General features: G+C 38.9%; 38 protein-coding genes. 29 read left to right on the top strand and 9 right to left on the bottom strand.

All coding sequences use genetic code 11. From position 1 onward, the window contains the following. The first annotated feature begins 38 nt into the window (after positions 1-38). From IBX42_RS03435 to metE, 6 genes are all read left to right on the top strand, one after another. The gene (locus IBX42_RS03435) at positions 39-1,337 is read left to right on the top strand and encodes an EAL domain-containing protein (RefSeq protein WP_294928838.1); all 1,299 of its coding nucleotides are present in this window, start codon (positions 39-41) and stop codon (positions 1,335-1,337) included. Positions 1,338-1,437: 100 nt separating this feature from the next. Next, entirely contained in the window at positions 1,438-1,833 is a 396-nt protein-coding gene (locus IBX42_RS03440; RefSeq protein WP_294928840.1) for a PA2779 family protein, read from the top strand. 1 nt (position 1,834) lies between these two features. Further along, entirely contained in the window at positions 1,835-2,782 is a 948-nt protein-coding gene (locus tag IBX42_RS03445) for a PA2778 family cysteine peptidase (RefSeq protein ID WP_294928842.1), read from the top strand. Between the two features lie 84 nt (positions 2,783-2,866). Further along, positions 2,867-4,654: a protein-disulfide reductase DsbD gene (dsbD, locus tag IBX42_RS03450; protein ID WP_294928843.1), complete on the top strand. Its 1,788-nt coding sequence runs from the start codon at positions 2,867-2,869 to the stop codon at positions 4,652-4,654. 40 nt (positions 4,655-4,694) lie between these two features. After that, positions 4,695-4,895, top strand: a complete 201-nt coding sequence (locus tag IBX42_RS03455) for a hypothetical protein (protein WP_294928846.1) — start codon at positions 4,695-4,697, stop codon at positions 4,893-4,895. 62 nt (positions 4,896-4,957) lie between these two features. Beyond that, positions 4,958-7,237, top strand: coding sequence for a 5-methyltetrahydropteroyltriglutamate--homocysteine S-methyltransferase (gene metE / locus IBX42_RS03460; RefSeq protein ID WP_294928849.1), 2,280 nt, complete (start codon positions 4,958-4,960; stop codon positions 7,235-7,237). 118 nt (positions 7,238-7,355) lie between these two features. Here metE and IBX42_RS03465 read toward each other — a convergent pair whose 3' ends face one another. The 6 genes from IBX42_RS03465 to IBX42_RS03490 all read right to left on the bottom strand — a co-directional run bounded on the left by IBX42_RS03465 (position 7,356) and on the right by IBX42_RS03490 (position 13,881). Continuing rightward, on the bottom strand, positions 7,356-8,105 hold the full coding sequence (locus IBX42_RS03465; protein ID WP_294928852.1) for an acyl-ACP--UDP-N- acetylglucosamine O-acyltransferase: 750 nt from the start codon (positions 8,103-8,105) through the stop codon (positions 7,356-7,358). Beyond that, positions 8,105-9,013, bottom strand: a complete 909-nt coding sequence (locus IBX42_RS03470; RefSeq protein ID WP_294928854.1) for a Gfo/Idh/MocA family oxidoreductase — start codon at positions 9,011-9,013, stop codon at positions 8,105-8,107. Before IBX42_RS03470 ends, IBX42_RS03465 begins: the two co-directional genes overlap by 1 nt. 3 nt (positions 9,014-9,016) lie before the next feature. Further along, a complete protein-coding gene (locus tag IBX42_RS03475) occupies positions 9,017-10,108 on the bottom strand; it encodes a DegT/DnrJ/EryC1/StrS family aminotransferase (protein WP_294928858.1) in 1,092 nt (363 codons plus the stop codon). Next, entirely contained in the window at positions 10,098-11,153 is a 1,056-nt protein-coding gene (gene lpxB / locus IBX42_RS03480) for a lipid-A-disaccharide synthase (RefSeq protein WP_294928861.1), read from the bottom strand. Before lpxB ends, IBX42_RS03475 begins: the two co-directional genes overlap by 11 nt. After that, positions 11,150-11,509: a c-type cytochrome gene (locus IBX42_RS03485; protein WP_294928863.1), complete on the bottom strand. Its 360-nt coding sequence runs from the start codon at positions 11,507-11,509 to the stop codon at positions 11,150-11,152. The genes lpxB and IBX42_RS03485 overlap by 4 nt, the downstream gene beginning before the upstream one ends. Before the next feature lie 164 nt (positions 11,510-11,673). Beyond that, the gene (locus IBX42_RS03490) at positions 11,674-13,881 is read right to left on the bottom strand and encodes an ATP-binding protein (RefSeq protein ID WP_294928865.1); all 2,208 of its coding nucleotides are present in this window, start codon (positions 13,879-13,881) and stop codon (positions 11,674-11,676) included. 132 nt (positions 13,882-14,013) lie between these two features. On the opposite strand from IBX42_RS03490, the gene IBX42_RS03495 reads away from it, so the two are divergent. From IBX42_RS03495 to IBX42_RS03515, 5 genes are all read left to right on the top strand, one after another. After that, entirely contained in the window at positions 14,014-15,207 is a 1,194-nt protein-coding gene (locus IBX42_RS03495) for an amidohydrolase family protein (protein ID WP_294928868.1), read from the top strand. 64 nt (positions 15,208-15,271) lie between these two features. Then, positions 15,272-15,580: a hypothetical protein gene (locus IBX42_RS03500; protein WP_294928871.1), complete on the top strand. Its 309-nt coding sequence runs from the start codon at positions 15,272-15,274 to the stop codon at positions 15,578-15,580. A 54-nt stretch (positions 15,581-15,634) separates the two neighbouring features. Beyond that, the gene (locus IBX42_RS03505) at positions 15,635-16,408 is read left to right on the top strand and encodes a HupE/UreJ family protein (RefSeq protein WP_294928874.1); all 774 of its coding nucleotides are present in this window, start codon (positions 15,635-15,637) and stop codon (positions 16,406-16,408) included. Between the two features lie 13 nt (positions 16,409-16,421). Continuing rightward, the gene (locus IBX42_RS03510) at positions 16,422-16,778 is read left to right on the top strand and encodes a DUF6488 family protein (RefSeq protein ID WP_294928877.1); all 357 of its coding nucleotides are present in this window, start codon (positions 16,422-16,424) and stop codon (positions 16,776-16,778) included. A gap of 93 nt (positions 16,779-16,871) precedes the next feature. Continuing rightward, positions 16,872-17,108 carry a DUF465 domain-containing protein gene (locus tag IBX42_RS03515; RefSeq protein ID WP_294928880.1) on the top strand — a complete coding sequence of 79 codons (237 nt, stop codon included), beginning with the start codon at positions 16,872-16,874 and terminating at the stop codon, positions 17,106-17,108. Positions 17,109-17,144: 36 nt separating this feature from the next. Here IBX42_RS03515 and tgt read toward each other — a convergent pair whose 3' ends face one another. Further along, positions 17,145-18,266: a tRNA guanosine(34) transglycosylase Tgt gene (tgt, locus tag IBX42_RS03520; RefSeq protein WP_294928883.1), complete on the bottom strand. Its 1,122-nt coding sequence runs from the start codon at positions 18,264-18,266 to the stop codon at positions 17,145-17,147. Between the two features lie 101 nt (positions 18,267-18,367). Here tgt and efp point away from each other — a divergent pair, with 101 nt between their 5' ends. The 3 genes from efp (at position 18,368) to dnaE (ending at position 23,037) form a co-directional block, all read left to right on the top strand. Next, entirely contained in the window at positions 18,368-18,934 is a 567-nt protein-coding gene (gene efp, locus IBX42_RS03525) for an elongation factor P (protein WP_294928886.1), read from the top strand. 27 nt (positions 18,935-18,961) lie between these two features. Continuing rightward, positions 18,962-19,360 carry a hypothetical protein gene (locus tag IBX42_RS03530; protein WP_294928889.1) on the top strand — a complete coding sequence of 133 codons (399 nt, stop codon included), beginning with the start codon at positions 18,962-18,964 and terminating at the stop codon, positions 19,358-19,360. Positions 19,361-19,428: 68 nt separating this feature from the next. After that, positions 19,429-23,037, top strand: coding sequence for a DNA polymerase III subunit alpha (gene dnaE, locus IBX42_RS03535; RefSeq protein WP_294928893.1), 3,609 nt, complete (start codon positions 19,429-19,431; stop codon positions 23,035-23,037). Between the two features lie 97 nt (positions 23,038-23,134). Here dnaE and IBX42_RS03540 read toward each other — a convergent pair whose 3' ends face one another. Then, positions 23,135-24,580: an ice-binding family protein gene (locus IBX42_RS03540; RefSeq protein WP_294928896.1), complete on the bottom strand. Its 1,446-nt coding sequence runs from the start codon at positions 24,578-24,580 to the stop codon at positions 23,135-23,137. A gap of 331 nt (positions 24,581-24,911) precedes the next feature. On the opposite strand from IBX42_RS03540, the gene IBX42_RS03545 reads away from it, so the two are divergent. The 14 genes from IBX42_RS03545 (at position 24,912) to IBX42_RS03610 (ending at position 40,985) form a co-directional block, all read left to right on the top strand. Next, positions 24,912-25,226 (top strand): hypothetical protein, encoded by a 315-nt coding sequence (locus tag IBX42_RS03545; protein ID WP_294928898.1) that lies wholly within the window; start codon positions 24,912-24,914, stop codon positions 25,224-25,226. Then, positions 25,223-25,528, top strand: coding sequence for a DUF167 family protein (locus IBX42_RS03550; RefSeq protein ID WP_294928900.1), 306 nt, complete (start codon positions 25,223-25,225; stop codon positions 25,526-25,528). Before IBX42_RS03545 ends, IBX42_RS03550 begins: the two co-directional genes overlap by 4 nt. 88 nt (positions 25,529-25,616) lie before the next feature. Beyond that, positions 25,617-26,396, top strand: a complete 780-nt coding sequence (locus IBX42_RS03555) for a DUF2220 family protein (RefSeq protein WP_294928903.1) — start codon at positions 25,617-25,619, stop codon at positions 26,394-26,396. Further along, positions 26,383-27,477 carry a hypothetical protein gene (locus tag IBX42_RS03560; RefSeq protein WP_294928905.1) on the top strand — a complete coding sequence of 365 codons (1,095 nt, stop codon included), beginning with the start codon at positions 26,383-26,385 and terminating at the stop codon, positions 27,475-27,477. Before IBX42_RS03555 ends, IBX42_RS03560 begins: the two co-directional genes overlap by 14 nt. Continuing rightward, entirely contained in the window at positions 27,468-28,004 is a 537-nt protein-coding gene (locus tag IBX42_RS03565; RefSeq protein WP_294928908.1) for a hypothetical protein, read from the top strand. Before IBX42_RS03560 ends, IBX42_RS03565 begins: the two co-directional genes overlap by 10 nt. Then, positions 28,004-31,576, top strand: a complete 3,573-nt coding sequence (locus IBX42_RS03570) for an ATP-binding protein (protein WP_294928911.1) — start codon at positions 28,004-28,006, stop codon at positions 31,574-31,576. Before IBX42_RS03565 ends, IBX42_RS03570 begins: the two co-directional genes overlap by 1 nt. Before the next feature lie 26 nt (positions 31,577-31,602). Then, positions 31,603-32,862: a M18 family aminopeptidase gene (locus IBX42_RS03575; protein WP_294928913.1), complete on the top strand. Its 1,260-nt coding sequence runs from the start codon at positions 31,603-31,605 to the stop codon at positions 32,860-32,862. Further along, a complete protein-coding gene (locus IBX42_RS03580; protein WP_294928916.1) occupies positions 32,862-33,845 on the top strand; it encodes a HAMP domain-containing sensor histidine kinase in 984 nt (327 codons plus the stop codon). The genes IBX42_RS03575 and IBX42_RS03580 overlap by 1 nt, the downstream gene beginning before the upstream one ends. A 53-nt stretch (positions 33,846-33,898) precedes the next feature. Next, on the top strand, positions 33,899-34,186 hold the full coding sequence (locus tag IBX42_RS03585; protein WP_294928918.1) for a hypothetical protein: 288 nt from the start codon (positions 33,899-33,901) through the stop codon (positions 34,184-34,186). Between the two features lie 63 nt (positions 34,187-34,249). After that, on the top strand, positions 34,250-37,375 hold the full coding sequence (ccsA, locus tag IBX42_RS03590; protein ID WP_294928921.1) for a cytochrome c biogenesis protein CcsA: 3,126 nt from the start codon (positions 34,250-34,252) through the stop codon (positions 37,373-37,375). Positions 37,376-37,386: 11 nt separating this feature from the next. Further along, entirely contained in the window at positions 37,387-38,088 is a 702-nt protein-coding gene (locus IBX42_RS03595; RefSeq protein WP_294928923.1) for a DUF2461 domain-containing protein, read from the top strand. Positions 38,089-38,091: 3 nt separating this feature from the next. After that, positions 38,092-39,042: a ferrochelatase gene (hemH, locus tag IBX42_RS03600; RefSeq protein ID WP_294928926.1), complete on the top strand. Its 951-nt coding sequence runs from the start codon at positions 38,092-38,094 to the stop codon at positions 39,040-39,042. Positions 39,043-39,052: 10 nt separating this feature from the next. Next, positions 39,053-39,682, top strand: coding sequence for an HAD family hydrolase (locus tag IBX42_RS03605; RefSeq protein ID WP_294928929.1), 630 nt, complete (start codon positions 39,053-39,055; stop codon positions 39,680-39,682). A 43-nt stretch (positions 39,683-39,725) separates the two neighbouring features. After that, positions 39,726-40,985 (top strand): hypothetical protein, encoded by a 1,260-nt coding sequence (locus tag IBX42_RS03610; protein ID WP_294928932.1) that lies wholly within the window; start codon positions 39,726-39,728, stop codon positions 40,983-40,985. On the opposite strand, the gene IBX42_RS03615 is transcribed toward IBX42_RS03610, so the two are convergent. Then, positions 40,962-41,351: a hypothetical protein gene (locus tag IBX42_RS03615; protein ID WP_294928935.1), complete on the bottom strand. Its 390-nt coding sequence runs from the start codon at positions 41,349-41,351 to the stop codon at positions 40,962-40,964. The genes IBX42_RS03610 and IBX42_RS03615 overlap by 24 nt on opposite strands. Before the next feature lie 117 nt (positions 41,352-41,468). Between IBX42_RS03615 and IBX42_RS03620 the strand changes: the two genes are divergently transcribed. After that, positions 41,469-42,885 (top strand): Ig-like domain-containing protein (locus IBX42_RS03620; protein ID WP_294928938.1); only part of this gene is annotated, 1,417 nt, incomplete at its 3' end.

Consider the following 42,885-nt stretch of genomic DNA (forward strand, 5'->3'; position numbering starts at 1 on the left):
TAACCAAATCACTTATTCAGAATTGCAGAAATTAAAAGGTGCGTAAGGTCAGTGATTCATTAACCGGACTTGCCAATAGAGTTCTGTTTAATGAGAGGCTTCAGCAGACAATCGAAAAAGCAAAACAGCAAAAAAGCTCGTTTGCACTGTTATTTGTAGACTTAGACAGGTTTAAGCAGATAAACGACTCATTGGGTCATGCTATTGGAGACAAAGTTCTTCAAATTATCTCAAAAAGACTCCAAAGAGTTGTGCGCACGGAAGATACAATTTCGCGTTTAGGCGGAGATGAGTTTACTATATTGGCTCAAGATTTAGATAAGGGAGAAAATGCCTCTCTCATTGCAGAAAAAATAATCTCTTCAATATCTAAAGCTATTTATATTGACAACCATACTCTCTACTTAACTTCGAGCATAGGAATCAGTATATTTCCTGATGACGGCGCCGAGGCAGACCATCTTCTAAAAAATGCTGATGCTGCAATGTTTAGAGCCAAAGAAGAGGGGAAGAATAACTTTCAATACTACTCTGTTGATATGACTCAGCTTGCGTTTGAGCGAGTCGTTATGGAAGCAAGCCTTAGAAAAGCGCTCTCCAATGATGAGTTTGTCGTCTATTTTCAGCCTCAAGTGGATGGAAAGACGGACAAAATTATCGGGATGGAGGCGTTGGTTAGATGGGAGCATCCCGATGTGGGAATGATTTTTCCGGATAAATTTATACCGCTTGCGCAAGAGACGGGGCTTATTTTGGCTATTGATCAAAAGGTAATGAAAGCTGCTATGACTCAAATAGCAAAGTGGTACAAGATGGGGCTAAATCCGGGAGTTTTAGCTCTAAATCTATCCATGAAGCAGTTGAACCAGGGTGATTGTATAGAGAACTTAGAGCAACTTATGAGCGATAGCAAATGTAAAGCTGAGTGGCTTGAACTCGAAGTTACGGAGGGTGAAATTATGAAAAACCCGCAAAGCGCAATAGAGATTTTAAACAAAATAAGCCAAATGGGAATTGAGCTCGCGGTTGATGATTTTGGAACAGGATATTCATCTCTGTCATATCTTAAACGACTCCCGATTGACAAACTAAAGATTGACAAATCTTTTGTGGACGGGCTTCCTGATAATGAAGAGGATGTCGGTATTGCAAGAGCCATTATAGCTCTTGCGCAGAGCCTCAAACTTGAGGTAATTGCAGAGGGTGTAGAGACTAAAGAACAGAGAGATTTTTTAATACAAAACGGTTGTACTAATATCCAAGGCTACTACTACTCAAAACCTCTGCCCGCAGGTAAAATGCAAGAGATGCTAAAAAAAGATTTAGCGATTTTATAAACAAACCGTAGCTTCGTTTAATGTTAATGGAATTATAATATACGCTACATCTAAAAATTGTCGTCTGTTTTTTTTGTAAAAATTGTTCAAAAGGTATTACATGAAGATTTCAAAACTAATTTTATCGTTTATTCTAAGCACAACACTGTTTGCTCAGGTTTCGTTTGCCCAAATAGCTTCTACTGAGGCACTCGGCTATGGGTCGTCTGACACACTCTCATCCAAAGAGAAGCTTGCGGGTATTTTATCTCGTGAAGATGTTGCAAAAAAGTTTGAAGAGCTTGGGGTTGATGTAAAAATTGTAGAGGCAAGAGTTGCTTCAATGACTGATGAAGAGGCTTCAATAGTTGCAAATCAAATTGATACATTGCCGGCAGGTGCGGATGTTGGTATGTCAATAGTAGGTGCAATTGTTTTTGTATTTATAGTTTTACTTATTACGGATATTCTTGGATTAACAAAAGTTTTTAACTTTACTAAACCTATAACTAACTAATGTGAAGATAAACTTCGCCCTTCTTCTTGCGCTTGCCTCGTTGATTTTTTCAACAGGCTGTGCGCGCAATACTCCTTTTCCAAAAGATGCCAATGTCTCTTCATACAGTATAGATGTTCCTTTTGTAGCTCCACGCTCAGAGCTTTGCGGCTCAACATCCCTAGAGATGCTCTCCTCTTACTGGCAATCTAAGGGCTCATATACTCCAAAGCTTTCACTTAAAGAGCTGGATGAAAGAACGCTTATCCCGCTAAAGGGCGGTACTCTTCAGATAGAACTAATTGCTGCGGCAAGAGCTAATGGTCTTCTTGTCTATCCGCTGGAGCCTAACTTTGACGCACTTTTTATGGAACTAAAAGCAAATCATCCCGTAATTGTGCTTGTAAACCGCGGTCTCTCATGGTATGAGCTTTGGCACTATGCGCCGGTTAGTGGATATGACGCAAAGACACAGACTATTTTGATGCACTTTTCAGAGGAGCCAAACGAGGCAGTTCCTATTGAGACATTTGCGGCCATTTGGAAGAGAAGCGGTAATTGGGGAGTTGTTCTTCTTCCTCCTGATGAGCTTCCTTCTTCAGCATCGCCAAAAAAATATCTGCAATCTGCGTATGATTTGGAAAAAATTGGAATGGTTGATGAGGCAATAGTCGCTTATAAAAGCGCACTAAGTCGCTGGCCTCAGGATATTCCTATGCTCTTCGCTCTGGGAAATGTCTATTACAGCACTAATCAGATTAGCAGCGCCGAAGAGAGATACAGAGAGATACTGCTCATTGACAAAACTCATCCGCTCGCACTAAACAATTTAGCCGACCTGTTATGTCATACCGACAGGGCAGAGGAGGCTCTTAGAGTGATTGATACGGCCGAAACTACCGATACTAAAATACTCTCCATCATAAATGCCACACGCCAAGAGATTATCAAAGGGTGTACACTTCATTAAAAAACAGAAATATGCCTGCTTTGATTGATGATTTGCATTAACTTGTTATAATTTTGCCACATTATAAAATCGGAAAAATATATTATGAAAAAACTTCTTTTACTTCTTATCTCATCAATTTTGCTTTTAGGTGCGCAGCCTAAATTTTTAATGCCGGAGGAGGCTTTTAAACCCTCGGCAAAATTAAACGATAAGATGGAGATAGAGGCGAGCATAGAGATTGCAAAAGATATATATCTTTATGAAGATGCTCTGAAATTTGAGATAAAAAATCAAAACGGTATCCGCATAAAAGATGTAAAAAAGCCAAAAAGTGTAGAGCATCATGGCGACATGGTCTACTTGGAATCTCCGATATTTATCATAAGTTTGGAAAAAGAGGCGGAAGTTAGCGGTTTAGTAAGCGTAGAGTTTGAACTCTCCTATCAGGGATGCTCGGAGCAGGGGCTTTGCTATGAGCCATATACAGAGGCTTTTACCTTTGATATAGATAGTGCAAAACTTCCCGATGTTTCGAGTAAAGAGGAGAGTGGAGCGGATGAAAAAGGGCAAGAGAAGATTGAAGTAAATATCGAAGTGAAAAAAGAGCTCTCGGAGAGTGATTCTATTGCAGATACGATTAAAGAGGGGAGTATTGCTATTGTTCTTCTTTCGTTTTTAGGTTTTGGGCTTCTTCTTGCACTCACTCCATGCACCTTTCCGATGATTCCAATTATCTCAGGAATTATCATCTCTCAAGGCGAGGGAATAACGACAAAAAGAGCGTTTATGCTCTCTCTTGTTTACGTTCTTGCCATGGCGGTTGCTTACACAATCGCCGGAGTTTTAGCGGGTCTGTTTGGCTCAAACCTGCAAGCCGCTCTTCAAGCGCCTTGGGCGATATATACATTTTCTGCAATTTTTGTCGCACTCGCATTTAGCATGTTTGGGTTCTACGAGCTTAAACTTCCGGACTCTTTTGTTGCCAAGATTAGCTCAAATCACCACACAAACCGCGGCGGTTATATCGGCGTTGCGGTTATGGGATTTCTATCGGCTCTGATTGTGGGTCCATGTGTTGCGGCTCCACTTGCCGGCGCTTTGGTCTATATAGGACAGACGGGAGATGCGCTTCTAGGCGGTGCGGCACTTTTTGCCATGAGCATAGGAATGGGTGCGCCGCTAATTTTAGTTGGTGTGAGCGCTGGTAAGTTTATGCCTAAACCGGGTACATGGATGACAATGATCAGTGCAATATTCGGCGTAATGATGCTTGGCGTTGCTATTTGGATGCTTGAGAGAGTGCTTGATGAGTATCTTATAATGCTTCTGTACTCTATTTTGGGAATCGGTTTTGCAGTCTATTTCGGCGCGTTTGAGAAGGATGCGCATACATTTAGAAAAAGTACAGCAATCATTATTTTTATCTACTCGGTAGCTCTTTTTATAGGAGTTCTGGGCGGCTCAAACAGCATGACAAAACCGCTGGAGTTTTTAAAGCCTTCTATCTCAATCTCCTCTGATGCCGCTTTATCTTCGCACTTAAAGTTTGAAAAAATAACCTCAATCAGAGAGCTTGATAAGATTTTAGAAGCAAACAGAGGCAAAAAAATTATGCTTGATTTTAGTGCAGAGTGGTGTGCGGTGTGTAAAGAGCTTGATAAAAAGACATTCTCAGATGAAGCAGTAAAAGCAAAAATGAAAGAGTTTGTACTAATTCAAGCAGATATTACACAAAATAATCAAGAGCAAAAAGAGTTAAGTAAAAAGTATGGAGTGTTCGGTCCGCCTGTACTTATATTTTTCGATACAGAGCTAAATGTGATAGGGTCAAAAACTATTGTAGGTTTTATAGGACCGAAAGATTTTTTAGAGCATTTAAGCACTATTTAAAAAAAAGTGTACAATGCCGAATAAATTAAGAGGGAGGAAGATGTTGAAACTTTTTAGCGATACTTATGAGATAGCAAAATCAAGACTATTACACCTCCTCTTTTTGAAGCCATGTCACTGCAATCTTTTTTTTAAACGCAAGATACGGCTTGTTCTTCTGTTGAACCATTTTATCCCTAGATGCCCTTACTATACAACCTACTTTGCATTTAGACGCACAGGCGTACATCCTCCACTTTAATATCCTTTTTTACAAAATCATTACAAAAAATACAAAATGAAAAAAAATACAAGGATATTTACATGTCAAAAAATTATATAGTAGGATTCCCTAGAATAGGGGAACAAAGGGAATTAAAAAGAGTTTTAGAGGAGTTTTGGGCAAAAAAATGCTCATTTGATGATGTTCTAAAAGTAGCACTTGAGCTAAAAAAAAGACACTGGGAGTATCAAAGGGATGCGGGAATTGAGTTTATAAGTTCAAATGATTTTTCACTCTATGACAATATGCTTGACACCTCTGTCATGTTAGGTGCAATTCCAAAAAGATTTAAAGAACTAAAAGATGAGGAGTTGTACTTTGCAATGGCAAGAGGCGATGCTTCAAGCGTGGCTATGGAGATGACAAAGTGGTTTAACACAAACTACCACTACATAGTTCCAGAACTAAGTTTGGAGGACAACTACTCACTTAATGCTTCAAAAATTATAGAGGAGTATAAAGAAGCAAAAAAACTGGGCATAAAAACAAAGATAAATATCATCGGACCAATTACATATCTGGGGCTTAGCAAAAGAGTCGACCGTGGCGATGTTTATGAACTTTGGAGCAAAATAGTGCCTATTTATGAAGAGCTTTTAAAAGCCATAAGCACTCTTGATGATGAAGTAATTGTGCAGATAGATGAGCCGATTTTTGTAAAAGAGTTGGATACAAAAGTTCTCAGTCTTATAAAACCGACTTATGACACTCTTGCAAGTGTTACATCAAATATAAAAATTGCAGTCGTTACATATTTTGAACACTCAAACGAAGCGACAAAAGTGCTTGTGAATACGCCAATCTGGGCATTGGGGCTTGACTTTTTACATGGAGAAGAAAATCTTAATTCGCTTGATATTATCGCCCCTAGCGGTAAAAAACTTTTAGCGGGAGTAGTTGACGGCAGAAATATATGGAGATGTGATATCGTAAAAACGCTAACACTTTTAGAAAATATATCAAAAGTAGTGAAAAAAGAGAATATCTTGATAAGTTCGTCATGCTCGCTTCTTCACACTCCTTTTACTCTTAAGCATGAAGAGAAGATGAGTCATGATATAAAAGAGTGGTTAAGTTTTGCGCTTGAAAAGTTGGATGAAATCTCGCTTCTCTCAAAACTCTTTTTTGACGGCAAAGGCAGTTTGGATGAGAGAGAAAAAGAGGCGCTGCAAAAGAACATAAAAGCAAACCAAAGCAGAAAAAATTCGCCTCTTATCCATGATAGAACTGTACAAGAGAGGATAAAGAAGCATACTAAACTCCAAAGAGAGGGCGATACAAAAGAGAGACTAAAACTTCAAAGAGAGATTTTAGGTTATAAAGATTTGATAACGACAACTATAGGCTCGTTTCCGCAAACTCCGGAGTTGCGAAAGGCAAGAAGCGATTTCAAAGCCGCTCATATCTCAAAAGAGAGTTATGAAAAAGAGATAAAAAAGTACATAGACGAGTGCGTGGCATTTCAAGAGGAGTGCGGTTTGGAGATTTTAGTCCATGGCGAACCTGAGAGAAACGATATGGTTGAGTATTTCGGTGAGCAGCTTAGCGGGTATGGATTCAGCCAAAACGGATGGGTGCAGAGTTACGGAAGCAGATGTGTAAAACCGCCATTTATCTACGGAGACATAAGCAGACCAAAACCAATGACGGTTGATTGGATAACTTATGCGCAAAGCAGAACAAGCCGCATCATGAAAGGGATGTTAACGGGACCCGTGACTATACTTAACTGGTCATTTGTAAGAGACGATATGCCAAGAGGAGATGTTTCAAAGCAGATAGCCGTGGCATTAAGTGATGAGATAGACGACTTGCAAAATGCCAGCATAAAAATCATACAGGTCGATGAAGCGGCATTTAAAGAGGGTTACCCACTAAGAAGTACGAAGATAAAAGCGTATGAAGCGTGGGCAGTGAGAGACTTTAAAATCGCTGTGAGCAGTGCAAAAAAAGAGACACAAATCCACACGCACATGTGCTATAGCGAGTTTAATGACATCATAAACACCATTGAGGATATGGACGCAGATGTTATCTCCATAGAGACGGCAAGAAGCGGCAATGAACTACTGAAAATCTTTAAAAAAGTGGGCTATACAAAAGAGGTAGGACCGGGAGTTTATGACATACATAGCCCAAGAATCCCCAGTGTAGAGGAGATTGTAAAACAGATAGAGCTTCTGCTTGAGGTGCTGCCAAAAGAGCAACTTTGGATAAACCCCGATTGTGGGCTAAAAACAAGAAAATGGGAGGAGGTAAAACCCTCACTTAAAAACATGGTTGAAGCAGTAAAAATAGTAAGAACAAAACTACAAAGTTAGCAAAAATATAGCATGCGCTTTTGCATGCTATGTGTGATTGAGCTTGTTATAACCGGTGAGATAGTGAATTGCGTATATGATGAAAAAAATGAGGAGTTGTTTTGAAACAATCCCTTTGCTAAAGATTGCTTGAAGCGACAAAAGAGGCTAGCCTTTTGATAAGCTCGTTTGGGTTTGTGTCTGCTATCTCTTGCGCTAAGATTTTGTCTGCACCGTCGCCTAGAATCTTTTTGAAGACCGCTTTTATCTCTTCTATGTCGCCTTTGTTCTCTAACCTTCTTCTAAGACCGATTACGTTTAGTCCTTTTATGGTCGCCTTGTTGCCCTCAACCAGCATAAACGGTGGAATATCCGAAGTTACTACAGATGCGCCGCCTATCATAACTCCCGTTCCTATGGTGTTGTTTGCTTCAACCGTGCTAAGACCGCCGATGATGACATTCTCCTCGCACTTGACATTCTCATAAAGCCTGACCGCATTTGTTATGATACAGAAATCGCCTAACTCTACACCGCCGAGAATTTGAACGTACCCCATAAGAAAGTTGTTGGCACCGATGATGATTTTTTTGTTTTCGCCATTTTGGCTCTCTTGTGCGCCGATTTGAGTAAACTCTCTTATATGCGTTTTCTCGCCTATAACTATCTCTGAATCTTCGCGCCCCATAACAGCAAAGCTAAATATTTTTACATTTAGTTCAACTCTAAGGGAGCCTTTTAGTATGACATTTGACTCTAGTGTACATCCTGCTTTTAGCTCTACATCTCTGCCTATAAAGCAAAAGGGACCTATTTTAACATCTGGAGCTATTTTCGCACCCTTTTCTATGACAACCGAGGGGTGGATATTTGCTTTTTTTTCTGCCATTATTTGCTCGCGATCTCTAGAGTGATTATGCTGTCGTGTACGGTTGCCAGTGAACCGCTATCGCCCGTTTGCAAGTAGTTTATAAATGCCTCGAGTTCATCATGCAGTGCGTTGCTTCTGTTTACAAAGCAGTTTTTAGTTATGTGTGAAGAAGGATTTATGTTGATGCGCTCCGTGAGAGTTTGAGAGATAAGATCTGCTTCAAAATATTTTATCTTGCTCTGCTCATCTACTCTACATGCTAGAGAGATAGTTCTTTTTCTGTAAGGAGTAAGCCAGTTTGTAGAGATATCGCCGATAATCTGACCCTCTAGCTCAAATGCGAGTATGGCATTGTCTTCATGCGTCTTATGAATCTTTTGAGACTTAAAAACCGCACTTTTTATAATATCTCTTTTTGTTATAAAGCGTATCAAATCGCTGTCATGAACCGAGAGGTCTGTGAGTATCCCCACATCGGCTATACGCTCCGGAAAAGAGCCGCTGCGCGTGATTGAGATGGATAAAATCTCATGCTCTTTTATCTCGTTGATAAGAGATTTTACGACCGGATTGTATCTCTCAATATGTCCAACACAGCTCTTGATTGCGTTTGCCTCTACGGACGCAAGTATCTCTTTTGCATCTTTTACACTTGAAGCGGCAGGTTTTTCTATAAATATATCTATTTTGCGCGCGGCACACTTAAGAGCGGCATCTTTATGCAGGAAAGTAGGCGTTACGATAATAACTGCTTCAGGTCTAACTTCATCAAGCATAGTCTCCAAATCGTAAAAAAAAGGCTCCGCGAACTCGCCGTTTTTTACAATATCACAGAGTCCGACAATCTCTACTCCATCTATCTTTTTGAGCGTGTTGTAGTGGTTTTTGCCCATTGCGCCAAGCCCGAGAATTGCGATTTTTTTCAATTTTCAGTCCTTAATTGCGTGAACTACAAAATCTTGTTCCGCTTCGCTTAGAAACGCACTCATCGGAAGTGACATTATCTCTTTCGAGACAAGCTCGCTTATAGGAAAATCACCCTCGCCGTAGCCTAAATCTTTAAATGCCTCTTGCATATGAAGCGGAACTGGATAGTGAACGGCGGTTGGAACGCCTGCGGCGGATAGTTTTGCAATCATCTCTTCTCTATCTTTTACTCTTATTGAGTATTGCGCATATACGCTTGTGCCGCCATCTGCTATTTTTGGCGTGATAACGTCTGCATCTTCAAGCAAATCGCTGTATCTTGAGCCAATTTCTTCTCTGAGTCTAACTTCTTCGTCAAAATGCTTTAGTTTAACATCTAAAATAGCCGCTTGAACGGCGTCAAGGCGACCGTTTATACCGATGTATTTGTGCTTGTATCTCTCGTTTTGACCGTGATTTAAAAGCATTCTCATCTTTGCTGCAAGTTCATCGTCATTTGTGAAAATTGCTCCGCCGTCACCGTAAGCGCCTAGCGGTTTTGAAGGGAAGAAGCTTGTACATCCTATGGTTGAGAGATTACATGATTTTTTGCCGTTATATGTTGCGCCGAAACTCTGACATGCATCTTCAATAACGGGAATCTCATATTTTGCGGCTATCTCGTTGATTGCGTCCATGTCTGCGCACTGTCCGTAAAGTGAGACGGGCATAATCGCTTTTGTTCTTTCAGTTATATGTGACTCTATTTTTGCAGGGTCTATGTTGTAGCTCTGCTCGTCTATGTCGACAAAGACACTTTTTGCACCCAAAAGGGCAATAACTTCAGCCGTGGATATAAAGGTAAAAGGAGTGGTGATTACTTCATCGCCGGCTCCCACGCCAAGCGCCATAAGCGCTAACAAAAGAGCATCCGTTCCGCTGCTGCACCCTATGGCATGTTTTGCACCCGTATATGCCGCAAGATTTCTCTCTAGTGAGTTTAACTTCTCTCCGCCTATAAATTGCGCTGAAGCAAAAACCTCTAAAACCTCTTTGTCAATCTCTTGTTTATACTCTTGGTACTGCGCTTGTAAATCTATAAAATTAATTTTCATCTCTGTCCTCTATTATTGTTGCTACTCTTTTTGAACTGCCATGTTTTAGGTACGCTCTTAGTGCTTTTGAGTCGCTTAAAAACCTGCTTCTGTCATATTCGCGATATGCTTGAATCAGGTTTTTGGCAGTTACATCTTCTTGTATAAACTCCGGATGCAGTGCCCTGTTTTTAAACTTGTTGTACATTATATTTGCCAATCCTATATACTCCAGTTTTACAAGTCTGCTTGCAATAAAGTAATCAAGGGGTTTTGCAATATATGTCAACACAAAAGGTATCCCGATGAGCGATGCCTCCAAGGTTGCCGTACCGCTGCAAATAAATGCAAAGTCCGCTTCAAGAAGTGTTTTGTGCGCATCGTGAGCCGTTTTAAAACCTGAAAGGCTACCATAAACTTCTTTTATATCTTCTTTAGAGAAGTGTTTTGGCACAATAATCGTTGCTTGCACTTCAAGCTCTTTTTGAACTTCTCTAAAGATGGGCATAAGTTTGCTTATCTCGCCTTTTCGGCTTCCGGGCATAAAGACGATGTTTTTTACTTCGTTGTTTAAACTCTTTTTAAACTCCGTTATCTGATCCAAAAGGGGATGCCCGACATACTCGATAGGCGCATCTTTGGAGTAGTACTCCTTTTCAAAAGGGAGTATGGAGGCGAGATGGTCTATCGTCTTTTCTAAGACAGGGATTCGTTTTTTCTTCCATGCCCAAGCCTGCGGCAAAATATAGTAGATAATCTCTTTGTCTGGGTACTTTTTTCTGATTTTTTTGGCAAGCGGGAGATTGAATCCTGAGGAGTCAATCAGCAGAACTTTATCGGCGTCATGTGCGAGTTTCAACATATCGTTGTTTAGTTTTAAAAAAAAGCGCAACTTCTTGATGGCATCTACAAAGCCCATGATTGCTAAACTTCTCAAATCAATGATGCTCTCTCCTAACTCTTTATCAAATATGCCGATAAACTCTGTCGTCTCGTTTAACTCTTTTTTGAGAGATTTGAGGTGAACGTTTGCCGAGTGTTCAAGTGCGCTAACTAATATCTTCATGATCCGCCGTCTCCATGTGTTTTATAACTGTCATCATATCTCTCTTTGTTTGTTTCTTCTACATACTCATACATGTAGGTTGTTAAATTTTGTATATCCTCATCGCTAAGACCCACTGCAAAAGGTATCATCATCTCTTGCTGCTGATTGTCGGAGAGTTTTGAGCGAAATCTTTTTAATTTGTACGACATGTATCCTTTTGCGCGATTTGCAAGATAGGGATACTCATGAAGACCCTCTAGTTTCATCCCATGACAGCTGTAACAGCCATTTTTGATATAGAGTTTTTTTCCACTCTCGTAAGCACTCTGGGCACTTAGAAGAAGTGCAATTAAAGATAAAAAGACTATTTTCAACACTCTCTCCCTTTTGAGTTAATATTTGATGTTACGCACTAAAACGAACGCGTCCATTTTAGTGGCAGGGACAAATGTCCCTACAACCCCCTAAAGCTACGAAAAAGTATCTTTTTCGAGAATTACAAGGTGTTCTACAAACTTTTTTACAAAAGTGCGTAAGGTCAGTTAATATATTTGCGTAAAGTCTCATAAAGTTTTTCCAAATCTATTGGTTTAATAAGATGTTCGTTCATTCCTGCGGCTTTTGTCTTCTTTACCTCTTCACTCATTGCATTTGCACTCAGTGCAATGATTGGAACGTCGCTGTCCATGTCCCTAATGATTTTAGTTGCTTCGTATCCGTCCATAACAGGCATCTGTAAGTCCATAAAGATAAGTTCATACTTACCTTTTTCAAACATTTCAACTGCCTCTTTGCCGTTTTTTGCAATATCTATATCTTCAACGAACTCTTCAAGAAGTCCAGAGAGAACAAGTTGGTTCGTTATGTTGTCCTCAACGATAAGTACTCTTTTTGCATCTATGAACTCCTTGCTAAACTCTATTGTTTTTCTCTCTTTTTTCTCTTTTACGGATTCTGTCTCTTGGAGTTTTATTTCAAAAATAAAAGAGCTTCCGACTTTCTCTTTGCTCTCAACCCAAATCGTACCGCCCATTAGCTCTACAAGCTGTTTTGAGATTGCAAGACCAAGACCTGTTCCTCCATATTTTCTCGTAGTGCTGCTATCTGCTTGCGAAAAAAGTTTAAATAGCTTTTTTTGTTCGGTTTGACTTAAACCGATGCCTGTGTCTTTGATTTCAAATTTAATTTTTGAATCATCTGTTTTTGTAATGATTATATATATATTTCCATTTTTATCGGTAAATTTAATGGCATTGCTTAAAAGATTGGTTAGCACCTGAGAAATTCTTAGGCTGTCCCCATAAAAATAATCTTTTAGACTCTCTTCGTATTTTAGGTTAATTTTTATATTTTTATCTTCAACTATATATTTCATAGACTCTACAACGTAGCTAACGGTTTTTTTAAGATTAAACTCTATATTTTCTATCTTCATCTTCCCAGCTTCAATCTTTGAGAAATCCAAAATGTCGTTTATTATGCCTAGAAGCGATTTTGCAGAGTCATCTATCTTAAGAAGATAGTTTTTCTGCTTCTCGTCGAGGTTAGTCTTTAGAAGCAGGTGGCTTATCCCTATGATACCGTTCATTGGAGTTCTTATCTCATGCGACATATTGGCTAAAAACTGTGACTTTGCCTTGGTCGCGTTTTGTGCTATCGTCTTCTTCTCCTCTAGCTCTTTTGTTCGCTCTTTGACTATGTTTTCAAGGTTTATACGCTGTTTTATATTGAAGTAGGCGACTGTAAGCAAAATCATAAATCCAAAAAATGCCATGGCATTTACCATTAAATATTCGTTTGTCATATCGTGAAGATATTTGCTTTTTGTGTATGAGACAAGATACGCCATTGTCTTGTGATTTTCAATATTTTTAATAGGCAAAAAAGATATGATGTATGAGTCGTTTAAGTGATGCGCGTAGAGAGAAAATGAGTTATCTATATTTATGTTTTTTGCTATCTCATCTTTTAGGTTTTGATTTAGGAGGATGTTTGTGGGAAAACTTCTTTTTCTCTTTGCGTTGGTGTTTAAAGAGAGAAAATCTTCATGCTCCAGACTTTGCATATAGTTTGAGTTAAAATCATCGTAGTACTCTACGGTACTGAAAATCTCTTTTTTGACTATAAAATTGGTATGCGTGCTATGAAGGTCGAGCATGGCATCTTGCATACTCTGAGGAGAGAAAGAGATTTCGGCAACTCCCAAATAGAGACTGTTATAAAAAAGAGGAAAAACATTTCTAAAAGCGTGTGTACCTTTTCCTCCTTCAAAGCCGCCTATAGGCTCTTTTGTCTTGTTTGTATGTACAATGGAGTAGCGTACCAAGGAGAGGTCATCGCCGTAGATATCCCTTTTATGCACTCTTAAAAATGAACTGTTGTCTTCAAAAGCAAAATTAACAATGTTTACGCCTATCTCTTTTAGGTTGTTAAAGTGCGGAAGCAGCTCAAAGTAGAGCATTGAACGAAACATGTCCCGCTCATCTTCATCTTTTGTGTTTTTGGCATTGTAAAACAGCTCTAAAATTCTATTGCTGTTAAAAACCTCTTGATTTATGATTTTAGAGATAACACTGTATCTATCGGTTGTGACTTTGTAGCTGTGAGCCAGATTATCAACCTCTTGATTTAAGAGAAGTTCAAGGCGTCTATCTTTATCGTTTGTAGTAACTATATAGACTGAAGAGTAGAGGGATACAAAGAGAACGATGATGAAAAATTTAATTGAACCTAAAGAGAATCCCAACTAGCCTGCCTTCTTTTTTCAAATATTCGTGTCGATTAGTATAACCTAAATTGATTAAAAGGTTATGAAATTAATCTTATTTATAAGGCAGAATCGACTACAATTTCCTCACTAGATTAAAGGTTGAGTAAGATGGTAGTAAAAAATGCGATACTTTGCGATATACACGGTGAGAGAGTAACAGACCTCCGCATAGAAGACGGTGTGGTAACGGAGATAGCAGAGGGACTCTCATGTAGCGAGACTCTGGATGCAAGCGGTTTTTACTTTATGCCTCTTTTGGTAGATACAAACGTAAGGGTACAAGACTCCTCTTTAAATGCAAAAAACATAAAAGCACTCTCGGATGAGGCGCTTCAAGCAGGAGTAGGGCATGTAGTGCTAAATCCCGACTCCGCTCCCGCAATAGACAACGAGATAGTTTTGGAGTTTGCACAAAACGGGTTGCATGAGCTTGGGGGTGCAAAAGTTGACTTGATGTTAAATACGCTAAAAGAGGATAACACTCTTAGTAATATTGCCATTTTGTTAAAGCGCGGAGCCGTTGCGCCATACATGAGCACCATCGCTAAAAATGATGTTGCCATTAAGATTGCACAGTATTGCCAGATGTACGGGGTTACGCTCTTTTGTAAAGCAGAGGACAACTCTCTTATATCTAGCGGCGTAATGCTAGAGGGTGATGTCAGCTCCAGGTTTGGGCTTGCAGGCATACCTGACTTGAGCGAAGTTCTGCATGTCTCGCGTATGATAGAGATAGCAAGACACTTTAAAATCAAAATACTTTTTAAGTCAATTGCTTCGCCTCGTTCAATCTACCTTATAAACAAAGCAAAGCAGGATGGCGTAGATGTCACATGCGAGGTCTCCATCCATCATCTCAGCAACTCCGATGAGGCATGTAAAAACTTCAACACCACGGCAAAGCTAAATCCACCGTTATCTTCAAAAGATGATTTAAAACTGCTGCAAGATGCTCTCAAAGCGGGGCAGATAGACATTCTAACTACTCTGCATCAGCCAAGCTCTCCCCTAAACAAAGAGGTTGCTTTTTATGATGCTGCTTATGGGTGTGAAGGGCTTAAAAATGCCATGAGTGTTTACTACACAAAACTTGTAAAGAGCGGCATTATATCTATGCAGGAACTTGTAAGGCTCTGCGTGAAAAATCCATCAAAGGCGATAGGAGAGAGTGCAGGGGAGATAAAGGTTGGCAAGAGAGCAAATGCGATGTTGTTTAATCCACAAAGTGTCTCTGTCATGGAGGACAAACTCTCTTTGTATTGCGGCGAAGAACTGTATGGCGAAGTAAAAGCTACATTCTAGCTTCTCTTTGCGTATGTTAACATCGGGCTGATATAATTAAAAATTAAACAAAAAATGGAGAGCGATGAAGCGACAAATAATTATCATTTTAATTACTCTTTCTATCTTCGGTGCTAACCTGTTCGCAACAGCTAATGTTTTTATAAAAGGCGATTCTCATAACAATTCTTGTTCTCTCCATAAGCACCAACATACTCATAACAGCTTAGAGCACACGCACGGGCATAACCATAAAGTAAATTCTATTGATTTCTATATATCCGAGAGCATTCAGATAGAACCACTCTTTTATATAAAAGAAGATAATTTTTACTTTACTGAGCAATACAACTACTCTATATCCAAAGAACTGTTTCGTCCTCCCATCGTCTAGCCTTCTCTAAACTATCATCACTTTAAATACTTACAATTTTTCAAAAGGAGATCTATGAAAACACTTTTAATTTTAAGTGCATTGCTTCTGCTGAGTACCATGGCTTTTGCGCACGGTATTTCAGCTGCAGACAAACATGCAATGCTTGATGGGGGAAACCTTAAATATATTTGGCTTGGCGCTACCCATATGCTTAGCGGGTATGATCACCTGCTATTTTTGTTTGGTGTGGTATTTTTTTTAAACACACTAAAAGATATTGTTAAATTCGTCTCCGTATTTACATTGGGACACAGTATCACGTTGATTCTGGCAACTTTTGTGGGAGTTAACGCTAACTACTATTTGATCGACGCCGTAATAGCAATCAGCGTTATCTATAAAGCATTTGACAACAACAAAGGCTTCCAAAATTACCTGCATGTAAAGTCTCCAAACCTCTTATGGGTTGTATTCCTATTTGGGCTTATCCACGGTTTTGGACTCTCAACGCGTCTGCAACAGCTTCCTCTTGGAGAAGAGAGCCTAGATATGTTGTTGAGAATTGTTTCATTCAATATCGGTGTTGAATTTGGACAAATCATTGCCCTCATACCAATGCTTTTCATTCTAATGCTTTGGCGCAAAAAAGAGTCATTTATGCAGCACAGCAAGGTTGCCAACCATCTTCTTATATTTGCAGGTTTCATGCTGTTGCTTATGCAGCTACATGGCTATTTGCATACCACAAACGAAGAGGAGTTCGGCTTTAACAAAGACGCTCACACGCATATTCATCTTGATATGAAGGCAGAAGAGTCAAAACAATATACGCACGGTTCATTATAAGAAGGAGAACAAAGTGAAAAAAATTATTACAAAGGTTGCAGTTGCAGCTATTTTAGCATTCGGAGTAAATCCGCTTTATGCAGGTGCAGGACATGACCATGGTCATAGTCACTCTCAGGAAAAGATTAGTGAGGCAAAAGCAAAAGAGATTGCTATAAGAGCAGTTAAAAACTATACACTTAATGGAAAGCTTGATAAGAGCTGGGAGAATGTCCCTATTGACACCATTAAAAAGCAAACTTATCAATCAGCGCCTGAATGGGCAGTTACTTTTAAAAACCAAAAAGAGTCAAATATGGAGCGACAGAAGCTCTATGTTTTTGTAAATCAATACGGTGAAATGACCGGTGCCAATTTTACAGGTCAGTAGCTAATGTGTCAGCCACCTATTCGGCTGACACTAATTTTGAAAAGATTTTTAACTGACAATGTGGTAGAATTCCAAAAAAATTAAGGAAACAAAATGCTACATGAATACAGAGATATTATTACACACATGAAAGAGACAGGCGCTGAGAATGCCCACTTTTTAAGAATTTTCAACAAGCATAATGAGCTTGACGACAAGATTGTTAAAGCTGAAAAGAGTGAAGTTATATTAACCGACAAAGAGCTAGAGACTCTTAAAAAAGAGAAGCTGCTGTTGAAAGATGAGGCGTATGCTATTCTTATGAAATATAAAAATGAGCACAACCTCTAAGACTGCCAGGGCTTTTTAAGCCTTGCAGTGACGCTTTTACTGACCTCTTTTTGCGTAAAACTCCGTTTTAAATTCACTAAATCTATCCGCCAAAATAGCCTCTCGTGCCTCTCTCATAAGGTTGAGGTAGTAGTGAAGATTATGAATAGTTCCAAGTCTGAAGTATGTTATCTCACGAGCACGGAAGAGATGGTTGAGGTAAGCTCTGCTATATCTTTTGCATGTAAGACACTCGCACTCTGGATCAAGCGCTAAAGTATCCTCTTTGTACGCCGCACCTTTAATGTTCAGCCTTCCAAATGAGGTAAAAAGCGTTCCGTTTCTTGCATTTCTAGTTGGCATGACGCAGTCGAACATGTCGATGCCGCGCTCAATGTTTTCTATGAGGTCTTCGGGAGTTCCAACGCCCATAAGGTACCTTGGTTTGTCTTTGGGCATATACTGCACGGTGTGTTCAACCGTATCGTACATATCCTGATTTGCCTCGCCGACGCTAAGCCCTCCTATGGCAAAACCGTCAAAATCCATCTCGCAAAGTTCAGTCGCACTCTTAGTTCTAAATGCGTTGTCCGTTCCTCCTTGGATAATGGCAAAGATATTTTGCTCCAAGCCTACACCCTCTTTTTGCTTTTCTCTGAAGTACTCAACGGACTCTTTTGCCCATGCAGTCGTTCTCTCAATGCTAAGAGCGATGCGCTCCTGAGTTGCGGGAAGTGCCACCAAATCATCCAAAATCATCATAATGTCAGAACCTAGATTGTGCTGAATGTCTATAACTTTTTTGGGCGTAAAAAAGTGTTTGCTTCCGTCTATATGGCTTCTAAACTCTATACCGTTTTGCGAAGCTTTGGAGATGTCGCTAAGACTAAACGCCTGAAAACCTCCGCTGTCCGTTAAAAAGCTTTTAGGGTAGGTCGTAAAGCCGTGAAGCTTGCCCATCTTAGCAACCGTCTCATCTCCGGGACGAAGATACATGTGGTAGGTATTTGCCAAAATAATCTCTGCACCCAGCAGCTCTAACACATCTTGCATGTCAAGAGATTTTACGCTTCCAACGGTTCCAACGGGCATAAAAACAGGTGTTTTAATGGTTGAGTGAGCAGTTTTAATCGTGCATGCGCGGGCGTTTTTTGAGGTGGCTTCTAAAGTAAATTCCATAGATTGTAAGTTCCTAAAGCGTAGAGATTTTTCGACATTATAACAAAAGAAATTAAGTCCACTTAGGATAAAATCACTTAAAAATTTTTCAAGGTGTTTTAATGGCAACTGTAAGTATGAGTGATATTAAAAAAGGTGTTCGTCTCATTATTGGCGAAGTTCCATATAGAGTGGTAGAGTTTCAACATGTTAAGCCGGGTAAAGGTGCAGCGTTTGTGCGCATGAAGGTTAAGAGTTTTTTAAATTCCAAGGTTGTCGATAAAACTGTTCATGCTGGCGATAAGTTTGAAATTCCTGAGATAACGTACAAAACTATGCAGTATCTTTATGATGATGGCGAGCAGTATCAGTTTATGGATAATGAAACTTACGAGCAGTTGGGTCTTAGCTATGAGCAGTGCGATGACGCGTCAAAGTGGTTTAAAGACGGTATAAACGTCGATATTATCTTCTATAAAAATAAAGCTATCTCTGTGACTGCTCCTGAAGTAATGGAGCTTGTTATTACCGATACACCGCCAAACTTCAAGGGCGACACTTCAAGCGGAAGTAAAAAACCTGCTACGCTAGAAACCGGTGCTATTGTTCAGGTTCCTTACCATGTTTTAGAGGGTGATACAATCAGAGTAAATACCGTAGAGTGCGAATACTTAGAAAAAGTTAAATAGTCCTTGTAGACAATTCAAAGGAGAATCATGCATATCAAAAAAAAGAGTATTTTGGGTGCAAAGATATCTTATTTATTGGTTGGCTTTCTCTTTTTATCTCCTCTTTTGTTAGATGCGGCATCTACGTTTAAGGGGCAGTTGGTCTATTTGAAAGAGTGCAGAGTATGTCACTTAAGCAGTAGAATTTTTGTTGAGAAACACAGCTCTCTTGAGTGGGAAAAAATACTTGATGCCAATGGAGTAGAGCTCTCAGATATTCATCTAAAAACGGAAGAAAAATATGTAAACTCTAAAGAGAGAATCCGCAAAAGTTCGCATAAATATTTTAAGAGTCAAGAGTATGGCAAAAAATATAATGAATTAAAAAATTTTATCGTAGAAACAGCGAAAAAAAATGAAGTCCGAGATGCAAACAACAGAGAGTAAAAAAGTTTTATAACTAAAAATTAAGTCAAATTTACTATAATAAATTTAAAAATTATAGGCAAATTTATATGAGCGCACAACCATTTACCCACTTACATCTTCATACCGAATACTCACTTCTAGACGGTGCAAATAAACTTACAAATTTAGTATCGCAGGTTAAAAAGCTTGGCATGACATCCGTTGCTATGACGGACCACGGCAATATGTTCGGCGCTATTGATTTTTACCAGCAGATGAGAGGTGCGGGGATAAAGCCCATCATCGGGATGGAGGGTTACATTCATAACGGTGAGACGCTTGATGACAAGAGCACAAAACAGCGTTTTCACATCTGTCTTTTTGCAAAAGATCAAAAGGGTTATGAAAACCTTATGTATCTCTCATCAAAAGCCTTTATAGACGGCTTTTACTACTTCCCGCGTATAAACAAACAAGAGCTTCGTGAACATAGTGAGGGGTTGGTCTGTACAAGTGCATGCCTTCAAGGCGAAGTAAACTGGCATCTAAATACGGCAAACGAGAAAAATTTAAAAAACGGTGCTTTAGGGTATGAGGGCGCAAAAGCTGTAGCGCTGGAGTATAAAGAGATTTTTGGAGATGATTTTTACCTTGAACTTATGCGCCACGGCATAGGCGATCAGCTCTTCATCGACGAGCAGGTGCTCAGGCTCTCAAAAGAGCTCGATATAAAAGTGGTGGCTACAAATGACACTCACTACACATTCCCCGGCGATGCGCAGTACCATGAGGCGTTTATGTGTATCGGGATGAATAAACTCTACGATGACCCAAACCGAATGCGCCACTCTGTACATGAGTTTTACCTGAAATCTCCCCAGCAGATGGCAAGACTTTTTGCAGATATACCCGAGGCAATAACGCATACGCAAGAGATTGTGGATAAGTGTAACCTAGAGCTAAAACTAGGCGACCCGATTCCTCCTAACTTTAAATTTACTAAAGAGTACTCGAAAAACGACGGACTGGAGATAGATTATGAAGATGACGCTCCTTTAGCCGAAGATGCCACAAAAGATGAAAAACGAGCATGGAAGAGCGCGGCTGATAAAAATGATGGGGAGTATTTTATATATCGCTGTGAACTCGGACTTATAGAGCGACTAAAACATGTGCCGCAGGAGAAACATGAGGAGTATAGAGACAGGCTGAAATTTGAGATGAACGTAATCAACTCCATGAAGTTTCCTGGCTACATGCTAATCGTTTGGGATTTTGTTAAAGTTGCCAAAGAGATGGGGATCGCTGTGGGACCTGGACGGGGAAGTGCGGCTGGAAGTCTTGTTGCTTATTCGCTTAAGATTACCGACATTGACCCTATGAAGTATGACCTTCTTTTTGAGAGATTTTTGAATCCTGAGCGTGTGAGTATGCCCGATATTGATATGGACTTTATGCAGGCTCGCCGCGGAGAAGTAATTGATTATGTTGTTCAAAAGTACGGACGAAATCAGGTTGCGCAGATTATTACTTTCGGCTCACTTCTGGCAAAAGGGGTTATCCGCGATGTTGCGCGCGTTCTTGACATGCCGCTATCTCAAGCCGACAAAATGGCGAAACTTGTTCCCGATGAGCTTGGAATCACGCTCAACGGAAAGAGCAAAAATGGAGAGTTTATAGCGGGAGCTTTTCAAAAAGAGCCAAAGTTAAAAGAGCTTATAGATGGCGATGCAAATGCCGCAAGAGTTTGGGAGTTTGCAAAAAAACTTGAAGGCTTAAAGCGTAACTCTGGCATACATGCCGCTGGCGTGGTTATTTCAAATGAGGAGCTTTGGAAAAAAACACCTATCTATAAGCCCTCAGGCGAGGATGTTTTTGTCACACAATACTCTCTTAACTACCTTGAGGACGTTGACCTGATTAAGTTCGACTTCTTGGGTCTGAAAACACTTGATGTAATCGACAATGCGATAAAGCTTATAAAATTCCGCTATAACAAAGAGGTCATCTGGCATGAGATAGATGAAAACGACCCGAAAGTTTACGACGTGATTCGCGGCGGAAATACGGTGGGAATGTTCCAGATAGAGAGTTCCGGTATGCAGGATTTGAACAAGCGTCTAAAACCTGACAGCTTTGAAGATCTTATTGCGGTTTTGGCGCTCTACCGTCCGGGACCGATGGAGTCTGGAATGCTTGAGAGTTTTATTGAGAGAAAGCATGGACGCGAGAAGATAGAGTACACTTTTGATAGTATGGAACCTATACTTAAAAACACTTACGGAGTCATCGTTTATCAAGAGCAGGTTATGCAGATAGTTCAAACAGTCGGCGGTTTTTCTCTAGGCTACTCAGACATTATCCGTCGTTCTATGGGTAAGAAAAAAGATATGTCCGTCTATAACGACGAGTTTGCAAGAGGTGCGCAAAAACAGGGTCTAGACTACGCGGAAGCTTCTAAACTCTTTGACCTAATCGAGAAATTTGCGGGATATGGTTTTAACAAATCGCACTCTGCGGCTTATGCAATGATAACCTTTCAAACCGCATGGCTAAAGACATATTATCCAAACGAGTTTATGGCGGCACTTCTAACTTCCGATAAGGACAACACCGACAAAGTCGTGCGCTATATTGATGAGACAAAGAGAATGGGCATTGAGCTCTCTCCTCCTGACATCTGTGATTCACAGCTGGAGTTTTCCGCTATCACAAAGGATGAAAGAGAGATTGTACTTTTTGGTCTTGGTGCCATCAAGGGGGTCGGAGAAGCGGCAGTTTTATCGATACTTGAAACTAGAAAAGAGAGCGGTAATTTTACATCGCTTCAAGATTTCGTAAACAAAATCGAGCCTTCAAAGGTCAACAAAAGAGTCGTAGAGTCTATTATAAAAGCGGGCGGTTTTGACAGGTTCGGCTTTTCAAGAAAGGCACTGCTTGAGCAGATTGAGAAGATTGTAGATACCGCAAAAGATGCTTCAATGGCAAGAAAAAATGCCATCGGAAGCCTATTTGGAGACGATAGTGAGATAACAAGTGTTGAGCTAAAACTTACAAATTCGCCCGAGTACGAGCTTAAAGAGATTTTAGAGTTTGAGAAGGAGACCTTGGGCTTTTACGTCTCAGGACATCCGCTTGATGAGTACAGAGAAAAGATAGATGAGCTTGAGTATACGCTCTCCTCTGAGGTTGAGGGGGTAAAAGATGGCTCATACGCTATTTTCATAGGAAAAGTCGAAGAGATAACCAAAAAAACATCCAAAAAAGGAAACCAGTTCGGCATAGTAAGCCTTATGGATTTTCACGGAAATATAGAGGTGATGCTATTTTCTGACAAGGTTGAACAACTCCAAGAAATGAACCTAAACGAGCCAATAGCCATAAAAGCAAAAATTACCCACACCGATATGTTTACAAGAATAGGCGTAAGTAAACTTATGACGCTAAAAGAGGCGAAAAAAGAGACTCAGAAGACGAAAAAAGAGGTACGTGAGATGCCGCAAGAGCCTATAAATCTAGCCATAAGACTAGACAGTGACATGAGAGTTCTGGAAGATTTATACACACTTGTACGTCAAAACCCGGGAAACAGAGAGCTAAAAATTACCATAATCTCAAAACTTCAAAACGTCATAATAGACTCGGCTATAAGAGTGGACAGCAAACTAATAGCTGCGTTAGAGGGCAATGAGTTTGTTGATATTTTAAGCGTCTGAGAGATTGAAATGCCGCTGAATCTTAGGAAATAAGAGGTGGAAGAACTCTGAGGGAAAGCCCTCGAGAGTTAATCTTTTTTAGAGTGTGTAGTTTTGATTAAGGTTGTGTAACAGCGTTAGCATCTAGCGTAACTGCTGTTTGCGATAGGAGTCTACCGTTAGTTTTTGCTCCGGTAGTTAAAGAAATCTTCTTTGCTACTAATGCTATACCTTTAAACTCTGCTGTTGTTCCAAGAGAGACACCTGCACCGCCTGCAACTTGCCAGAAGATATTTTTCGCCAATGCGCCGCCTGTAAGAGTTATCTTAACACCATTAGCCACAATAAGGTCTCCTGATATCTGGAAAATCCAAACATCAGTCGCACCACCGGAAATAAATACTTCACTATTTATTAAAACATTTGTTCCCCATTTGTATAGACCTGGAACTAGTGCCTTACCACCTAAGGCACCGCCATGTAGTTCTGTAAAATCAGGCAGCGTGCGTCCGGCTGCATCAGTATATGCAATTTCCATATCGCTGACCGCCGCCGTCATTTTAGCCGGTGTTGGAGTGGCCATATCGGCTGCGTAGATTTTTCCTGTTACTATAGATGATGTAGCATATGTGCCATCAGGAGAAAGAGGCATAGGATCAAATCCGGTTATATAAGTTAGAGCGGCTGGGCTAACGCCTATATCGCCTGTAATCGCCGTAGTACCGGTGGTTGATATTCCAGTCTTGGAAAGGATTGCAAAACTTCCAGCTGTACCGAGATTAACCGGTGCCAGGACTTTTTCTGTAGTATCTCCTGTTGTAAAACTCCATGTTTTAGCTGCTAAAGGATTGCCTGCTAAGTCTGTTACCCCGGCAGTGATATTTGCATCATAAGTACTGTTCGCATCAAGATCTACAGCAGGATCAAAAATCATTGTATTGCTTTCATAACTCATAACACCCGTAACTGCTGCACCGCCATTTTTGGTTAAAGTAAAAGTATCTACATTTACCGTAGAAGGGTCAAGCGGTTCACTAAAGAGAGCACTTACACTTCTGTTCATCGGCACGCCTATTTCATTATCATCAGGGTCTGTTGATAGAACTGTTGGTGGAGTGTTATCTGAGTCTGTTCCTGTTGTAAAACTCCAGACATAGTCAGCTGCTAAAGCATTACCTTCTGAGTCTGTAACTCCGGTAGTGATTGTTGCATTATATTCAGTGCTTGCAGTAAGATCTGCATCAGGATTAAAAATCATCGCATTGTTAGCATAGCTCACATTACCATCAACTGCGGTAGCACCACTTTTTAGCGTAAAAGTAGTTTTACTTACGGTAGTCTGATTAAGTTCTTTGTTAAAGAGAGCGGCAATGTTTGTGTTAAGGGTTACGTTATCGTCGCCATTAAGAGGAGCTGTAGATAGAACTACAGGGGTAGCAGAGACTTCCGTTGTTTCTGTTATTGTAGTACCGCCACCGCCGCCGCCACATCCAGCTATGAAAACTGTTAGCATGAAGAGTATAGATAGTAGTAGATGATTTGAGTACTGTTTTAATGTTTGCATTTATTTATCCTTTTTTGTTTGTAAAAACAATTTAGTTATGATTGATATTAATGTATCGTCTCGCAAACAGATACAAATTCTATAAGCATGTAAAACTTACAGCTAGAAACTCGCATAACAGACTGAAAATGTTATGAGCCTAGCATTTCTTTAGGATCCCCAGAAGTCAACCCGCAACCCGAAGTCAACCACAGATACTACAGTATACCTGAATATAAATTTTTTGAGCATTGAGCAAGAAAATTCAATGTAGCTGAGAAGATAGGTCATTTCAAACTTTATAATCTTGATATAATTGTGTCATCAGGTACAAATATTTATAGGATTCAATATGAGACATAAAATCAAAGCAAAGGCGCAAGCAATAGCGCAAAATCCAAATACGAAAAAAGCGTTGCAGTCGATGAAACCACAGAAAAATCTATGGGGCATAGGCGGGGTTATTCTCTTTCTTATCGTTCCTGAGATTGTTGCTTACATGTGGGGTGCGGAGATTACAGCCTATGCAACAAATGAGCTTTTAACGGTTGACAGTTTTTTACAAGAGAAATACTATGAGCTTTTGGTAGTGCTTTTTGAAGAGGGCATGAGCTATCTCAATCTTGCCATCGGCATAGCACTTCTGGTTTGGTTGTTTTTGGGATGAGAGCAAGAGATTTGGCGCATCTGTTTTATGAGTGGGAGGGGGATGTTTTGGTTGTAAACATACTTGGAACTCCCGCTGCAAAGAGAGATGTTATAGGAAAAGTAAAAGGAAATCAGCTCAAAGTCAGCGTAAAAGCACAGCCACAAAAGGGAAGGGCAACGGACTACATGGTGGTTTTTTTGGCAAAAGAATTTGGCGTGAGCACGTCTGCTATCGAGGTAGTTTATGGAAGGGAGAGCATCCACAAACAGCTTCGCATAAAAGCGCCGAAAAAGTTGCCTGATAATATAGAATTTGAGTAGAATAGAAGATATTTTTGTATAATCAAAAAAAATAATTAAATTTCTATGAAAAACTGCAAGGACTCCATTTTAAAAGCGAGAAAAATAAATGAATAAAAAACTTTTAAGACAAGCGCTTCTTTTTGAGGGCAACACTCCTGTATATAGTAGTGTAAAAGAGTTGTGCGCATTGGCTTCAAACAATCAAAGTGAAAATGAAATCTATTTTTTACAAGCAAAGCGAGGAGAAAGAGCAGTTGTTAAAGATCAAGAGCTTTTTTTTAGGTTTTTGTCCCAAACGCAAGATGTAAGTATAAATAATTTTGAAGATATATATAATATTTTAAATGCAACATGTAGAAGTGAAAATATTAGATTTAGCGGAGATTCTAAATCAAATTTTGTTAGAGTCTTTGATAATGTAGTGGTTGTTAAAAAAAGAGCAGAGATAGCAAAACTTTATAAAAGTGATGATTTAAATGAGCTAGAGAACATAGATAATTTTTTGGCTATAGAAAATGGGGAAACTTTTTTAAATATTGAAAAATTTGCAGAGTATTTTGACGAGCAATATTTTGTATATTTGGCGGGGTATGCAAATACGCTTACGAGAGCTTTCTTGAAAACAAAAGAGGTAACTTTTTTTGTAGATTTTGACATTGAGGGGATGAATATTTATGAGAGTTTTACATGTAGGGCTAAAAAATTGCATATTCCTAAAAACATACAGAGTTATTTTTCAGATAAAAAATATAATAATATCGCATTGTATAAAAAACAAAGAGCAAGAATGAAAAGTAGCTATTCACAAGATGTCATGCCGATAATAAAACTTATAAAAGAATACAATACGGTAGTCGAACAAGAGATAATATATGAAACACATTGAACTCTTAAAACTGCTTCATGAAAACAGAGAGCTTATTGACAGGGCTTATAGACAGGAGTTTTTGCAAAATGTAGAACCTGAGCTTGTCGATTCTACTCTTTTTGTAAAAATCAGCGACAGATACAAACTCAATAAAAACTATTTAAACTTTGTGGATTCTGTTTTACAAAGAATCGATTACAGTATCATTTTTGGGGATTATGAAAAAGAGTATAAAGAGCTTGTAAAAAATAAAAAACGCTTTCAAGAGAGAGCGGATGCGTTTTACAAATCTGCCATTATGAAACTTATAGATGATTTGTACTTTAAGTTTTACAATCGTGACAGAGAGATACAGATACTTTTGCTGAGACTTGAAAATGACACCTCTTTAGATATAGATATTTTACTTGAAAATGCTGCTGATATTTTAGAAAAAATAGACGAGCTTATAGGTGCAAATCAAAAAATCGGTGCTTTTTTTAGGAAAGATTTGAGAGGTCTTGATAGTGAGATAGATACTCTTTTGCAAAATATCAGCGTCAATATTTTATACTACATTCAAAATATCAACACTTACATAAAAGAGATAAATCAGTTTATCATCCAAACGAAAAAGCGACGAATTCAAAATAAACAGATTATAAAACTCTCAAATATGATTTTAGATGAGGATGTTAATGCCTTGGATGAGTACCTGAGTCTGCACTATAAAAACCTCTACTTTAGTGTTGAGCGCAGTCAAAAAAACAGAATTCACAGTTTTGCCTCAGATGATGATATAGTGAAGATGAAAAAAGAGTTAAAGAGTCTGTTTTCAAATATCGTGTTAGAAAAACCTGTAAAAACTGCTCCAATAAAAATGCAGGCAAAAGAGAAATTGGAGATAGTAGATATACAAAAAATTCTCAAAGATTTACAAGCAAAAAAAAGTGATGATATATTTTTATTTATTAAGTCTCATGGAGAGTTAGAGAGATTTACGCAGAGCGAATTAATAAATGAGGCATTTAAAGTTTACTTGCAGATTACAACAAATAAACAGGTTATGTTTGGTAAGTGTTTTAATGAGTTTGGTATAAAGGTGGCGCAATGGCAATAGGTTTGGATGAGGTTTTTAAAGTTTTGAGCAAGGGTGTGATAATCTCTATAAATTCACAAAAGTATCTTGAGGTAGCAAAGTTTTTGATGATAGATGAAAATTTTGATGAGTTATATAAGATTTTAAATAAGTTAGGCTTTATCCTTAATGGTGAAAACGGCTATTTTTACATCTCAAAAAAAGAGACTATGCATGAGGGTGAGCTAAACAGCTTTTTAAACAATCATAAAAATACCCTGATTGCTATCGCGATTTTAAAACAACTTTTTCCTTACTTGGAGAGAGGCAGTGTGCTTAAACAGACAGATTTTATAGTGCATTATAAACAAAAAGAGGATCCCCGTTTGCAACAGAAATTTGAATATATTTTTAAGAGCAAAGATTTAAAAGATATAGTGGAAAAGTTTTTTGATTTGTTGGAGAAAAACTACATTTTAGAGAAAAAAGAGAGTGATTCTAAAGATGATTATCTCGTGCTTAGTTCCATAGAGTACTATACAAAAATTGTTCAAAGCGTGGCATCGTAATGATTAAAAAACTCATACTGATAAACTCTGCAAACTTTAATTTTTTAGACGTAAGTTTAGAAAAAGACCTTTTTTTCTTAGGTGATAACGGAAGCGGAAAAACAACCGTCATTAGAGCTATACATTATCTTTTCAGCGGCGATGTAAGAAACCTCGGCATTCCAAGTGACAAGGATGGTTTTAAAGAGTACTATTTTAAATTTTCCAACTCCTACATGATATATGTTTTTGAAGATTTTTTTATCTTCATGTATAAGAGCGGCGGTGAAATAGTCAAGATGTTTTCTAAGCAAAAATTTGACCTTGCAAAAGTGATGAATGACAAGCGTGAGCTTTACGAATTAGATGAGATTAACAAGTATATCAGGTCGCCAAATCTTAAAAAAAGAGTGACATCACTTGGCGAGTATAGAGAAATAATTTACGGCAACAATAAAAAATATTTAGATTTTAAATTTACCTTCATTAAAAATAACGAAATTTTTATAGGGCTTTTTAACGAGATATTTAATATTGACAAATCAATCATAGACTCAAGAAGTATAAAAAAAGCGATTCAAACTACACTTGATTATGAAAAAAAAGTTATAGACTTTGACCATGAAGAGTATCTTCAGGAGATATATAAGTTCAAATCTGAATATAGATTTTTTAAAGAGTTTGAGAAGCAGAAAAAAAATATTGATGAAGCTTTCGTACTCAAAGAGACTCTTCTCTCTTTGGAAGATGATATAAGTGAATTAAAAGAGTTTATAGTTTATAGAGTTGCACATGAGAGAGAAGAGTTAAGCACTTCGGCGGCACATGCACTTAAAATTGACATGGAGCTTGCCAAAACAAAAGAGTTGCATAAAAGAAGTTCGGCTATTTTAGACAGATGCCAGAAGAACTTTAGAGAACATCTTCATACTTTGGAGTTGGAAGTAAAATCTATCAAAGCTCTCAAAGAGAAGTTTTCACATGAGAGTGTTTTGGCAAACAGGGACAAAGCGGACAGACATGAAGAGGTACAAAGCAGACAGAGCGAACTCCAAGCGAGTTATATAAAACTCAAATCCGGTTTTGAGAGTGAACTTGACAACATTCAAAAAGAGATAGCAGAACTTCTTTATAAAAGAGATAAAGAGCTTCCGCGAGAGCTACAGAGCAAAAAGTTTAACCAGACGCAACTGTTCAAAAATGAACTGGGCGAGAAGATACAAAAAAAAGAGTTAGAGTTTTCTACCAGACAAAATGTTGCACTTTTGAGTGAGAGTGACATAAGAGAGGAGATAACGCAGTTTGAATCAGAGATAAAGAGTAAAAAATCAGTTTTAAACAGTGCCTCAGACGAGCATAAAGCTTTTGTAAAAAAACTCCAAGAGTCTCATGAAAAAGAGGAAGATAAAAATAGAGCAGAGATAAAGCTTAAGCGCGAATTGATAGATACTAAAAAAAGAGAGATTAAAAATTTTAAACTTGATTTAGAAGATTTACAGCGATTACATGTAAGAGAAGTAGATGAAAATAAAAGCAGTTATGAAAATGAACTTAGCAGGCACACAAAAGAGATACAAAAATATCACGGTATGATAGTCTCAAAGCCAAACTCATTTAAAGAGTATCTACATGAAGAGGTTGATGGCTGGGAAAGTGAACTTTATCCATTACTTGATGATGCCTTGCTTGATATGAGCATAGAAGAGTTAAAGCCGAAATTACACCCTCAAAACAGGCTTTTTGCAATAGAGCTAGATAAAAAGAGTCTTAAGTCTATGCTCACAAAAGATGAAGCAGAGAGAAAAGTAGAGGAGTTAACCCTTCAAAAAGAGAATCTACAGAGCAGCTATAGAGAGTCACAAGAGAGGCTTGAAGCAAAATATAAAAAGATTAGAGAATCCATAGAAGCCAAAGAGGAGTTTGCCGCTAAAGATATAGAACTTTTGGCGGGTGAAATAGAGGCACTAGAAGAGAATATCAGGCTTCTTGGCGAAGGGCTCACTTTAAAAATACAAGAGGCTCACGACACTTATAAGATAAAAGAGAAGCAGTTTAATTTAGATATGCAAAATTTGCTTCAAGAGATTAGATACAACATACAAGAGATAGAGAGAATTCATAAAGAGATTAGAGTTGATAGAAGCAGGGTAAATGATGCCTTGCAAGATTTAAAAGACGAGTATTTTGAGGATGTAAAACGAGAAACCCAAAAACTCGAAATATGGCTTCAAAATGAACAAAAGAGGATAGATACATTTGTAAAAATAAAAGAGGAACAAAAGTACAAGATAACCAAAGATGAGAGAGTAAAAGAGCTTGAAGCGAGTCTCTCAGAGATAGACAAAGAGTTATCTGAATGTTTACTCTCTAAAGAGTTTTTGGCAGAGTATGAGAAAAGAAAAGATGAAATAATCACACTTGCACAAAAAGAGAGTGACTTAGAAAATATAAAACTCAAACATGAAGAGTTTAAAAAACGACTTGAGATAAAGATAGAGAACTATGAGTATAAAAAAGATGAGCTGATTGAAGCAAAAAAAGCTCATGCAAACAAAGACAAGAAACTCAAAAAAGGGTTAAGTGATTTTGAACTTTTGGAAGATATATTTGAACTTATAACTCCAAAAGAGAGCGGCGAATTTTTGTACATGTTAGTAGAGCGCTACAATGCACATTTACTTGAGTATAAAAGTAAAAAGGTTGACCTGAAAACCAAACTTGACAAGATAAATGTGCTTAAAAATTCTCAAAATGAAATAGAGATTAATTTTAAATTTGAGGAGTACGACAGCGTTCTTTTTATCTCCTCTACACCAAACACAATTGTGAAAATTGATGATGTTGTAGAGTTTAAAAACAAAAAGTTAGAGATGGTAAAACAAAACGGACACAAAAAATTTATAAACTTTGTAAACAACTTGCTTCCTCAAAAAATGTCTATTTTTAACGATAGTGAAGACAGATTCTTCTCTCAAGTCGCAAAGATAAATAAGAACCTCTCGGAGATAGATTTTGGCGTGATTAAAAACATCAAAATTGATACACAGGCGGGTAATAAAAAAAGTATAGCCAAACTTTTAAATGAGTTACATGTCAATGTTTCAAACCTCGGTTCACTGCTTAATGAGGGTTCGCTCTTTTACGATAAAGATGAAGTTTTGGTAGAGCTGGGTCGCTTGGAGATGAAGTTTAAAGAGATAAAACAAGAACTCAAAGGAAACTCGATTTCGCTTCAAGACACTATAGATTTGAGTTTGTCTTTTAATGAAAACGGCAAACAGATTTCGCAAGTTTCACAACTCAAAAATGAGAGCTCAACGGGTGGAAGTATGCTGCTTAAAATCGCTATTGCGGTAGCTATTTTAAAACTGTTTATAAAAGATGATGAAACCCCATTTTTTCTAATTGTTGATGAGGTATCGCGTCTTCATAGTGATAATCAGGAAAAGCTAAGAGCGTTCGCAAACTTTAAAGGTTTCGGTATCATATTTGTAACACCGGAGCCAACATATTCAAAACCGGAAGCGATAAAATACTACAGATTTAGAAAAAATGCAGATGATGAGTTTGAAGCGATTGAACTCAATGTGTGAAAAATTAATACAAAGGTAATTAAATAATGATAAAACAAGATTTCAATGAAGGTTTGCTGGGTTTTTTGGATGCTTCGCCTACGCCGTTTCATGCAACTATAAATATGGCTGGAATGTTTGAAAACGCCGGTTTTATAAAGCTAAACGAGATTGAGAAGTGGTCATTGGAGAAGGGGAAGAAGTACTACGTCACACGCAACGACTCATCTATCATAGCTTTTACATATTCCGGCTCTAAAAACTACGTTATGGTCGGTGCGCATACTGACTCTCCCAACCTAAAACTAAAGCCAAATCCGGTTATAAAAGAGCACGGAGTCGTAAAGTTTGGAGTTGAGCCTTACGGCGGAGTTCTCTTAAACACTTGGTTTGACAGGGATCTCTCTTTGGCGGGGCGAGTGACCTATCTTGACTCAAATAACGTCATTAAAGATGCGCTTATTGATGCCAAAAAAGCTATCGCAATCATTCCATCTCTTGCCATCCACCTCGATAGAGAGGTAAACGAGAAAAAAAGCGTCAATGCACAAACGGATATTACGCCGATACTCTCTACATCTGAGGAGTTTAGTTTTGAGCTCTTTTTAAAAGAGCAGCTAAAGTCAAGCGGTGTGGATGATGTAAAAGAGCTTTATGCAAACGAGCTTAGTTTTTACGACACGCAAAAAGCCTCTTTTGTGGGGTTACATGACGAGTTTATCGCAAGTGCGAGAGTTGACAACCTGCTTAGCTGTTATGTCGGGATGCTTTGTGTTTGCAGCGTTGGCGAAGATAAACCGATGCTCTTTATTGCAAGTGATCATGAAGAGGTTGGAAGCGAGAGTACGTCGGGGGCAGGGGGCTCGTTTTTGGAGAGCACGCTCAAGCGTATGTTTGGAGATTTTGAAGAGTATACGCAGATGATGCGCTCGTCTATGCTTATAAGTGCGGACAATGCGCATGCAATCCATCCAAACTTCCCAAGCAAACATGACTCAAACCATGCACCGCTTATAAACAAAGGGAGTGTCGTCAAAGTCAATGCAAATCAGCGTTACGCCTCCAACTCAAAGACGATTTCAAGATTTATGAATGTTGCATCCTCCATCGGCGAGCCGATTCAGAACTTTGTAACAAGAAGCGATATGGGGTGCGGCTCAACCATCGGTCCTATAACAGCCTCAAGACTCGGCATTGAGACTCTCGACGTTGGGCTTCCGACATTTGCGATGCACTCTATCAGAGAGCTTTGCGGAAGCGATGATGCATATAGTCTTTATAAAATCGTTTTGGGATTTAACGACTGATGTCAGGCATAACACCCGATGAGCTAAGCCTTCTTATAGAGCAGACCTATAAGGTAGAGAAGGAGTTTAACGAGCTAAAAGCCTCTTATGCGCATCTGCAAGATACCGTTGAGGAAGTTGTTGAGTTTTTGCCAAACGCCATCTGGATACTACAAAAAGACGGTAGCGTTTTTCTGCAAAACTCTCAGGCAAAATCACTTGGCGAACTCTTTGAACTTTTGGAGCTTAAAAATGATGACTATGAGGTGCAGTTTAGCTCAAAATCCTACCTTATTAAAAGCTCTTCATACAAAGAGAAATTACTTCTTAGCGCGACCGATATAACCGAGCAGAAGAGAAAAGAGAATCTCGCAACCATGGGGCAGATGGCGGCACATCTCTCTCATGAGATAAGAAATCCCATAGGCTCCATCTCGCTTTTGAGCTCCACGCTAAAAAAGAGGGTGCTTCCGGAGAATGTGCCAATTGTCGAGGAGATTCAAAAGTCGGTATGCAGGATTGAGAGGATTGTAAAAGCAACGCTTATGTTTAGTAAAGGTGTGCATGCAAACAAAGCGCCATTTATGTGGAGTGAACTTCAAGATGCCCTAGATATGGCTGTTGGGTACTACGGTTATACAAAAGATATAACATTTGTATTTCCGGAGCAGAAATTTATACTAAATGCCGACAAAGATCTTCTTGAGATGCTCTTTTCAAATTTTTTAACCAATGCCATCGATGCAATAGAGCTTGATGATAATGAGTGCGGAAGCGTTGAGATTGTTTATGAATGTGATGATAAATTTCATAAATTTTACGTTTATGACAGCGGTGTGATGATTGAAAATACCAAAGAGCTTTTTGAGGCATTTAAGAGTACAAAAGTCAAAGGAAACGGCTTGGGGCTTGTTCTCTCAAGACAGATTGCCGAGGCTCACGGGGGAAGTGTTGAGCTGCTTGAGGGCAAAAGAAAGGGTTTTGAGATAAAACTTGCGCTATGACAATTTTTTTTGAATTATAAGATGTTAGAATAAACGAAAAAAAAGGGGTAAATGTGAAAAAAGAGTTGATCGAGGTTCCAAGAGCTACACTGGATTTTTATAAATATGAAGAGGATGGCTTGACATACTATGAGTACGATGCAACAGGTTGTCAGCCGCCTGAGCCTATGGTAAACACAATGGTTGGTCTCTCTCTTCTTAAGAGCAAAAATGATAGACTAGTCGGAATATTTTTTCACGAGCCGTTTCCTCTATATGACAGGATTCCTCTCACAATATCACACGAAGCTGCGCAGCTTGAGAGCGGTGACTTTAGAATAACTTTTAAACTCGAAGAATAAGCCAATTAGTTAAACTTTGTTATCTAAATTTAACTAGAATATCCTTTTTAAATAAGGATACATATGAAACAAATTCTATCGCTAATTAGCTCTATGAAAACGATGGCTCTCTTGATGCTAATCTTTGCAGCAGCCATCGGTTATGCTACATTCATAGAGAACGACTACGGCACAATTACCGCAAAAGCTGATGTTTACAACGCTTTGTGGTTTGAAGCTTTAATGGCTCTGCTAGCCATCAACCTGAGTATCAATATAGTTAAAAACAAAATGTTCAGCGTTAAAAAAGCTCCTATTTTTATCTTCCATATCTCATTTCTTATCATACTTCTTGGCGCGGCAATAACCCGTTTTATAGGCTTTGAGGGAACTATGCACATTCGTGAGGGTGAAACGGCAAATACTATGATTAGTATGGATACCTACTTCATTGTCAGCGCTAAAGTAGATGAGAAAAAAGTTGAGAGCCAAAAGAGCGTATACCTATCAAAAAGAACAAGCAACTCGCTATCAACATCTCTAAACATCGACGGCAAGGATGTAAATGTAAAATTGGCAGAGTATATTCCTGATGTTGTAGAGAGCTATGTTGAGGGCAAAGAGGGCGGCTTTGAGATGATTGATATGATGGTCACCGGCGAGCAGGGAAGCGAGCCTGTAAAACTTCGCAGAGGCGAATACTATGAAAATGAAAACATAGCGATAGATTTTGACTCTAAAAAGATGTTTTTAAAACCTACCATCTCCGTATATAGTGAAAATGACGAACTATTTATGAAGCATGACTTTACTCTGAAATTTATGAAGATGGACGGCGGCTTGGATGGCGAGATTACTCCAAGCGAAAAAAGTACTCTTGAGCTAAGAACACTTTTTGGTGCTAATGGAAGTAACTTTGTCATTAGAAACTTTTACAAGCATGCAAGTACTAAACTTGTCTCAAATCCCAACGCATCTTCTATGTCACCGGGGATGGATGCGCTTATATTTGATGTAAATGTAGCGGGTGTATCTGAGGCTGTTACAATCTTTGGTCAGGCAGGTAGACGTGCAAAAGAGCATCATAATGTAATCAACGGCGTAGATGTACACATAGCATACGGCTCGAAAATAATTGAACTCCCTTTTGGCGTCAAGCTTTTGGATTTTCAGTTAGACAGATATCCCGGTTCAATGTCTCCTGCCTCTTATGCAAGCGAGGTGGAACTGATAGACGAAGAACAAAACATACATATGCCTTACAGGATCTACATGAACAATATTTTAGAGCATCGAGGGTATAGATTTTTCCAATCTTCATACGATCAAGATGAGCAGGGAACTGTTTTGTCGGTAAATAACGACCCTGGAACCCTCCCCTCGTATATAGGATATTTTCTCTTAGGATTGGGTATGTTTTGGTCTCTCTTCTCAAGAGAAAATAGATTTGCACAACTATCAAAAAGAGCAAAAAAAGCAAGCGAGCAGAAAGCTCTTGGAATTTTACTCTCACTCGGAGTGCTCTTTAGCGTTGCACCGACATACGCAGAGGAGGTGGACCCCGTTATAAAAACAGTACTCTCCTTTGACAAAGAGCATGCCAAAAAATTTGGTGAGCTTATCGTACAAGACAGTGCAGGAAGAATGAAGCCGCTGGACACCCTCTCAAATGAGATACTGGCAAAGATTTACAGAGACTCGTCTCTTAAAGTAGGAAAAGAGACTCTAAGCGCAAATCAGGTTATTTTGGGAATGATGTCAAAACCTGAAGCCTATAAAGAGCTTAAAATCATTAGAACAAAAAACGAAGAGATAAATAGAATAATAGGAGTAAAACTAGATGCTACATATGCATCTTTTACGCAGTTTTTTGCAGATCCACAAAATTTAGGCAGCTATAAATTGGTTGAGTATGTTGATGCTGCAGCTAGAAAAGAGCCAAAAAGCAGAGACCTTTTTGATAAAGCGGTTTTAGAGGTAGATGAGAGAGTAAACATCTCTTTTTCCGTTTATACTGGCGATCTTATGAAAATTTGGCCAAAACCAAATGAGATAAACAACAAATGGTTTCCAAGCATAGAGGCACTTCAAACTTTTCCGCAGGACCATGCCGTTAAAATAAGAGAGATAGCATTTAATTATTTTGTCTCACTGGACAAAGGCGTTACTACAGGAGATTGGAGCGATGCAAACAGTGCAATAGAGAAAATATCTAAGTATCAGAAATTTTACGGAGTCTCTGTTATGCCTTCTGAGGGCAGAATAAAAGCTGAAATGTTTTACAACTATACAAATATTTTTGAGAGACTCTATCCTCTTTATTTTGTCATCGGTTTTATGCTCTTGATAGCAAGTTTCATAAAAATACTAAAACCGGCACTTAATATTAGAGTGCTTGAGAAGAGCTCATTGTTGATTTTAACGCTTTTCTTTCTTGCTCATACATTCGGGCTTGGACTTAGATGGTATGTTTCAGGACATGCGCCGTGGTCCGATGGTTATGAGTCCATGATATACATTAGCTGGGCAACCATTTTAGCTGGTCTTTTCTTCTCTAAACGCTCATCCATGACGATGGCTTCAACTGCCGTGCTGACAGGCTTGATTCTCTTTGTGGCGCATCTAAACTGGATGAATCCGCAGGTTACAAACTTGGTGCCTGTTCTTAACTCATACTGGCTTAGCATACATGTTGCGGTTATCACTGCTAGTTACGGTTTCTTGGGACTTGGTGCGCTTTTAGGTTTTATTGTAATTTTGCTCTTTGTGTTTAAAACAAAAAAGAATGAAAAACATATATCACTCTCAATTAAAGAGCTTAACTCCATAAACGAGATGAGTCTTATGATTGGTCTTGCATTTTTAACGCTTGGAAACTTTATAGGCGGTGTTTGGGCAAATGAGAGCTGGGGACGCTACTGGGGCTGGGATCCGAAAGAGACATGGGCGCTTGTGACGATTTTAGTCTATGCAGTCGTTGTTCACCTTAGATTTATAAAGTCAATCTACAGCGAATTTAACTTTAGTGTTATCTCCTTGTTGTCGTACACGTCGGTCATCATGACATACTTCGGAGTGAACTACTATCTTGCAGGAATGCACTCATACGCAAAGGGCGACCCTGTTCCTATCCCTGATTTTGTGCCTGTGACATATGCGATTCTCTTTATCGTTATTGCCATTGCGTTTAGAAATAGAAAGCTGGCTTAAGAGACGTTGCTATGGAGTTTACAGGCTTTAGTAAAAAAGCGCTTCCTTTTTTAGAAGCCATCCGCAAAAATAATAATAAAGAGTGGTTTGAAGCGCATAAAAGCGAGTATGAAGAGTGTCTTTTAAACCCTTCACGCGCTTTTGTGCAAGAGATGGGCGAGCATCTTATGGCGCTTGAGCCGACAATAGATTTTGAACCCAAAATCAACAAATCGCTCTTTAGAATCTACAGAGATACCCGCAGGATGGGAGCAAACAAAGCACCTCTGAAATCAAGAATCGGTATTATTTTTACACAGGGCAATAGCGGAAGCAGGCTTCAAAAATCCTCCTTTTACCTCCACTTCTCTCCTGATGAGCTTTTTGTATCCGTAGGTGTGAGATGGTTTGAAAAACCCATGCTTGATACCTACAGAGAGTACATAGGAGATGAGAGTCGAAGAGTTTCTCTCGATAAACTTTTAAAAACTCTTGAGGCAAAAGGTTATAAGACAGTAGAAAAAGGATACAAAAGATATCCACGAGGTTTTAGCCCTGAGATGCCGAGTGTGGATTTGAGCCTTTATAAAGGGATGGCAACTTATAAGATTTTAGAACCAAAGCTTATAGAAGATGGCGATAAACTAATAGATACGCTCTATAAAATATATGAAGAGATGCTACCATTACAAAGAGTTGTTTATGAGATAAGTTTACGAGTAAAAGAGGATTAGGTTATGAAAAAAGAAGCAATAGTTTTACTCAACATGGGCGGACCAAACAACCTTGAAGAGGTTGAAGTTTTTTTAACAAATATGTTCAACGATAAAAATATAATTACCGTAAAGAGTTCACTGCTTAGAGCCTTTATAGCAAAGATGATAACATTTACGCGAACTGAGAAATCTCAAGATATTTACAGACAGATAGGCGGTAAATCGCCTATTGTCGGACATACAAAAAAGTTGGTTGAGAAGCTTCAGTCGCGTGTCGGGGATGAAGTGATAGTTGATTTTGCAATGCGCTACACTCCACCTTTTGCTTCAGAGGTAATTGAGAGACTAAACAAAGAGAATCTTGAAAAAATCTACCTCATTCCACTCTATCCGCAGTTCTCCACGACCACCACAAAGTCATCTTTGGAGGATTTTGAAGAGCAGTACCACCTAAATGGCGGCGATGCTGTTTTAGTGGAGATTAAGCACTTCTTTCAAAACCAAAACTACAACAGAGCAGTACTTCAAAGAATTGGGGAGCGCATAAGTGCGGATGAGTGTAGTGATTTTGATATTATTTTTTCAGCGCATGGACTTCCTGTAAAGATTATTGAGCGCGGCGATGTTTATGAGCGCCATATAAACAAACATGTCGCCATCTTAACAAATATGCTCAAAGAGGCTGGGATGAATTTTCATGCGGTACATCTGGCATACCAGTCAAAAGTGGGACCGATGGAGTGGCTCAAACCCTCGCTTGAAGATAAACTAAAAGAGGTAAAGAGCAAAGGTGTTGTGATTTTTCCTATAGCTTTTACTATCGACAATTCGGAGACCGATTTTGAACTAGAGATGGAGTATAGAGAAGTTGCATTGGAGCTTGGTTTTAAAGATTATAGAGTCTGTGAGTGTCCAAATGATAGTGACTTTTTTGTTGATACTCTTGTTGAGCTATATGAGAAGATGAGATAGAAAAATAGAGATGAAAATCGTTATCTTTGATATGGACGGCACGCTGCTTGATTCCAAAAAAGATATTACCGTGTCCGTCAATTACGTAAGAGAGATGCATCACAATCTGCCTCCCCTGAGCGAGGAATATATAGTTGAAGTTATCAACATGGAGGTGCGAAACCTCTCCATGCTTTTTTATGAGACAGAGGTTTATTATCCAAAAGATAGAGAGTTATTTGAGGCTCACTACGAGCAGGAGTGTGTAAAAAATGTCTATCTCTATGATGGCGTAGAAGAGTTGCTTCAAAAACTCGTAGCAGCAAACGTAAAAATATCGGTCGCTACAAATGCTCCAACGCAGTTTGCCCTGAGGATGTTAGAGCATCTAAAGGTAAAACCTCTATTTGATGTAATCATAGGAGCGGACAGAGTTTCTGCTTCAAAGCCAAGCCCTGAAATGCTTCACTATATATTGAACCATTATGCATATGACGCCAAAAATCATAAGGCATGGATGGTCGGAGACAACACTAAAGATATTTTAAGTGCAATGAGTGCAGGGATAGAGTCTATCTTTGCAACATGGGGTTTTAGCCCTAAAAGTGATGCTCATTTGATTGTGAAAAAACCTGCCGAGGTATTAGATATAGTTTTATAAAACTTTATGCTAGAATAGTTTTAAACTATTTTAAGGACGAAAAGTGTTTGATAGTGACTTACTTATTGCCTTCGCATTAATGGCTCTGCTTTTCCTTAGACAGATATCAATTTTAAAACAGCCAAACAAGATAAACTATGCACCTCTTATGCTCGGCATCGGCGCAATAAGCGCTGTTGTTCACTTTATTTTATATCCAGATAGCGTAGAGACAAGCATGGCTCTAAAAGAGAGTTTCTTCCCCATCTTGGTCTCGCTTATATTGTACATAATCATGAATATTTTGCACCAGACGCAACAAAGAGAAGAGGAAAAAACGCAGCATGAATTTACAAAAGCGCTGACTGAACAGCTCTATGAGCTTAAAGAGTTTACGCTCAAGCTAGAGAAAAAGATGATTTTAAACCAAAATCAAGACAAACAGATGCAAGAGGAGAACAGAGAGAGATTTAAGCATGATATAAAAGCTCTTGACTCTATACTGATAAATCAGAACAGGTTTATAGAGAAGTTTGAAGAGCTGCGCGGCTGGCATGAAGATGTAAAAGGCTCTTTTGAAAATTTTACCGATGTTCAGATTCCTTCGCTTGACAATATAGTACATAAACATATAGATATTCTCAGGGTTGCCGAACAGGACCACTTTAACAAGGTAAGGACAACTCTTGCCAAAGCTATTGAGAGCAGAAGCGACATTATTGATGAGATAGAAGAGCTCAAAGAGAATCTGCAGCAGATGAGCAACCTCTCAAAAAGTATTGCAAAAGCGATTGTAAAAGAGACTATTGGAGAGCTCTCAAGCATTGCAAAATCTTTTGAAAAAGAGGTGCTCTCTTTGCGTTCACATACCGAGGGAGTAAACACTTCCCTCTATGAGAGCGAAAACAGGCTCGGCGGCATAAAAGAGCAGAGCGAGATTATTATGAAGCAGATGATTCTCTCTTCAAACAAGATGAGTGAGCTTAAAGATCAGAACAGTTCTTTGCATGACATCTACTCTACGATGAGAGATCTTATGAAAGATATCGAAGTGATCAAATCAGAGTATGTAAAATCGCAATCACAGCTTAGCATGATAATCAAAGAGTTTAAAGAGATAAAAGAGAGCGAGATAGATAGCACAAAAGAGCTGGTAGCATCTCTTGGCAACAAGCTCAGTGCTAAAATAGAGAGCTCTTTGGAGAAGCTGCATAAAGAGCACTCTTTGGCAAATGAAGATATCTCTCAAAGCGTGAAATTTCTCTCCAAACAGGCTCAACTAAAAAGCGGGTACGCTATGTCAGAGAGCAAAGAGAATAAGTAGAGGGTACGCAAACATCCCAATATATGGCAAGAAGTCGTTTATAGGTGCGAGAAGAATAAGACTTAGTTCCTGTGAGAGCTCTTTTTTTGTATAGATCTGCTCTATAAGAAGAATTTTGGTTGCGACATCTAGAGTCTTTAAAAACAGCAGGATTACCGCGTACATATTTAGGTCTGTGATCATAGCGAACCCGATGCTGAAATAAAATGTCGGGTGCATAATCAAAAAGAGAAATATGCTCTTTGCGTAGTATCTGTGCATCTTTATAATCATGCCCATAATAGTCGGTGCCTTCTGCCATGAGACTTCAAAAAACTCCAACAAAATAAACAAAAGCATATAGTTTAAAATTAAATCATCAATCATTCTTGAATTTTACTATAAATATTTTAAAGATTCAGACTTTTGGTTCATACCAAAGTACTATTTACTTGTAAAACTCTATATGTTAGCATTGTAAAATAATTAATACGGAGGTGTGAGATGGCTAGTGGAAAAGTGATAGGACAGATAGAGGTAACAAAAGGCAGTATTAAAATTGTTGGTGTTGACGGTGTTGTTCGCGAACCTGGATTTGAAGGGTTTTTGTATGAAAATGAGCAGGTTATAAGCAATGACCCCGACGCTCTGTTTCAAATCAAGTTTTTGGCACTTCCTGAGGCATCTGCGTATGATGGTGCATTTAGAATCCTAGCAGACGGTTCTGTAATCCATGGCAGAGATGCAACGGACAGTGTAGCCAGCGATGAGAATTTAGTTGATATTTTAGAGACTGCAGCGGGTGAAGAGGCAGCGGAAGGCAGTTCTTCATTTACTCCTACAAATATTGTGGCTGAATCAAGCGTGCTTGGCTTTAACAGAGGAGCAAACAGTGAGCTTGGATTTGGCATAACTGATTTTGGCGGTGAAAACGTCGTTTATGACCTTGCCCAAGAGGAGGGGGAAGCAGCTGTTGTAATGCCTCCTGTAATAACATCTCCAAATGTCGTCATATATGATGAAAACGACACTGTTCCGGTTATTCAGATAACAGCGACGGCTGAGAGCGATGTAATTTACAGCATTAGCGGACTGGACAGTGACTTCTTCAATATTGACTCCGCAACCGGTCTTGTCACTTTTAAAGAGTCTCCGGACTTTGAAAATCCAAAAGATTTGGGTGGAAATAATGAGTATAACACCTACGTAACAGTAACTGATGCATTTGGCAATTACACTACACAGCTTTTGTCCGTTCCTATCAACAATGTCAATGAGCCTGTAACGGCTGTAGATGATACCGTGAACGCCGTTGAAGATACTGTTCTTTATTCCACAGTTGATTTGGATGCAAATGACTATGATATCGACGGTGATGATTTAACCGTTGAGGCAGGCACGTTTGCAACAGCTCAAGGCGGTGAAATAGTTATTGCCGAGAATGGAAGCTATACATATACGCCTCCAACCAACTTTAACGGAACAGACAGTGTAAATTATACTGTGACAGATGGCGAATTTTCTGATGTAGGTACGTTAACGATTAATGTGGAAGCTGTAAACGATGCACCCACAATTACAGTTACTTCAACAAACGACTTCACTGAAGATGACCCTGCAAATGAAGTAGGCTCAGTAGTTGCAACTTATACGACGGACGACGAAGATGGAGATACGGTAAGCGTAATTCTAAGCGATACAATCAACTATGCACTTGGAACAGGCGATGATGCAGGTAAAGTTCTCTTAACTCAAGCAGGACTTGGCTTAGTAAATGCAGGAACAGATTTACCAGCATTTACACTTACTCCAAACGATGGAACAGTTGATGGCACCCCTGCAGATGTTGACCCATCAGTAATTCTCGTAAACGATGCACCCACAATTACAGTTACTTCAACAAACGACTTCACTGAAGATG

Source organism: Sulfurimonas sp. (genome assembly GCF_014859695.1).
GTDB lineage: Bacteria > Campylobacterota > Campylobacteria > Campylobacterales > Sulfurimonadaceae > Sulfurimonas.

Bases quoted from the DNA above. Each gene is read 5' to 3' on its own strand.
- IBX42_RS03440 (WP_294928840.1), top strand. From the start codon at position 1,438: ATGAAGATTTCAAAACTAATTTTATCGTTTATTCTAAGCACAACACTG.
- IBX42_RS03560 (WP_294928905.1), top strand. From the start codon at position 26,383: ATGAAACACATTGAACTCTTAAAACTGCTTCATGAAAACAGAGAGCTT.
- IBX42_RS03540 (WP_294928896.1), bottom strand. From the start codon at position 24,580: ATGCAAACATTAAAACAGTACTCAAATCATCTACTACTATCTATACTC.
- IBX42_RS03505 (WP_294928874.1), top strand. From the start codon at position 15,635: ATGAAAACACTTTTAATTTTAAGTGCATTGCTTCTGCTGAGTACCATG.
- IBX42_RS03530 (WP_294928889.1), top strand. From the start codon at position 18,962: ATGCATATCAAAAAAAAGAGTATTTTGGGTGCAAAGATATCTTATTTA.
- tgt (WP_294928883.1), bottom strand. From the start codon at position 18,266: ATGGAATTTACTTTAGAAGCCACCTCAAAAAACGCCCGCGCATGCACG.
- IBX42_RS03465 (WP_294928852.1), bottom strand. From the start codon at position 8,105: ATGGCAGAAAAAAAAGCAAATATCCACCCCTCGGTTGTCATAGAAAAG.
- IBX42_RS03545 (WP_294928898.1), top strand. From the start codon at position 24,912: ATGAGACATAAAATCAAAGCAAAGGCGCAAGCAATAGCGCAAAATCCA.
- IBX42_RS03475 (WP_294928858.1), bottom strand. From the start codon at position 10,108: ATGAAAATTAATTTTATAGATTTACAAGCGCAGTACCAAGAGTATAAA.
- IBX42_RS03575 (WP_294928913.1), top strand. From the start codon at position 31,603: ATGATAAAACAAGATTTCAATGAAGGTTTGCTGGGTTTTTTGGATGCT.
- IBX42_RS03615 (WP_294928935.1), bottom strand. From the start codon at position 41,351: ATGATTGATGATTTAATTTTAAACTATATGCTTTTGTTTATTTTGTTG.
- IBX42_RS03500 (WP_294928871.1), top strand. From the start codon at position 15,272: ATGAAGCGACAAATAATTATCATTTTAATTACTCTTTCTATCTTCGGT.
- IBX42_RS03455 (WP_294928846.1), top strand. From the start codon at position 4,695: ATGTTGAAACTTTTTAGCGATACTTATGAGATAGCAAAATCAAGACTA.
- IBX42_RS03580 (WP_294928916.1), top strand. From the start codon at position 32,862: ATGTCAGGCATAACACCCGATGAGCTAAGCCTTCTTATAGAGCAGACC.
- dsbD (WP_294928843.1), top strand. From the start codon at position 2,867: ATGAAAAAACTTCTTTTACTTCTTATCTCATCAATTTTGCTTTTAGGT.
- IBX42_RS03555 (WP_294928903.1), top strand. From the start codon at position 25,617: ATGAATAAAAAACTTTTAAGACAAGCGCTTCTTTTTGAGGGCAACACT.
- IBX42_RS03605 (WP_294928929.1), top strand. From the start codon at position 39,053: ATGAAAATCGTTATCTTTGATATGGACGGCACGCTGCTTGATTCCAAA.
- IBX42_RS03595 (WP_294928923.1), top strand. From the start codon at position 37,387: ATGGAGTTTACAGGCTTTAGTAAAAAAGCGCTTCCTTTTTTAGAAGCC.
- IBX42_RS03495 (WP_294928868.1), top strand. From the start codon at position 14,014: ATGGTAGTAAAAAATGCGATACTTTGCGATATACACGGTGAGAGAGTA.
- metE (WP_294928849.1), top strand. From the start codon at position 4,958: ATGTCAAAAAATTATATAGTAGGATTCCCTAGAATAGGGGAACAAAGG.
- IBX42_RS03570 (WP_294928911.1), top strand. From the start codon at position 28,004: ATGATTAAAAAACTCATACTGATAAACTCTGCAAACTTTAATTTTTTA.
- hemH (WP_294928926.1), top strand. From the start codon at position 38,092: ATGAAAAAAGAAGCAATAGTTTTACTCAACATGGGCGGACCAAACAAC.
- ccsA (WP_294928921.1), top strand. From the start codon at position 34,250: ATGAAACAAATTCTATCGCTAATTAGCTCTATGAAAACGATGGCTCTC.
- efp (WP_294928886.1), top strand. From the start codon at position 18,368: ATGGCAACTGTAAGTATGAGTGATATTAAAAAAGGTGTTCGTCTCATT.
- dnaE (WP_294928893.1), top strand. From the start codon at position 19,429: ATGAGCGCACAACCATTTACCCACTTACATCTTCATACCGAATACTCA.
- IBX42_RS03565 (WP_294928908.1), top strand. From the start codon at position 27,468: ATGGCAATAGGTTTGGATGAGGTTTTTAAAGTTTTGAGCAAGGGTGTG.
- lpxB (WP_294928861.1), bottom strand. From the start codon at position 11,153: ATGAAGATATTAGTTAGCGCACTTGAACACTCGGCAAACGTTCACCTC.
- IBX42_RS03515 (WP_294928880.1), top strand. From the start codon at position 16,872: ATGCTACATGAATACAGAGATATTATTACACACATGAAAGAGACAGGC.
- IBX42_RS03550 (WP_294928900.1), top strand. From the start codon at position 25,223: ATGAGAGCAAGAGATTTGGCGCATCTGTTTTATGAGTGGGAGGGGGAT.